Source organism: Novosphingobium sp. NDB2Meth1, from assembly GCF_900117425.1.
Lineage (GTDB): Bacteria > Pseudomonadota > Alphaproteobacteria > Sphingomonadales > Sphingomonadaceae > Novosphingobium.
In genome coordinates this window covers 443,244-497,615 of sequence record NZ_FPEH01000011.1, presented here as the reverse complement: position 1 = coordinate 497,615, position 54,372 = coordinate 443,244, and the positions used below count along the sequence as shown (strand labels likewise).

The 54,372-nt window shown below is 66.9% G+C and carries 54 protein-coding genes and 1 pseudogene (1 of these 55 cut by a window edge); 39 read left to right on the top strand and 16 right to left on the bottom strand.

Annotated elements, in window-relative coordinates:
• Nucleotides 1-47 precede the first annotated feature (47 nt).
• The 10 genes from rplN to NDB2M1_RS02580 all read left to right on the top strand — a co-directional run bounded on the left by rplN (nt 48) and on the right by NDB2M1_RS02580 (nt 6,681).
• Nucleotides 48-416 (top strand): 50S ribosomal protein L14, encoded by a 369-nt coding sequence (gene rplN / locus NDB2M1_RS02625; protein WP_054121079.1) that lies wholly within the window; start codon nt 48-50, stop codon nt 414-416.
• Nucleotides 416-733 carry a 50S ribosomal protein L24 gene (gene rplX, locus NDB2M1_RS02620; RefSeq protein WP_054121080.1) on the top strand — a complete coding sequence of 106 codons (318 nt, stop codon included), beginning with the start codon at nt 416-418 and terminating at the stop codon, nt 731-733. Before rplN ends, rplX begins: the two co-directional genes overlap by 1 nt.
• On the top strand, nt 726-1,307 hold the full coding sequence (gene rplE / locus NDB2M1_RS02615) for a 50S ribosomal protein L5 (protein ID WP_054121081.1): 582 nt from the start codon (nt 726-728) through the stop codon (nt 1,305-1,307). Before rplX ends, rplE begins: the two co-directional genes overlap by 8 nt.
• Before the next feature lie 62 nt (nt 1,308-1,369).
• On the top strand, nt 1,370-1,675 hold the full coding sequence (gene rpsN, locus NDB2M1_RS02610; protein ID WP_054121082.1) for a 30S ribosomal protein S14: 306 nt from the start codon (nt 1,370-1,372) through the stop codon (nt 1,673-1,675).
• A 10-nt stretch (nt 1,676-1,685) separates the two neighbouring features.
• Nucleotides 1,686-2,081 (top strand): 30S ribosomal protein S8, encoded by a 396-nt coding sequence (gene rpsH, locus NDB2M1_RS02605; RefSeq protein WP_067913314.1) that lies wholly within the window; start codon nt 1,686-1,688, stop codon nt 2,079-2,081.
• Nucleotides 2,081-2,614 (top strand): 50S ribosomal protein L6, encoded by a 534-nt coding sequence (gene rplF / locus NDB2M1_RS02600; protein ID WP_072379288.1) that lies wholly within the window; start codon nt 2,081-2,083, stop codon nt 2,612-2,614. Before rpsH ends, rplF begins: the two co-directional genes overlap by 1 nt.
• A complete protein-coding gene (gene rplR, locus NDB2M1_RS02595) occupies nt 2,614-2,964 on the top strand; it encodes a 50S ribosomal protein L18 (RefSeq protein ID WP_072379286.1) in 351 nt (116 codons plus the stop codon). The genes rplF and rplR overlap by 1 nt, the downstream gene beginning before the upstream one ends.
• Nucleotide 2,965: 1 nt before the next feature.
• Nucleotides 2,966-3,682 carry a 30S ribosomal protein S5 gene (rpsE, locus tag NDB2M1_RS02590; protein WP_072379284.1) on the top strand — a complete coding sequence of 239 codons (717 nt, stop codon included), beginning with the start codon at nt 2,966-2,968 and terminating at the stop codon, nt 3,680-3,682.
• A 5-nt stretch (nt 3,683-3,687) separates the two neighbouring features.
• Nucleotides 3,688-3,864 carry a 50S ribosomal protein L30 gene (gene rpmD, locus NDB2M1_RS02585; RefSeq protein WP_072379282.1) on the top strand — a complete coding sequence of 59 codons (177 nt, stop codon included), beginning with the start codon at nt 3,688-3,690 and terminating at the stop codon, nt 3,862-3,864.
• 300 nt (nt 3,865-4,164) lie between these two features.
• Nucleotides 4,165-6,681, top strand: coding sequence for a TonB-dependent receptor (locus NDB2M1_RS02580; protein WP_072379280.1), 2,517 nt, complete (start codon nt 4,165-4,167; stop codon nt 6,679-6,681).
• A gap of 196 nt (nt 6,682-6,877) precedes the next feature.
• Here the strand turns inward: NDB2M1_RS02580 and NDB2M1_RS02575 are convergent, their stop codons facing one another.
• A complete protein-coding gene (locus tag NDB2M1_RS02575) occupies nt 6,878-8,569 on the bottom strand; it encodes a di-heme-cytochrome C peroxidase (RefSeq protein WP_216233929.1) in 1,692 nt (563 codons plus the stop codon).
• Nucleotides 8,570-9,036: 467 nt separating this feature from the next.
• Here NDB2M1_RS02575 and rplO point away from each other — a divergent pair, with 467 nt between their 5' ends.
• The 5 genes from rplO to gdhA all read left to right on the top strand — a co-directional run bounded on the left by rplO (nt 9,037) and on the right by gdhA (nt 14,376).
• Nucleotides 9,037-9,555, top strand: a complete 519-nt coding sequence (gene rplO / locus NDB2M1_RS02570; protein ID WP_054121089.1) for a 50S ribosomal protein L15 — start codon at nt 9,037-9,039, stop codon at nt 9,553-9,555.
• A 175-nt stretch (nt 9,556-9,730) separates the two neighbouring features.
• Nucleotides 9,731-11,098, top strand: a complete 1,368-nt coding sequence (gene secY, locus NDB2M1_RS02565) for a preprotein translocase subunit SecY (protein ID WP_072379276.1) — start codon at nt 9,731-9,733, stop codon at nt 11,096-11,098.
• Nucleotides 11,099-11,166: 68 nt separating this feature from the next.
• Nucleotides 11,167-11,811 carry an adenylate kinase gene (locus NDB2M1_RS02560; RefSeq protein WP_072379274.1) on the top strand — a complete coding sequence of 215 codons (645 nt, stop codon included), beginning with the start codon at nt 11,167-11,169 and terminating at the stop codon, nt 11,809-11,811.
• A gap of 48 nt (nt 11,812-11,859) precedes the next feature.
• Nucleotides 11,860-12,852, top strand: coding sequence for an SRPBCC family protein (locus tag NDB2M1_RS22845; RefSeq protein ID WP_072379272.1), 993 nt, complete (start codon nt 11,860-11,862; stop codon nt 12,850-12,852).
• Nucleotides 12,853-13,020: 168 nt separating this feature from the next.
• Entirely contained in the window at nt 13,021-14,376 is a 1,356-nt protein-coding gene (gene gdhA, locus NDB2M1_RS02550; RefSeq protein ID WP_072379270.1) for an NADP-specific glutamate dehydrogenase, read from the top strand.
• 13 nt (nt 14,377-14,389) lie between these two features.
• On the opposite strand, the gene NDB2M1_RS02545 is transcribed toward gdhA, so the two are convergent.
• On the bottom strand, nt 14,390-15,679 hold the full coding sequence (locus NDB2M1_RS02545) for an MFS transporter (RefSeq protein ID WP_072379268.1): 1,290 nt from the start codon (nt 15,677-15,679) through the stop codon (nt 14,390-14,392).
• Between the two features lie 392 nt (nt 15,680-16,071).
• Here NDB2M1_RS02545 and rpsM point away from each other — a divergent pair, with 392 nt between their 5' ends.
• The 11 genes from rpsM to NDB2M1_RS02490 all read left to right on the top strand — a co-directional run bounded on the left by rpsM (nt 16,072) and on the right by NDB2M1_RS02490 (nt 24,959).
• The gene (gene rpsM, locus NDB2M1_RS02540) at nt 16,072-16,440 is read left to right on the top strand and encodes a 30S ribosomal protein S13 (RefSeq protein WP_054121125.1); all 369 of its coding nucleotides are present in this window, start codon (nt 16,072-16,074) and stop codon (nt 16,438-16,440) included.
• Nucleotides 16,441-16,493: 53 nt separating this feature from the next.
• The gene (gene rpsK, locus NDB2M1_RS02535; protein ID WP_008065643.1) at nt 16,494-16,883 is read left to right on the top strand and encodes a 30S ribosomal protein S11; all 390 of its coding nucleotides are present in this window, start codon (nt 16,494-16,496) and stop codon (nt 16,881-16,883) included.
• Nucleotides 16,884-17,005: 122 nt separating this feature from the next.
• Entirely contained in the window at nt 17,006-18,070 is a 1,065-nt protein-coding gene (locus NDB2M1_RS02530; protein WP_054121094.1) for a DNA-directed RNA polymerase subunit alpha, read from the top strand.
• A 236-nt stretch (nt 18,071-18,306) separates the two neighbouring features.
• On the top strand, nt 18,307-18,732 hold the full coding sequence (rplQ, locus tag NDB2M1_RS02525) for a 50S ribosomal protein L17 (protein WP_054121095.1): 426 nt from the start codon (nt 18,307-18,309) through the stop codon (nt 18,730-18,732).
• A 431-nt stretch (nt 18,733-19,163) separates the two neighbouring features.
• Nucleotides 19,164-21,377 (top strand): prolyl oligopeptidase family serine peptidase, encoded by a 2,214-nt coding sequence (locus tag NDB2M1_RS02520; RefSeq protein ID WP_083554609.1) that lies wholly within the window; start codon nt 19,164-19,166, stop codon nt 21,375-21,377.
• Between the two features lie 90 nt (nt 21,378-21,467).
• Complete coding sequence (locus NDB2M1_RS02515; protein ID WP_072379266.1) at nt 21,468-21,791, top strand: DUF1476 domain-containing protein; 324 nt, start codon at nt 21,468-21,470, stop codon at nt 21,789-21,791.
• Nucleotides 21,791-22,024, top strand: coding sequence for a BolA/IbaG family iron-sulfur metabolism protein (locus tag NDB2M1_RS02510; RefSeq protein WP_054121097.1), 234 nt, complete (start codon nt 21,791-21,793; stop codon nt 22,022-22,024). Before NDB2M1_RS02515 ends, NDB2M1_RS02510 begins: the two co-directional genes overlap by 1 nt.
• A 38-nt stretch (nt 22,025-22,062) precedes the next feature.
• On the top strand, nt 22,063-22,386 hold the full coding sequence (gene grxD, locus NDB2M1_RS02505; RefSeq protein ID WP_054121098.1) for a Grx4 family monothiol glutaredoxin: 324 nt from the start codon (nt 22,063-22,065) through the stop codon (nt 22,384-22,386).
• A 410-nt stretch (nt 22,387-22,796) separates the two neighbouring features.
• On the top strand, nt 22,797-23,603 hold the full coding sequence (locus NDB2M1_RS02500; RefSeq protein WP_231624908.1) for an NUDIX hydrolase: 807 nt from the start codon (nt 22,797-22,799) through the stop codon (nt 23,601-23,603).
• 134 nt (nt 23,604-23,737) lie between these two features.
• Nucleotides 23,738-24,043, top strand: coding sequence for a hypothetical protein (locus NDB2M1_RS02495; protein WP_083554608.1), 306 nt, complete (start codon nt 23,738-23,740; stop codon nt 24,041-24,043).
• A gap of 142 nt (nt 24,044-24,185) precedes the next feature.
• Nucleotides 24,186-24,959: a sugar transferase gene (locus NDB2M1_RS02490; protein WP_371328180.1), complete on the top strand. Its 774-nt coding sequence runs from the start codon at nt 24,186-24,188 to the stop codon at nt 24,957-24,959.
• A 177-nt stretch (nt 24,960-25,136) separates the two neighbouring features.
• Here the strand turns inward: NDB2M1_RS02490 and NDB2M1_RS23045 are convergent.
• A pseudogene (locus tag NDB2M1_RS23045) lies at nt 25,137-25,670 on the bottom strand (glycosyltransferase); the annotation flags it as partial.
• Nucleotides 25,671-26,325: 655 nt separating this feature from the next.
• Here NDB2M1_RS23045 and NDB2M1_RS02480 point away from each other — a divergent pair.
• From NDB2M1_RS02480 to NDB2M1_RS02465, 4 genes are all read left to right on the top strand, one after another.
• A complete protein-coding gene (locus NDB2M1_RS02480; protein ID WP_072379262.1) occupies nt 26,326-27,195 on the top strand; it encodes a glycosyltransferase family 2 protein in 870 nt (289 codons plus the stop codon).
• A gap of 8 nt (nt 27,196-27,203) precedes the next feature.
• On the top strand, nt 27,204-28,277 hold the full coding sequence (locus NDB2M1_RS02475) for a glycosyltransferase family 4 protein (RefSeq protein ID WP_083554607.1): 1,074 nt from the start codon (nt 27,204-27,206) through the stop codon (nt 28,275-28,277).
• Between the two features lie 10 nt (nt 28,278-28,287).
• A complete protein-coding gene (locus NDB2M1_RS02470; RefSeq protein ID WP_072379260.1) occupies nt 28,288-29,751 on the top strand; it encodes an oligosaccharide flippase family protein in 1,464 nt (487 codons plus the stop codon).
• Nucleotides 29,752-29,822: 71 nt separating this feature from the next.
• Nucleotides 29,823-30,392: a twin-arginine translocation pathway signal protein gene (locus NDB2M1_RS02465; protein WP_072379258.1), complete on the top strand. Its 570-nt coding sequence runs from the start codon at nt 29,823-29,825 to the stop codon at nt 30,390-30,392.
• Nucleotides 30,393-30,394: 2 nt separating this feature from the next.
• Here NDB2M1_RS02465 and NDB2M1_RS02460 read toward each other — a convergent pair whose 3' ends face one another.
• The gene (locus NDB2M1_RS02460) at nt 30,395-31,084 is read right to left on the bottom strand and encodes a DJ-1/PfpI family protein (RefSeq protein WP_072380044.1); all 690 of its coding nucleotides are present in this window, start codon (nt 31,082-31,084) and stop codon (nt 30,395-30,397) included.
• Between the two features lie 78 nt (nt 31,085-31,162).
• Between NDB2M1_RS02460 and NDB2M1_RS02455 the strand changes: the two genes are divergently transcribed.
• Nucleotides 31,163-32,110: a GlxA family transcriptional regulator gene (locus tag NDB2M1_RS02455; protein ID WP_072379256.1), complete on the top strand. Its 948-nt coding sequence runs from the start codon at nt 31,163-31,165 to the stop codon at nt 32,108-32,110.
• Here NDB2M1_RS02455 and NDB2M1_RS02450 read toward each other — a convergent pair.
• Nucleotides 32,102-32,506: an OsmC family protein gene (locus NDB2M1_RS02450; RefSeq protein WP_072379254.1), complete on the bottom strand. Its 405-nt coding sequence runs from the start codon at nt 32,504-32,506 to the stop codon at nt 32,102-32,104. The two genes, NDB2M1_RS02455 and NDB2M1_RS02450, sit on opposite strands and share 9 nt — an antisense overlap.
• 505 nt (nt 32,507-33,011) lie before the next feature.
• On the opposite strand from NDB2M1_RS02450, the gene NDB2M1_RS02445 reads away from it, so the two are divergent.
• From NDB2M1_RS02445 to NDB2M1_RS02435, 3 genes are all read left to right on the top strand, one after another.
• A complete protein-coding gene (locus NDB2M1_RS02445; protein WP_072379251.1) occupies nt 33,012-35,414 on the top strand; it encodes a hypothetical protein in 2,403 nt (800 codons plus the stop codon).
• 217 nt (nt 35,415-35,631) lie between these two features.
• Nucleotides 35,632-35,994: a YciI family protein gene (locus NDB2M1_RS02440; RefSeq protein ID WP_072379249.1), complete on the top strand. Its 363-nt coding sequence runs from the start codon at nt 35,632-35,634 to the stop codon at nt 35,992-35,994.
• 5 nt (nt 35,995-35,999) lie between these two features.
• Nucleotides 36,000-37,250 (top strand): RNA polymerase sigma factor, encoded by a 1,251-nt coding sequence (locus NDB2M1_RS02435; RefSeq protein WP_072379247.1) that lies wholly within the window; start codon nt 36,000-36,002, stop codon nt 37,248-37,250.
• Between the two features lie 9 nt (nt 37,251-37,259).
• On the opposite strand, the gene NDB2M1_RS02430 is transcribed toward NDB2M1_RS02435, so the two are convergent.
• From NDB2M1_RS02430 to NDB2M1_RS02415, 4 genes are all read right to left on the bottom strand, one after another.
• On the bottom strand, nt 37,260-38,810 hold the full coding sequence (locus NDB2M1_RS02430) for a hypothetical protein (protein WP_072379245.1): 1,551 nt from the start codon (nt 38,808-38,810) through the stop codon (nt 37,260-37,262).
• A 16-nt stretch (nt 38,811-38,826) separates the two neighbouring features.
• Nucleotides 38,827-39,381, bottom strand: a complete 555-nt coding sequence (locus NDB2M1_RS23345; protein ID WP_054121113.1) for an acyltransferase — start codon at nt 39,379-39,381, stop codon at nt 38,827-38,829.
• The gene (locus tag NDB2M1_RS02420; RefSeq protein ID WP_083554659.1) at nt 39,378-40,415 is read right to left on the bottom strand and encodes a glycosyltransferase; all 1,038 of its coding nucleotides are present in this window, start codon (nt 40,413-40,415) and stop codon (nt 39,378-39,380) included. The genes NDB2M1_RS23345 and NDB2M1_RS02420 overlap by 4 nt, the downstream gene beginning before the upstream one ends.
• A gap of 196 nt (nt 40,416-40,611) precedes the next feature.
• Entirely contained in the window at nt 40,612-42,780 is a 2,169-nt protein-coding gene (locus NDB2M1_RS02415; RefSeq protein ID WP_253185744.1) for a GumC family protein, read from the bottom strand.
• 502 nt (nt 42,781-43,282) lie between these two features.
• Here NDB2M1_RS02415 and NDB2M1_RS02410 point away from each other — a divergent pair.
• The gene (locus NDB2M1_RS02410) at nt 43,283-43,909 is read left to right on the top strand and encodes a polysaccharide biosynthesis/export family protein (protein WP_253185743.1); all 627 of its coding nucleotides are present in this window, start codon (nt 43,283-43,285) and stop codon (nt 43,907-43,909) included.
• On the opposite strand, the gene NDB2M1_RS02405 is transcribed toward NDB2M1_RS02410, so the two are convergent.
• Together NDB2M1_RS02405 and NDB2M1_RS02400 are read right to left on the bottom strand one after the other, a co-directional pair.
• A complete protein-coding gene (locus tag NDB2M1_RS02405) occupies nt 43,906-44,439 on the bottom strand; it encodes an HPP family protein (RefSeq protein WP_083554606.1) in 534 nt (177 codons plus the stop codon). The genes NDB2M1_RS02410 and NDB2M1_RS02405 overlap by 4 nt on opposite strands.
• Nucleotides 44,440-44,468: 29 nt before the next feature.
• Entirely contained in the window at nt 44,469-45,080 is a 612-nt protein-coding gene (locus tag NDB2M1_RS02400; protein WP_072379242.1) for a TetR/AcrR family transcriptional regulator, read from the bottom strand.
• A 95-nt stretch (nt 45,081-45,175) separates the two neighbouring features.
• Between NDB2M1_RS02400 and NDB2M1_RS02395 the strand changes: the two genes are divergently transcribed.
• The 3 genes from NDB2M1_RS02395 (at nt 45,176) to NDB2M1_RS02385 (ending at nt 47,481) form a co-directional block, all read left to right on the top strand.
• The gene (locus NDB2M1_RS02395) at nt 45,176-45,361 is read left to right on the top strand and encodes a hypothetical protein (protein WP_072379240.1); all 186 of its coding nucleotides are present in this window, start codon (nt 45,176-45,178) and stop codon (nt 45,359-45,361) included.
• Nucleotides 45,362-45,364: 3 nt separating this feature from the next.
• Nucleotides 45,365-46,474, top strand: a complete 1,110-nt coding sequence (locus NDB2M1_RS02390; protein WP_072379238.1) for an NmrA family NAD(P)-binding protein — start codon at nt 45,365-45,367, stop codon at nt 46,472-46,474.
• Nucleotides 46,475-46,575: 101 nt separating this feature from the next.
• Entirely contained in the window at nt 46,576-47,481 is a 906-nt protein-coding gene (locus tag NDB2M1_RS02385) for an MBL fold metallo-hydrolase (RefSeq protein ID WP_072379236.1), read from the top strand.
• 875 nt (nt 47,482-48,356) lie between these two features.
• On the opposite strand, the gene NDB2M1_RS21920 is transcribed toward NDB2M1_RS02385, so the two are convergent.
• Both NDB2M1_RS21920 and NDB2M1_RS22530 read right to left on the bottom strand, forming a co-directional pair.
• The gene (locus tag NDB2M1_RS21920; protein WP_072379234.1) at nt 48,357-49,571 is read right to left on the bottom strand and encodes a cell wall hydrolase; all 1,215 of its coding nucleotides are present in this window, start codon (nt 49,569-49,571) and stop codon (nt 48,357-48,359) included.
• Nucleotides 49,572-49,575: 4 nt separating this feature from the next.
• Nucleotides 49,576-50,865, bottom strand: coding sequence for an outer membrane beta-barrel protein (locus NDB2M1_RS22530; protein WP_171955303.1), 1,290 nt, complete (start codon nt 50,863-50,865; stop codon nt 49,576-49,578).
• A 255-nt stretch (nt 50,866-51,120) separates the two neighbouring features.
• Between NDB2M1_RS22530 and NDB2M1_RS22525 the strand changes: the two genes are divergently transcribed.
• On the top strand, nt 51,121-51,600 hold the full coding sequence (locus NDB2M1_RS22525) for a hypothetical protein (protein ID WP_072379230.1): 480 nt from the start codon (nt 51,121-51,123) through the stop codon (nt 51,598-51,600).
• Here NDB2M1_RS22525 and NDB2M1_RS02365 read toward each other — a convergent pair.
• The 3 genes from NDB2M1_RS02365 to NDB2M1_RS02355 all read right to left on the bottom strand — a co-directional run.
• The gene (locus NDB2M1_RS02365; protein WP_072379228.1) at nt 51,540-52,817 is read right to left on the bottom strand and encodes a glycosyltransferase; all 1,278 of its coding nucleotides are present in this window, start codon (nt 52,815-52,817) and stop codon (nt 51,540-51,542) included. The two genes, NDB2M1_RS22525 and NDB2M1_RS02365, sit on opposite strands and share 61 nt — an antisense overlap.
• Entirely contained in the window at nt 52,814-54,097 is a 1,284-nt protein-coding gene (locus NDB2M1_RS02360; RefSeq protein WP_072379226.1) for a polysaccharide pyruvyl transferase family protein, read from the bottom strand. The genes NDB2M1_RS02365 and NDB2M1_RS02360 overlap by 4 nt, the downstream gene beginning before the upstream one ends.
• A gap of 64 nt (nt 54,098-54,161) precedes the next feature.
• On the bottom strand, nt 54,162-54,372 hold the end of the coding sequence (locus NDB2M1_RS02355) for a LysR family transcriptional regulator (RefSeq protein ID WP_072379224.1). Its footprint extends 647 nt past the window's final position; 211 of the gene's 858 nt are visible here — the last part of the coding sequence; its start codon lies off the right edge, out of view — the gene reads right to left on this strand; the stop codon is at nt 54,162-54,164.

Genomic DNA, 54,372 nt, shown 5'->3' with positions numbered 1-54,372 from the left:
GAACTGCCGGACTGGTTCCGGCAAGCCAGTGAGAAGGAACCGGATCAATGATCCAGATGCAGTCCAATCTCGAAGTCGCTGACAACAGCGGCGCGAAGCGCGTCCAGTGCATCAAGGTGCTGGGCGGGTCGAAGCGTCGTTTCGCCAGCGTCGGCGATGTGATCGTCGTGTCGATCAAGGAAGCGCAGCCGCGTGCCCGCGTCAAGAAGGGCGACGTGCACCGTGCGGTGATCGTGCGTACCCGCAAGGATGTGCGCCGCGCCGATGGCAGCGTGATCCGCTTCGACACCAATGCCGCCGTGCTCGTCGGCAAGAACGAAGAGCCGATCGGCACCCGTATCTTCGGCCCCGTGGTGCGTGAACTGCGCGCCCGCGGCTTCATGAAGATCATCAGCCTTGCGCCGGAGGTGCTGTAATGTCGGCTGCCAAGATCAAGAAGGGTGACAGCGTCGTCGTCCGTTCGGGCAAGGACAAGGGCCGCACGGGCACCGTGCTGCAGGTCATGCCCAAGGAAGACAAGGTTGTCGTGGCCGGCGTGAACATCGCCGCGCGCCACCGCAAGCCGACCCAGGAGAACCCGCAGGGCGGCATCGACCGCCGCGAGGCTCCGCTGCACATCTCGAAGGTTGGTCTGGCCGGCAAGGACGGCAAGCCCACCCGCGTGCGCTTCGAAACGAAGGACGGCAAGAAGGTCCGCGTGGCCGTCAAGACCGGGGAGACGATCGATGGCTGACAAGTACGTGCCGCGCATGAAGGCCAAGTACGAAGCCGAGATCGCTGCCGCGATGCAGGCCAAGTTCGGCTACGCGAACCACATGGAAATTCCGAAGATCGAGAAGATCACGCTCAACATGGGCGTGGGCGAGGCGAGCCAGGACAAGAAGAAGGTGACGACCGCTGCTGCCGAGATGGAACTCATCTCGGGCCAGAAGCCGGTGATCACCAAGGCGAAGAAGTCGATCGCGCAGTTCAAGCTGCGTGAAGGCATGCCGATCGGTTGCAAGGTGACCCTGCGCCGCGAACGCATGTACGAATTCCTCGACCGTCTCATCACCATCGCGATGCCCCGCATCCGCGACTTCCGTGGTCTGAACCCGAAGTCGTTCGACGGGCGCGGCAACTACGCGATGGGTCTGAAGGAGCAGATCATCTTCCCGGAGATCAGCTACGACCAGATCGAGAAGGTGCGCGGCATGGATATCATCGTCACCACCACCGCCAAGACCGACGACGAAGCGCGCGAGCTGCTCCGCCTGTTCGGTTTCCCGTTCCCGCGCGACGCTGCTGAAGAGCAGAAGGCCGCCTGAGGATATCCCGGCTCGAGCCCCGAAAGGCTCGCCAATGGTTTTGAAGAAGAGAGCTTAAGTCCATGGCGAAACTGAGTTCCATCAACAAGAATGAGCGTCGCAAGAAGCTCGTTCAGAAGTACGCGGCGAAGTACGCTGCGCTGAAGGCCGTCGCAGACGACGAGAAGCTCGATGAAACCGAGCGCCTCATCGCCCGCCTCAAGATGGCCGAGCTGCCGCGCAACGCGAACCCGACCCGCGTGCGCAACCGCTGCAACACCACCGGTCGTCCGCGCGGCTACTACCGCAAGTTCGGCCTCTGCCGCGTCGAGCTGCGCGATCTCGCCAACAAGGGGATGATCCCCGGCGTGACCAAGTCGAGCTGGTAAGGATCACGAGATGGCATTGACCGATCCCCTGGGTGATATGCTCACCCGCATCCGCAACGGCCAGCAGGCGAAGAAGGACTCGGTCCTTTCGCCCGCTTCGAAGCTGCGTCTCCACGTTCTCGAAGTTCTCCAGCGCGAGGGCTACATCCGCGGCTTCACGGAGGACGCCACCGGCGCCCACCCGCAGCTGCGCATCGAGCTGAAGTATTTCGAAGGCCAGCCGGCGATCAAGCACGTGGCCCGCGTCTCGAAGCCCGGCCGCCGCGTCTACTCGGGTTCCAAGGAACTCCCGGTGGTCCGCAACGGCCTTGGCATCACCATCGTCTCGACGCCGAAGGGCGTGCTCTCGGATGCCGAGGCGCGCGCTGCCAACGTCGGCGGCGAAGTGCTGGCGGAGGTGTTCTGATGAGCCGCATCGGCAAGAAGCCGGTGACGATCCCGAGCGGCGTCACCGCGGATATCGCGAACGGCGTGATCACCGTGAAGGGCCCCAAGGGCACGCTCACGCTGAACATGCGCGATGAGATCAGCTACACCGTCGATGGCAATGCCATCATCGTGAAGCCGGCGAACGACACCAAGTCCGCCCGCGCGTTCTGGGGCATGCAGCGTACGCTGGTCGACAATCTCGTTGTCGGCGTGACGGAAGGGTACACCAAGACCCTGAACATCACCGGCGTTGGCTACCGCGCCAACTCGCAGGGCAAGACCCTTAAGCTGCAGCTCGGCTACAGCCACGATGTCGATTTCGAGATCCCTGACGGGATTGAGATCAAGACCCCGGACAACACCACCGTGCTGATCTCGGGCATCGACAAGCAGAAGGTCGGCCAGGTGGCCGCCGAGATCCGTCGCTGGCGCAAGCCCGAACCCTACAAGGGCAAGGGTATCAAGTACGCCGGCGAGTTCATCTTCCGAAAGGAAGGGAAGAAGAAGTAATGGCCAAGCTCTCGCTCTTCGATCGCCGCCGCCAGCGCGTCCGTACCGCGCTCAAGGCTCGTTCCAGCGGCCGTCCCCGGCTGTCGGTGCACCGCTCCGGCCGTCACATCTACGCGCAGATCATCGACGACGCCGCGGGCAAGACGCTCGCCGCCGCTTCCAGCCTTGTGAAGGGCCAGAAGGCGATCGGCGCCACGGTTGATGCCGCCGCGCAGGTGGGCAAGGACATTGCCGAACGCGCCAAGGCTGCCGGCATCACCACCGTCGTGTTCGATCGCGGCGGCTTCCTGTTCCACGGCCGCGTCAAGGCGCTGGCCGACGCTGCCCGCGAAAACGGGCTGGAGTTCTAAGATGGCTGACGAAACCGTTCTGGAAGGCGCCCCCGGCGCCGATGTGGCCACCGACGCGCCCCGCGAGGGTCGTGGTCGTGGTGACCGTGGTCGTGGCCGCGGCGGTAATGACCGCGGCGGCGAACGTGGTGGCCGTGGCCGCCGCGATGATCGCGGTCGCGGCAACCGTGACGAGGAAGGCGGCGAGGAGCTGATCGAGAAGCTCGTCCACATCAACCGCGTCTCCAAGACCGTGAAGGGCGGCAAGCGCTTCGGTTTCGCCGCGCTCGTCGTGGTCGGCGATGGCAAGGGCCGTGTCGGCTTCGGTCATGGCAAGGCCCGCGAAGTGCCGGAAGCGATCACCAAGGCGACCGCTTCGGCCAAGAAGACCATGGTCCGCGTTCCGCTCAAGGAAGGCCGTACCCTGCACCATGACGGCAAGGGTCGTTTCGGCGCTGGCAAGGTGAACGTCCGTTCGGCGCCCGCCGGTACCGGCATCATCGCCGGTGGTCCGATGCGCGCCGTCTTCGAGAGCCTCGGCGTGGCTGACGTGGTGACCAAGTCGGTCGGCACCTCGAACCCCTACAACATGATCCGCGCGACGTTCGACGCGCTCACCGATCAGACCAGCCCGAAGTCGGTTGCGCAGCGCCGCGGCAAGAAGATTGCCGACCTGCTCGGTCGTGGCGGTGCGGTTGCTGCTGAAGCCGAGGCGGAAGCCGCGGCGATCGTGGAGTAAGAACCATGGCCAAGATCAAGCTCAAGCAGATCGGTTCGCCGATCCGTCGCCCCGAAAGCCAGAAGAAGATCCTCATCGGTCTCGGTCTGGGCAAGATGCACCGCATCGTCGAGCTGGAAGACACCGCCGAAGTGCGCGGTGCCATCGCGAAGCTCCCGCACATGGTGGCGGTGGTCGACTGATCCTGCACTCATCCGGTCCGGATGGGTCATGCAATTGAAAAGAGGCCTTGGCAGCGATGCCAAGGCCTCTTTTTTTGCCGAGAGACGGGTGGCGTACGGATCCATAACAAAAGATATATGAAATAACTGCATTATTGCCCATTTTAGCTATATCGTTCGTAGTATTAGTGTCACCTTCGCGTGCTCTGGAGCGGTCACGCGCGGAGTCTGATGTTTTGCCCACGCCGCCTCCCGGGTGGTACACGGTGGGGGCCTTTCTCCGCGCGGGATCATTCGATCCCCAATCGGAGACCAGAACACATGCGCTTCCCCCCCAAGTTCCTTGCGGCCGCCAGCCCGATCGCCATCGGCGTGACCGCGCTCTCGTCACCCGCTTTCGCCCAGTCGACCGGTTCGGTCGAATTCGAGAAGGAAATCGTGGTCACCGGCACGCGCGGCACCCAGCAGGTTGCCGGTGTCGCGTCGCCGGATACGCCCAAGGCGAGAGCCGTGCTGACGCAGGAGACGATCCAGCGCCAGAACCCGGGCCAGACCATTCTCGATACGATCAACCTGATCCCGGGCGTCAGCTTCCAGAACAATGACGCTTACGGTTCGGCCGGCGGTACGCTGAGCATCCGCGGTTTCGATGCAAGCCGCATCAGCCTGACCTTCGACGGCGTTCCGCTCAATGATTCGGGCAACTACGCGATCTATTCGAACCAGCAGCTCGATCCGGAGATCATCTCCGAGGTCAACGTCAACCTCGGCACCACCGACGTCGACAGCCCCACCGCCTCTGCCGTTGGCGGCACGGTGAATTACCGCAGCAAGACGCCGGATCACGATCTCGGCCTGCTCGTTTCGGGCTCGCTCGGTGAATACAACTTCCGCCGCGGCTTCGTGAAGGTGGAGACGGGGGACCTGACAGCCAGCGGTACCCGCGCATGGTTTTCCGCCAGCACCGCCAGGAACGACAATCCGTTCAACAATTACGGCAAGGTCAACAAGCAGCAGTACAACGGCAAGATCTACCAGCCGCTAGCTGGCGATGACTTCATCTCGATCGCGGCGCACTACAACCAGAACCGCAACAACTTCTTCGGCTCGCTGCCGCTGCGCAACGATGCCAATCGCACGGTCGGTTCGGGGGCGGGCAACCGCTTCCCGGCCAACACCGACGAGCGCGGCTATCTCGTCAACTCGCCCTGCACGATTGCGCCCGGCGTGACCGGCACGGCGGATGCCGCGAGCACCTGCGGCACCGAGTTCGACCGTCGCTACAACCCGTCGAACACCGGCAACGTGCGCATTTCCTCGCGCTTCACGCTGGCCGATCACCTCGTCCTCACGGTCGATCCGAGCTACCAGTGGGTCAAGGCCAATGGCGGCGGCACGGTGACCGGGCTAGAAGGCACCCGCACCATTGCAGGCACGGCCTACACCGGCTTCCTCGGCGGCCGCTACTATTTCGGCAAGGATCTCAATGGTGATGGCGATGCGCTCGACTCGGTCACGCTGCTCGCTCCCAGCCAGACCAAGACCCGCCGCTATGGCCTGATCGCCAGCCTCAAGTGGGACATCAACCCCGATAACAGTGTGCGCCTTGCCTATACCTACGATGGCGCGCGTCACCGCCAGACGGGCGAAGTCGGCACCTTGCAGGTCAATGGTGAACCGACCGATGTCTTCCCCGTCAACAATCCGCTGCGCGCTGCCAACGGCGTGGTCGTGCAGAAGCGCGACCGCCTGTCCTACGCCATCCTCCACCAGGTCGCGGGCGAATATCGCGGCGAGTTTTTCGGCGGCAACCTCGTGGTCAATGCCGGCGTGCGTGCGCCGTTTTTCAAGCGTAATCTGACCAACTATTGCTTCGCCACGTCGGCCAGCGGCAACGTCGATTGCTTCGGCCAGGATGCGACGCTCAACGCGGCCTATGCTGCGGCCAACCCGTATTCGTTCAACAGCACGACCAATCGCTTCACCGGCTTCGCGGCGCCGCAGCAGCGCGTGTTCAATTTCAACAAGGTCCTGCCCAACGTCGGCTTCGTCTACAAGCTGGGCGGCGGCGTGAGCCTGTTCGCCAACTACTCGAAGGGTCTCTCGGTTCCGGGCACGGACAGCCTCTACAACGCCTTCGTGTTCCCCGCCGGCACCGAACAGGCGCTGCCCAAGCCCGAGACGACCGACAACTTCGACGGCGGCGTGCGCTATCGCTCCGGCAAGATTCAGGGCGAGATTTCGGGCTATTACAACAAGTTCAAGAACCGTCTGGCGAGCGCCTACGATCCCGAGCTCGACGTCAACGTCTTCCGCAACCTCGGCGACGTGAAGAAGTACGGCTTTGACGCCTATGTCTCATACCAGCCGATCCCGGCGCTCAGCCTCTATGCCTTCGCCGGCGCGATCAAGTCCGAGATCCAGAACGACGTGCAGATCAATGCCACCACGTTTGCCGCTACTGCCGGCAAGCGCGAATCCGGCATCCCGACCTACTCGTTCGGCGGTTCGGTCCGCGGCTCCGTGGGGCCGTTCGATCTGGGCGTGACGGCCAAGCGCACCGGTCCGCGCTACTACAACGACGAGAATCTGCCCGTCACCGTGGCTGGCAACGAAGTCTATCCGGCGCAGATCCCGGCCTACACGTTCGTCAATCTCGATGCCCGCTTCAACCTCAAGGGCATCGGCAAGGGCAGCTACCTGCAGCTCAACGTCTACAACCTGTTCGACGAGTTCTCGGTCGGCGGCGTAGGCGGCACGCTGCTGCACACCGCGACCTACTTCGCCCAGATCGGCGCCCCGCGCACGGTCAGCGGGACGCTCGTGGTCGGCTTCTGATCACATAGCCGAAATGGGAACCGGCCCGGACCCGAGCACCATGCTCGGTCCGGGCCGGCCGTGGTGGACGATCCACCTATCTCGGGGCGGCTGCCGTCTCGCGTATTCAGCCGCATCCTTCCTTATCTGCGCATGCCCGCAGTCGCACCGGACCTGCGGCCCCCGCATGTCTGCCAGGACCGAGGCCGTTGTCGGGTCAAAGCGTTTTCAGATACTCGAGCAGTGCCTTCTTGTCGTAGGCGGCAAGTCCTGTCCCGTACTCATGCCCGCAGCGGCTGTTGCCCGAATCGCGGGCCTCGCAGCCGGTTGTCGTGCGGGCATAGCGCGATGTCGGCTGCGTGATCGCCAGCCCGGCGCGTTCGGGATCGTATTCTGGGCCCACAGCGAACGTGACAGGACGCTCTGCGGCCGGCTTCAGCAAGTCCTCCAGCGTCGGCACCGAGCCATTGTGAAGATAGGGTGCTGCAGCCCAGATGCCGGTCAACACACGCGCTTCGTAGCAATAGGGCTTGTCGGTCTTGTTGCAAAGCGGATCCTCAACGGTCTTGCCGGTGCGGAACGCGCCGTCGAGCAGGGGGACAAGCGCCCGGAAGTCGAGGTTGGCGCCGCTGCCCTTGAACACTTCCTTGCTGGCGTTGAGCACGCCGCCTTGCAGCAGGGCGTTGACCACCGAAGTCTTGAGCATCTTGAGCACCTTGTCGGTGGCCTGGATCCGGTCGCCGCTCAGCGGGATCTGCATGCCGTTGAGCACGCCCGAGCGTCCTTCGCGATCGAGGATCTGATACTCGCGCGAATCCGTGCCGACATCCTGGACCGGGGTGGCCCACGTGTTGCCATTCAGAAAACGCGGCTTGCCGTTGGTCAGTTGGTGGCATTCCGCGCAACCGCCCATCGCCGATGCGCTTTCGAAGATGAGGCGTCCGCGCTTGGCGAGGTCTGCATCAATGCGCCAAGGCCACTTGGGCAAGGGGATCTTGCCTACGAGGTTCTCGAGCTTGCCCAGGCCGACAAAGTTCGCCGAATTGGTCTTGATGAAGTCCCCGCGCGAGAACGGACGGCTGAGTGGCGCGGATGACGGATGGAAGGTGGCGAACACCCCGTAGACTTCACCCAGATTGCGCGCGAGACCGAACAGGTTGTCCCCGTTGTCCGCAAATCCCGGCCACTGGGTCTTGTCCTGAAGCGTGGCGTTCCAGATGAACGGGTACCGGGTCGGGGCGTCGGCCAGCTGGATGTTGTCTTCAAGCAGATAGGACGGCGGAGGCCCGACATCGAGGCCCGCGACGCGGTTGAGGATCATGGCAACGGCATCGAGGCGGCCAAGACCCCAGAGATCAGGACGTCCATAGGCCTTTTGTGCCAGTGCATTTTCCCGGTCGAACCAGACCTTGACCGATTGGCGCAAGGCCTTGCGCTGCGCCGCGTTTGCTTTCGGTCCAAGCACGGCATCGGCAAAGGCCGGAAACGCGTCGTCGCTGTTGACCCGGCCCACCGCAGCAACAAGATCGGTCAGGAACTGCTGGAAATCGGATAGCGCCGGGCCGCCGTCGATCCGGTAGTGGTTTGTGCCGAGGCTGATCTCGCGCGTGTGGCACGCTGCGCACGTCATGCCGACATAGCTTGCGCCTTTGAACTGCGTCGTTGTGAACCCGATCGGAAGTCCATCCGTCCGCGCGGGATTGGCGAGGTAGCCGTAGCGGGTCAGGCTGCCTGCAAGAAACGGCTGTCCATCAGGGCCGGTGAGCGCCTTCAGCCATGCAGCCGGGATCAAAGTCGAACCCTGATCCTGCGAATAGAATGCAGTGCGCTCGGCATCACCCCAAGCGGGGCTGTTCTGCAGATAGATCGGTCCTGGCGAACTCTCGTTACCTTGCAGCTGTGCCAGCACCGGAGCGCGGATAAGGAGCGATACTCCTGTGAGGCAGGCCAGAAGCAAGAAAGATTTGCGAAAGAATCGAATGGTTTTCGAAGAGTTATCCATATTCCCCTCCCGATACTGCAACGAAAAAGGTGTTCTAGAGAACTAGCGCCAATATGGAGACAAAAAGGGCGAATCAAAAACCTCAAACGGGGATATAAAACCACGGGATGACTATGGGAGCAAAACAAAACATCGCCTGCTCGCAGATCTATGGTTCATGCAATACCTTTTTCGGTGTCCGGCGATTCATGTGGTGCCTACCGATCGGAGGTGGTCGCGCCGACGATGTGTTTCACCGCCCGGACCCCGACTTGAAGCGACCGCAACGGTTGCGGCAGAAAACGGTGGCGCAGTAGGGCGTGACATTCGCGCCCGCTTCGCCTAAGGCCCCGCCTTCCATCAGCGCGACTCAAAGCGAAAGCGAGTGCTACACCATGACCAAGCTTAACGAACTCTCCGACAACTATGGCGCCCGCAAGGGCCGCATGCGCATTGGCCGCGGCATCGGCTCGGGCAAGGGCAAGACCGGCGGGCGCGGCGTCAAGGGCGCCAAGGCACGTTCGGGCGTGTCGATCAACGGGTTCGAAGGCGGCCAGATGCCGCTTCACATGCGCATCCCGAAGCGCGGCTTCAACAACATCTTCGCCAAGGACTACGCCGAGGTGAACCTCGGCATGATCCAGAAGGCGATCGACAGCGGCAAGCTGGCGACTGACGGCGTGATCGATCACGCCGCGCTCAAGGCTGCCGGCCTCGCTCGCGGCGGCAAGGACGGCGTGCGCCTCCTCGCCAAGGGTGAACTCACCACCAAGGTCAGCTTCCACGTCGCCGGCGTCAGCGCCGGTGCCCGCGCTGCGGTCGAGGCGCTCGGCGGCTCGGTCACGCTGCCCGAAGCGCAGCCCAGCGAGCACGAGAAGAAGACGGCCCGCCGCGAGGCGAACAAGGCCAAGTAAGGACCACGCGGGGGGCTGGTGGATAACCGCCCCTCGTTTGCGTTTTGCGGCCCTTTCGTGCTGATAAATCGAAGGGTCGGGGGTTCGACATTGCCGAACCCTACCTATATGGGCTAGCCACATAGGCACTGCGTTTTGCCGCAGTCAGCCCAGCAGCAAGGCTTGAAACCCGAACATGGCATCCCGCGCCGACAACATCGCCAGCACGCTCAATCTGGCCAATTTCTCGAAGGCGACCGAACTCAAGTCGCGCATCTGGTTCACGGTGGGCGCGCTTATCGTGTTCCGCTTCCTGAGCTTCGTGCCGCTGCCCGGCGTCAATCCGATGATCCTGGAAGAGCTTTACAAGCGCACCCAGGGCGGCGTGCTCGATATCTTCAACGCGTTTTCGGGCGGCTCGCTCCAGCGCATGAGCCTGATCGCATTGGGCGTGATGCCCTACATCACCGCCTCGATCGTCGTGCAGCTCGCGTCCTCGCTCCATCCGGCGCTCGCCGCGCTGAAGAAGGAAGGCGAAAGCGGGCGCAAGAAGCTCAACCAGTACACCCGCTACGGCGCGGTGTTCCTCACCGCGATCCAGGGCTACTTCCTCGCCGTCGGCCTCGAAGCGTTCAGCGCGTCGAGCGGCCTCCAGGCAGTGGTCGATCCCGGCTACATCTTCCGCATCGGCGCGGTGATCAGCCTCATCGGCGGCACCATGTTCCTGCTCTGGCTGGGCGAGCAGATCACCAGCCGCGGCATCGGCAACGGCACGTCGCTGATCATCATGGCCGGCATCGTCGCCCAGATGCCGACGTTCTTCGGCAACCTGTTCGAACAGGGCCGCACCGGCGCGACCAGCCCATTCCTGATCGTCGGGATTGTCGTCCTGCTTGTCGGTGTCGTCATCGGCATCTGCTTCTTCGAGCGCGCCACGCGCCGCCTGCTGATCCAGTACCCCAAGCGCGTCACCCAGCGCGGGATGATGGCGGCGGACCGCAGCCACCTGCCGCTCAAGCTCAACACCGCCGGCGTGATCCCGCCGATCTTCGCCTCGTCGCTGCTGCTGCTGCCGCTCACGATCACGCAGTTCGCCGGTCGTTCGGTCTCGCCCGACAGCACCATGGGTCAGTTCATCGTCGTGCTGAACCAGTACCTTGGCCACGGCAAGCCGGTCTACATGGTGCTCTACGCGCTCGGGATCGTGTTCTTCAGCTTCTTCTACACCGCGATCGTGTTCAATCCGGAAGAGACGGCGGATAATCTGAAGCGCAACGGCGGGTTCATCCCCGGCATTCGTCCGGGCAAGAACACCGAGAAGTATCTCGACTATGTGCTGACGCGCATCACCGTGCTGGGCGCTGCCTATATCACCGTGGTCTGCGTGGTGCCGGAGGCGATCATGGCGGAAACCGGCATGGGTTCGCTGTTCTTCGGCGGCACCAGTCTGCTGATCGTGGTCAACGTGACGGTGGATACCATTACGCAGATCCAGTCGCACCTGTTGGCGCACCAGTACGGGGATCTGATCAAGAAGGCCAAGCTGAAAGGCCGCATGCGCTGAGCCAGCCGCCCGGGGGTCGGGCGGGGAAGCTTGAAAGACAGCGAGCGGGTTATGAGGGGATTGCAGGCGTGAACATCATCCTGTTGGGACCGCCGGGAGCCGGCAAGGGCACCCAGGCACAGCGGCTTGTCGAGCGGCATGGCATGAAGCAGCTCTCGACGGGCGACATGCTGCGCGCGGCGGTCAAGGCCGGCACCCCGGTTGGCCTCAAGGCCAAGGCTGTCATGGAAGCGGGCGAGCTCGTATCGGACGAGATCGTCTCGGCGCTGATCGGCGATGAACTCGATGCCATGCCCGCCGGTATGGGCGCGATCTTCGACGGCTATCCCCGCACCGCGCCGCAAGCGGAATCGCTTGATGCCATTCTCGCCTCACGTGGCCGTGCGCTCGATCACGTGATCGAACTCGAGGTCAACGAAGACGCGCTCGTCGAGCGCATCACCGGCCGCTACACCTGCGCCACCTGCGGCAAGGGCTATCACGACAGGTTCGAGAAGCCGGCCGCCCCCGGCACCTGCGACAAGTGCGGCGGCCACGAGTTCAAGCGCCGCCCGGACGACAACGAGGAAACCGTGCGCACGCGCATGGCCGAATACCGCGCCAAGACCGCGCCGATCCTCCCGATCTACGAAGCGCGCGGAATCGTCAGCCGGGTCGACGGAATGGCGGATATGGACGCCGTGACAGGTGCCATCGAGGCCATTCTCGTATAAGCACCTAAGTCGGGGCACCTAAGCGGGTGCGCAGGCAGGGGGCTGAACATGCGGGATATCGGGCGTGAGCTATGGGGCCTGGGCCTCGTCATGGCAGCGCTTGCTCTCATGTCTGCTCCCGCACGCGCCGAGGTGGTGAGCCGGACCGAGACTGGCTTCGTCATCCGTCTGGCCAGCGAAGTAACCGCAGCACCGGCGGATGCCTGGAAGACCATCCTCACCCCTGCGCAGTGGTGGCAGAGCCAGCACACCTTTTCGGGCGACGCCGCCAACCTGACGCTCGATCCGCAAGTCGGCGGCTGTTTCTGCGAAGTACTCCCGCGCCCCGAGGGTGCACCCGTCACGCAGAAGCCCGGCGGCGTGCAGCACATGCGCGTCATCTACATCGAACCGCCGCGCGCCCTGCGCCTGTCCGGTGCGCTCGGCCCGCTGCAGAGCGAGGCGCTGGCGGCGACGATGACGATCACCGTCAAGCCCACCGAGAAAGGCTCGCGCGTGCTGTTCGAATACGTTGTCGGCGGCTTCATGCGTTACAAGGTCGATGAAATCGCGCCGGCAGTGGACCGCATGCTGACAGCGCAGCTCGCCAGCCTGGCCGGAAAGCTGGGTCCCGTTGCCGAACCGGTGGCCAAACCTGCGCCGGAGAGTGATGCCCCCGCCAGGGACGAACCTGCCGTGCCGGTCGTGCCGCTCAAGGGTGCCGAACGTTTCAGCCTGCCTCCCAAGGGCGGCAAACCCGCACCCAAAGCATCGGCAAAGCCGGAACCCAAATCTGAGCCGAGCGCTGAACCTGCTCCGGCAACCACCAAAACCACCGCAGCACCGGCGCAAACCGCGAAAGCGCCCGTCAAGGCCGCCTATATGGCTCCGGCCAAGCCCATCGCTGTCATGCCTGCCAAGGCGCCAGCCAAGGCGGCCGCGAAGCCCGCACCAAAGCCCGTCAAGAAGCCTGCGCCAAAGGCTCCCGATCCCGAGGATGACGCGCACCGCGATGCCAATGCCGCCTTCGATGCGGCGCTCGGTTCCACTCCCAAACCATGAGCCCGCGCGCTGTGCGCGGGCGCACTGTCCTTCGTAACAAAACCGGATAGAACGTCGAACAGGACAAGCGCGACTCGCCGGGCACGACCGGGCGGGCGAGCTGTCCGCAAGGTGGGTCGCACGCAAACCCGAAGCCGATGTCCGGCTTCGCGCAAGGGGGAGAATGCTGTGGCCGTATCCGATCACGTCGACCTGCCGACCTTCATGGAAGGTGTGAAGAAGCGCAATCCGTACCAGCCGGAATTTGTCCAGGCGGTGCAGGAAGTCGCCGAAGACATCTTCGATTTCATGGCGGACAAGGAGCAGTATCACGCGCAGCAGATCCTGCGCCGCATTGCCGAGCCTGACCGCGTCGTCTCGTTCCGCGTTTGCTGGGAAGACGATGCGGGCAACATCCGCGTCCAGCGCGGCTGGCGCGTGCAGAACAACAACGCGATCGGTCCCTACAAGGGCGGCATCCGCTTCCATCCCAGTGTCACCGAAAGCGTGCTCAAGTTCCTCGCCTTCGAGCAGACGTTCAAGAATGCGCTGACGGGCCTGCCCATGGGAGGCGGCAAGGGCGGCTCGAACTTCAATCCCAAGGGCAAGAGCGTGCGCGAGATCATGCGCTTCTGCCAGTCGTTCATGACCGAACTCTATCGCCACATCGGCGCCGACGTCGACGTGCCGGCGGGCGACATCGGCGTGGGCGGGCGCGAGATCGGCTACATGTTCGGCCAGTACAAGCGCATCACCAACCAGTTCACCGGCGTGCTGACGGGCAAGGGCCTCGAATGGGGCGGCTCGCTGATCCGCACCGAGGCGACCGGCTACGGCGCGGTCTACTTCCTCGCCAACATGCTGGCGACGAAGGGCGAGGACCTTGTCGGCAAGACCGCGGTCATTTCAGGCTCGGGCAACGTGGCCACCCATGCGGCGGAAAAGATCGTCCAGCTGGGCGGCAAGGTGCTCACGCTGTCCGATTCCGGCGGCTACATCCACGATCCGGACGGCATCGATCAGGCCAAGATCGACTGGGTGAAGGACCTCAAGAACGTCCGCCGCGGGCGCATCGAGGAATATGTCGCGGCCTTCCCCAAGGCGAGCTTCGTCAAGGGCAAGACCCCGTGGGGCGTCCCCTGCGATGTCGCGCTGCCCTGCGCCACGCAGAACGAACTGCTGGGCGAGGACGCCAAGATGCTCGTCGCCAACGGCTGCAAGGCCGTCGCGGAAGGCGCCAACATGCCGACCGACCTTGACGGCGTGCACACCTTCAAGGCCGCGAAAATCCTCTACGCGCCGGGCAAGGCGAGCAACGCCGGCGGCGTCGCGGTCTCGGGCCTCGAGATGAGCCAGAACTCCGAACGCCGCTCGTGGAAGGAGGAGGAACTGCAGCAGATGCTCAAGGACATCATGCTCGGCATCCACCAGTCCTGCCTCGAATACGGCGATCAGGGCGGCGGCTATACCGACTACGTCAAGGGCGCGAACATCGCCGGCTTCAAGAAAGTCGCCGACGCGATGCTGGCCTTCGGCGTGGTGTGACAGCGGCGCCGGGTCAGCCTTGAGACAAGCCCAGGCTGGCCCGGCGCGCCACCAGCCCCATCAGCGCCGAACCGGCTGCCACGGGGATCAGCAGCGCCACGCCCAGCGCGTAGCTGCCGGTCCAGTCTGCCAGCACGCCCCATAGCAGCGGCCCGAAAAAGGCGCCGGCCTGCGCGATGGTGTTGGTCATGGCGAGACCCGCAGCCCGGTCTGCCGCCGGAACCAGCCGGCTGACGATGGCCAGCGGCAGCATCCCGGCGGTCTGCCCGGCGGCGAGGAACACGATATAGCCGCAGATCGTGCTCGCAGCCGTTCCGCCCAGCCACAGCACGGCAAGTCCCGCCGCCGCCGTCAACATCAGCCCGGCATAGGCGAGCAGAGAGCGAGGCACTGTCCGCCCTGCCAGCAGGCTCACCGACAGAAGTGCTGCCGCCATGGCGACGCCGCCCGCCGAGACGACCCTGCCGACACCCGCCACATCGTATCCGGTCCCGTGCGCCAGCAGCTTGGGCGCGGAAAACGCCACGGCATTCACCGCAAGATAAAGCAGCGCATTGGCAAGGCCGAGCATCAGCACGAACCGGTTCGCCAGCGCCCGCAGGATATTGTGCGAAGCGGGGCCCGCTGCCTCGGCCTCGCGCTTCAGCACGCCTTCCAGCCAGCGCTGTTCCGCGTCGTCCAGCCAGCGCACCGAACCTGGCCGGTCGGGCAGGGCGAACAGCAGTACGATGGCGAGCAGCACCGAGGGCAGGCCTTCGATCACCAGCAGCCATTGCCAGCCGTGCAGCCCCAGCCAGCCGTGCATCGCCAGCAGCGGCGCGGCGATGCTGCCCATCACGATGTAGGACAGCGGCAATGCGATGTAGAACCGGCTTACGGCCCACGCGCGGTGCTCGCCGGGAAACCAGATCGAAAGATAGAAGATCACCCCGGGATAGAACCCGGCCTCCGCCACGCCGAGAGCAAAACGCATCGCGTAGAATTGCACGGGCGTCTGGACAAACGCGGTGAGGATCGAGATCAGGCCCCACGTCAACATGATCCGCGCCAGCCAGACGCGGGCGCCGAACCGCGCGAGGAGCAGGTTGGAGGGCACTTCCAGCAGGGAATAGCCGAGGAAGAACGCCGAGGCGCCCATGCCGTAGATTGTCTCGCTGAAGCCGAGGTCGGCGTTCATCGTCGTGGCGGCAAAGCTGATGTTGGCACGATCGACCAGCGCGACGAAATAGCTCAGCAGGATCAGCGGCAGCGTTCGCCACGCGATCCTGCGGATCACCGCGCGCTCGTCGATCTTTGCCGTCATTCGCGCAAGGCCCCCAATTCCTCGCGCCGAGGCTAGCAGGGCGCGGCGAAACGACAAGCGGGGCGGCCTCTCGGAAATGGTCCGTTACGACGCGGCCTTTGACCTCGGCCGTCCAATACGGTATAATCTCTACATCATCGACCGCGGCCGTGCCCCCGAGGCACGAGGGCCACGCTTTGGTGCGTCTTAATGGTTGACGCATAATCCGAATCGTCCTAAGCGCGCCATTCACTCGATACGACAGGGGTAAAACCGTCGGTTGGGAATCCCGGATTTTTCAGGGTTCCTTCTGGCGATGCCGCTTTCGTGCACCGGGTGTTTCGCGATGAGATGGGGTCTGGCCCGGCGCTTCCCGCGTTGCCGTCATCACCCTGTGGAGCATGGAGAAACAAGTGGCTCGTATTGCCGGGGTCAATATCCCCACCAACAAGCGCGTGATCATTGCGCTGACCTACATTCACGGTATCGGTGCGCACAAGGCCAAGCTGATCGCCGACAAGCTCGGCATCGATCACACCCGCCGCGTGCAGGATCTGTCGGACGCCGAAGTGCTCCAGATCCGCGAAACGATCGACGCGGAACACACTGTGGAAGGCGATCTTCGTCGCGAAACCGCGATGAACATCAAGCGCCTGATGGACCTCGCCTGCTACCGCGGCCTGCGTCACCGCAAGGGTCTGCCCGTTCGCGGCCAGCGCACCCACACCAACGCCCGCACCCGCAAGGGCAAGGCCAAGGCGATCGCCGGCAAGAAGAAGTAAGGCGGCTCGAGCCCCGACTTCTCAGCACCATTTCTCGACAGGAATTCAGTACAATGGCCCGGGAACCTCAGCGTATCAAGCGGCGCGAGCGCAAGAACATCACCAGTGGTGTCGCGCACGTCAACGCCAGCTTCAACAACACCATGATCACCATCACCGATGCACAGGGCAACGCCATTTCGTGGTCGTCCGCCGGCATGATGGGCTTCAAGGGCAGCCGCAAGTCGACGCCCTATGCCGCGCAGGTCGCGGCTGACGATGCGGGCAAGAAGGCTGCCGAACACGGCGTGCGCACGCTCGAAGTCGAAGTGAAGGGCCCCGGTTCGGGCCGCGAAAGCGCGCTGCGCGCGCTGCAGGCGGTCGGCTTCACGATCACCGCGATCCGCGACGTGACGCCGATTCCGCACAACGGCGTCCGCCCGTCGAAGCGTCGCCGCGTCTGATCCTGCCTTTGGCGGGCGGCAACGCGGGGCGCGTCCCGCGTTATGCGCCCGCCCCATTTTCTGACCGGCATTGGCCTTCACGCCAGTGGCCGGTCTCCTCCGATAAACCCTAGGGGAATTCCATGACTGTCAACATCAAGAACTGGCAGGAACTGAAGAAGCCCAACTCCCTCGAGATCAAGCCCGGCAACGATGCCAAGCGCCGCGCGACGTTCGTCGCCGAACCGCTTGAGCGTGGCTTCGGTCTCACCCTCGGCAACGCGCTGCGCCGCGTGCTGCTGTCCTCGCTGCAGGGCGCAGCGGTTACCTCGATCAAGATCGAGAACGTGCTGCATGAATTCTCCTCGCTCGCCGGCGTGCGCGAGGACGTGACCGACATCGTGCTCAACGTGAAGCAGATCGCCATCCGCATGCAGGGCGAAGGCCCGAAGCGGCTCCAGCTCTCGGCCACCGGCCCGGGCGAAGTGAAGGCCGGCGATATTGCCGTCAGCGGCGACATCGAGGTCATGAACAAGGACCTCGTGATCTGCAACCTCGACGAGGGCGCGACGTTCAACATGGAACTGACTGCCGACACCGGCAAGGGCTACGTTCCCGCCGTGTCGAACCGTCCGGTCGATGCGCCGATCGGGCTGATCCCGGTCGACTCGCTCTACTCGCCGGTTCGTCAGGTCTCCTACAAGATCGACAACGCCCGTATCGGCCAGGAGCTTGACTACGACAAGCTCAGCCTGACGGTCGAAACCGACGGCACCGTCACGCCGGAAGACGCGGTGGCTTATGCCGCCCGCATCCTGCAGGACCAGCTCTCGCTCTTCGTGCACTTCGACGACCAGCTGCCCACCGGCCACGTGCCGGCGATGGGTGGCGGCATGGCCGTCCACACGCCCGAGGAAAGCGACGCGAACCAGCTCAACCGCTACCTGCTCAAGAAGGTGGACGAACTGGAACTGTCGGTCCGCTCGGCCAACTGCCTCAAGAACGACAACATCATCTACATCGGCGATCTCGTGCAGAAGACCGAAGCGGAGATGCTGCGCACGCCGAACTTCGGCCGCAAGTCGCTCAACGAAATCAAGGAAGTGCTTTCCTCGATGGGTCTGCGCCTCGGCATGGACATCCCGGGCTGGCCGCCCGAGAACATCGAAGAGATGGCCAAGAAGCTCGAGCAGGAGCTGCTTGGCTGAGCCGCCCGTCCGCAAGCGACATTTTGCAAAGCAGAATGGTAGCTTGAGGACGGAACAGCGGCCAGCTCGGCCAGCGGCCCAACGGGCCGTCTGACGTCACGGGATTTACTCCCGTGACGGCCTGGCCGCAAAACAGGTTTCGCCTCCCATGGAGGCAAGGGTGGATCGGCGGACACCCCAAAAAACCGCCTGGTACGGGCTACCTGATACGGGCCCCTAACGAACGGAGAAGACCGATGCGTCACAAGCTGGGCCAGCGCAAGCTGGGTCGTACATCCTCGCACCGCCGCGCGCTGATGCGCAACATGGCGGCCGCGCTCATCAAGCATGAGCAGATCACCACCACGCTGCCCAAGGCGCGCGAACTGCGCCCCTACATCGAAAAGCTGATCACGCTGGGCAAGCACGGCGGCCTTTCGAACCGCCGCCTCGCGCACGCCCGCCTGCTTGACGACGCGCAGCTCGCCAAGCTCTTCACCACGCTGGCCGAACGCTATGCCGGCCGCGCCGGTGGCTACACTCGGATCATCAAGGCCGGTTACCGCGCTTCGGACGCCGCTCCGATCGCCGTGATCGAGCTGGTCGACCGCGACACCAGCGCCAAGGGTCTGGACTCGGGCCCGGTGATGACCGCGGATGAGGACGAATTCGAGGCGGCTTGAGTCCGCCAGATCCCGCAAGGGAACCTGGGGGCGGGGCCGCAAGGCTCCGCCCTTTTCATTTGCGCTGCAGTCTAAGCCCTCGTCATTGCGAGCGCAGCGAAGCAATCCAGAGCGGCACGCGCATACGCTCTGGATTGCTTCGCTGCGCTCGCAATGACGGATATACAGCAGGAGCTGAGAGAGATGGTTCGACCTCTTTGCTGAGGCGGTTATTACTGTTCTGGCCCGACTTGGGACCGCAACGCACAACGTGTGCGCCAAGGCCAGATCCTCTGAAATCCTGCCAATCCCCTACGTCCCGCCACGTGCAATTTCGCTCTCGCCCACCACCCCTCGGTGGTGCTAAACACCTCCCATAAAACATGAATATCGCGGGAAGGATCGGAAGGGCGGTCCTGGTTCTGGCCATCCTGATGCCAGCGCCGGGGGCCATGGCCCGTGAGGAGGCCGAGGCGCTGGCCGCGCCGGTTCGCGGCCCGTCGGGCTATTCCGCCGCCACATCGGTCCAGCCCTCCGCGACCGAGCGCAAGCCTGGCAGCGCGGGCATCACCGCCTTCTCCGCGCCGCACTATCCGCCGACACGCCGCGACTCCCTGATCGAGCGCCAGTTCGGCGAGGACCTGGCAGATCCCTATCGCTGGCTTGAGGCGGACGTGCGCTCCAGCCCCGAAGTCGCCGGCTGGGTCGCGCAGCAGAACGCGGCGAGCTCGGCCTATCTTGCAGAGCTGCCCGGCCGCGACGCGCTCAAGGACAAGATCCGCAGCCTTTTCGCCTACGAACGCTTCAGCCTGCCGCGCAAGGCGGGGGGGCGCTATTTCTACACGCGCAACAGCGGGCTGCAGAACCAGGCTGTCCTGCAAGTGCGCGAGGGGCTCTCCGGTGAAGGCCGCACGCTGGTCGATCCGAACACATGGACAGCTGCAGCCGGGGAGGGCCTGCGCACGCTGGACGCCTGGGTTCCTTCGCCGGGCGGCCATCTCCTCGCGCTCACCCAGCAGCGCGACGGCAGCGATTGGCGCACCGTCCGCGTGGTTGATGTGTCCAGCGGCCGGATGCTCGATGACCGGCTCGAATGGGCCAATGATACAACGATCGGCTGGGTCGGCGATGCCGGGTTCCTCTATGCGCGCTATCCCGAGCCGCCGGCAGGCGAGGCATACCGCGCGCAGGTCTTCGACAAGGCGATCTGGTTCCACCGTGTCGGCACTCCGCAAAGCGCTGACATCAAGGTCTTCGCGACGCCCGACCACCGCGACTGGAACCACCGCGTCAGTGTTTCATCGGATGGCCGCTGGGCGATCATCATATCCTCTGCCAGCACGCTTCCGCGCCGCACCGTCCGCGTGATCCCGCTCGAGCGCGGCAAGCCGCAGGACTGGACTGCCATCGCAATCGCACCGGACATGACCGACGACTGGAAATTCGTCGAAGGCCTCGGCGATCGCTTGTGGTTCATCACCAATGCCGCCGCGCCGCACTACCGGCTCGTGCGCATCGATCTTGATCGGACGGGCAAAAAGGCCCCCTCGCTCAATGTCGTAATCGGCGAGAACAGCGATACGCTTGATGCCGGGCGCATCGTCGGCAACCGGCTGATCCTGTCCTACTTGCAGCACGGCTCCAGCTACGCCGTCGTCACCGATCTCAAGGGCCAGCCCAAGCGCGCGATCACTGTCGGCGCGATCGGTTCGGCGAGCGGGTTCGGGGGCCGCCCGGGCGATCCGGAGACATTCTACCAGTTCTCCAGCTTCAACCAGCCGCCCTCGATCTTCCGCCTCGATACGCGCACGGGCACCGCCACGCCGTTTGCCGTGCCGCGCCTGCCGTTCAATCCTGACGACTACGTGGTCGATCAGCGCAGCTTCCCCTCGAAGGACGGCACCCGCGTGCCGATGTATGTCGTGCGAAAGCGCAGCCTTGCCGCGTCGAACACCGCCGCCCCCACGCTGCTCTACGGCTATGGCGGCTTCGATGTCGCACTCACGCCGGGCTATTCGGCGGTTCGCATGGCGTGGCTGGAAGCCGGCGGCGTCTTCGCGCTGGCCAATATCCGCGGCGGCGGCGAGTTTGGCCGTGCCTGGTACGATGCCGGGCGCCTCGCCAACAAGCAGAACAGCTTCGACGATTTCATCGCAGCGGGCGAATACCTGCTCAAGGAAGGCATCGCCGCCAAGGGCGGGCTTGCCATCCAGGGCGGCTCCAACGGCGGCATGCTCGTCGCGGCCGTGATCAACCAGCGCCCGGACCTGTTCGCTGCCGCCAACCCGGACGTCGGCGTTATGGACATGCTGCGCTTCGACCGCTTCACCTCGGGCCGCTTCTGGGTCGACGACTACGGCAGCCCCGCGCGCGAGGCGGATTGGCGCGTGCTCAGGTCCTATTCGCCTTATCACAACATCCGCCCGCGCGGCGATTACCCGGCGATCCTCGTCACCACCGCCGATACCGATGACCGCGTCGTGCCCGCGCACAGCTTCAAATATGTCGCCGCGCTGCAGGCCGCCGATCTCGGCGCGCGCCCGCATCTGCTGCGGGTCGAGGCGCAGGCTGGCCATGGTTCCGGCAAGCCGGTCGACAAAGTGATCGCCAGCGGCGCGGACGTGCTTGCCTTCCTCGCGAAATGGACGGGGCTTGCCCTCCAATAGCACCCTTGCGGCCATGCCCGCGCGCCACTATCCCACATCCGTGAAGCAGCCGGCCGCCAAGGTGGGCGCAAGCCACAGGAAAGACCCGACATGACCTCGTTCCAGGACCGTGAACGCGCCGAGGAAGCCAAGTTCGCCCACGACGAAGATACCCTGTTCCGCATCCAGGCCCGCCGCAACAAGCTGCTCGGTCACTGGGCAGCGCAGCGCATGGGCCTCGATGCCGCCGAGACGGAAGCCTATGCCCGCGCCGTAGTGCAGGCCGAGTTCGAGGAAGCCGGTGACGAGGACGTCGTGCGCAAGCTGCTCGGCGATCTGACGATGGCCAAGGTCGACATCGACGAAGCCGAAATCCGCGCGGCGCTGGCCGAACAGGCGATCGAAGCGCGCCGCCAGATCGTGGGCGACGCCTGATGCCGATGCCCGCCGCCGAAATCGAGGCGCTGATCCGCACCGCGATTCCCGATGCGGAGGTCACGATCACCGATCTGGCTGGCGATGGCGATCACTATGCCGCGCATGTCGTCGCCGCTTCGTTTGCCGGTCTCAGCCGCGTTGCGCGGCACAAGGCGGTCTACGGCGCGCTGGGTGAGCGGATGGGCGGAGTGCTCCACGCCTTGCAAGTGACCACCGGCGTCCCCACCTGATTCTCAAGCAAACGTCACGAAAGATCCGGAAGAGCCCCATGTCCACCAACCAACGCATCGCTGAAATCGTCGGTACCAACGACGTCGTCCTGTTCATGAAGGGGACGCCGCTGTTCCCGCAGTGCGGCTTCTCGAGCAAGGCGGTTGCCATCCTCGATCACCTCGGTGTCGAATATGCCTCGGTCGATGTGCTGCAGGACATGGAGATCCGCCAGGGAATCAAGAGCTTCTCCGATTGGCCGACGATCCCGCAGCTCTATGTGAAGGGCGAATTCGTCGGCGGGTCGGACATCATGATGGAAATGTATCAGGCCGGTGAGCTCCAGCAGCTCATGGTCGATGCGCAGGTCGCGCAGGCCTGATTCTTCCAGCCCGCTGAATGGCAAAACGCGGCCTCGCACCACGCGGGGCCGCGTTTTCCGTTTCAGGAGCCGGTGTCGTGGGGAAGGAAGTGTCCGGCCCCGCGCGTGGGTGGGGGGAGAAATCCGCGCGCGGGGCTTGTCAGGCGGTGGGGAGCCTGGAGAGGCGGAACCGGGAGACCGGGGGGAACGGTTCCGCCTCTGGGAAGACACTCTCAGGACAAAAGAGACTATGCATGGGGCGTGCCAAGTTGGCGAATGGCCCAAAAAACCGCTTGAAGCGTCCCGAACCGGGTATGCGGTGGGCGACCCCGTGTAAAGTTTGCCGACAGGCCTCTCACTTTGTAGGAGAACGCGGCAAAGCGTTGCCGAGGCGCTTGGCAAGTCCCCGCAGGCTGTAGCATGGTCGGGTCATGGACGAACTCGACGACATGGGCGAACACGCGGACGCTGCCCCCGCCACTCCGGCTGCCACGCTTGTGGTGTTCCGCCATGATCCTGCCGGCGGACCTGCCCATATCCTGATGGTCGAGCGCTCGGGCAGCCTTGCCTTTGCGGGCGGGGCGACCGTGTTTCCTGGCGGCAAGGTCGATCCGGCGGACCGGGAGCTTGCCGAAGCTTTCATGGCGCGCACCGGCCTCGCGCTCGATCCGGCGGACGCTGCGGGGCGCATCACCGCCGTACGCGAGACGCTGGAGGAAACCGGCCTCGCCGTCGGCCTCGTCGGCGCCATCGATGCGGAGCGCGCGGCCGCCGCCCGCCGCCTCCTGCTCGATACGGGCCGCCTCGCCGATGTGCTCGAAGCGTTCGATTGGGAGCTCGATTTCGATGCGCTCGTGCCCTTCGCGCGGTGGTGGCCACGGCATCGCAACATGCGCGTGTTCGATACGCGGTTCTATCTCGCCGATCTCGGCACCGGCGCGGTGGAAGTGACCGCGGACACTACCGAGAATCGCCACCTGTTCTGGGCCAGCGCGGCCGAGGCGTTGCGTCTTGCTGACGAGAAGGCCATCAAGATCATCTTTCCCACCCGCCGCAATCTCGAACGGCTGGCCCAATTCAGCCATTTCCACGCCGCGCGCGAGCATGCGCTGACGACGCCGATCGTGACCGTCACGCCGCGGATCGAGCTGCGCGATGGCGAACGCTGGCTGGTGATTCCCCCTGATGCCGGTTACCCGGTCGATGGTGAACCGCTCTCGCAAGCGGACCGCGCTTAGACTGCTCCGAGATGGAGGTGATTGTGCAGTGCAATGAATTTTTCGTTGCGCTGCATATACTTAAGTAAAAATACATAGATTCGCGAAAGCCTCGCTTCATCCCTGCGCACTAGACTGGCGCGCGGAGGTACCCGATGTCCGCTGCCCAGCCGCGCCGCACAAGCGCCGATCCTGCCGCTTCGGCCATCCCCCAGGCTGCCGCGCCTGATGTGCTGGGCGCGCCTCCATCCGCTGCTCCAGCTGCCCGTCTTGCCGATGAACTGGCGGTTCCGGCGCGTTCGCCAGTGCACCAATTGCAGGCAGAACTGCTCCAGCTGACAGTGCCGGAACACATCGTGCCAGAGGACCTTTACCCCGGCTGGTTCCGCCTCGCCTTCCCGATCGCCAGCTCCGCGCTGCTCTGGGCAGCGATCATCTGGGGTGCCAGCCGCTTCGCCTGAACGGACCCGCGTCAAGCGTTTCGCTGCACGCTTATCCAACCGTCCCGGGGGCATCCTCGCCTGACCCGTGCTGCACTGCACGCCATCATGACGTCACTGCCGCCCCCTTCCGGCGTGCGGGCCTCGTATGGAGACCGGAGCAGTGAACAGCCTCATGCCAGCCCAGGTCGAGCCCTGGGCACCCGAAGCCGCCCCCACCGCGTTTGTTCCTGCCGCGCGGCCCGTTCCACCTCCGCGCGTGCTTTCGGCCGTGCCCTTGCCGCCAGAGCCGCTGCTTCCGCCGCGCCGTGCGGCGCCTGCCTCGCGCCATATGCGGGCCATCCGCGTGCTCGATATCGCGGTTGCGGCCACTGCGCTGCTGCTGCTCCTGCCGGTGCTGCTGGCAATCGCGCTCGCGATCAAGCTGCTCGATCCCGGCCCGCTATTCTTCGCGCACCAGCGGCTGGGGCAGGGCGGGCGCCCGTTCCGCTGTCTCAAGTTCCGCTCGATGACGGTGGATGCAGGCGAACGCCTTTCCCGCCTGCTCGAAGCAGACCCGGCCGCCCGTGCGGAATGGGCCGAAACGCACAAGCTGCGCTGCGACCCGCGCATCACGCCGCTCGGCCGGTTCCTGCGCCGCAGCTGCCTCGATGAGTTGCCGCAGCTTTTCAACGTCCTGCGCGGGGAAATGAGCCTAGTCGGTCCGCGTCCGATCACCACGGCGGAGGTTGTGCGCTATGGCCGCTATTTCGCGGTCTATTGCAGCATGAAGCCCGGCATTACCGGGCTCTGGCAGGTCAAACGCGAGGACGCGACGAGCTATCGCCGCCGTGTTGCCTTCGATCTCGCCTACGCCCGCTCGCGCTCGCTGGTCCTCAACTGCACCATCCTGTTGCTCACCGTTCCATCGGTGCTGCGCGGGCAGGGCGCCTGCTGAACCGGTCTTGCCGGTAAAGAAGATGCCCTTCTCAGAAGCCTCGCCCGCCGGCTCGTTCTGGCGGGCGTTTTCGTATGCGCCGCCCAGCACGGCACGCAGCACGCCTGCGGCCTGATCGCGCCAGGTCCAGTGCGCGGCGTGGAGCCGGCCCTTTGCCGCCAGCCGGGCGGGATCGGCCAGCACCCGCCGCACGGCCGCCACCATGTCGTCCACATCGTGCGGATCGCAATAGACCGCCGCCGTTCCGCAGCGCTCGGTCATCGCCGGAATGGCGGAGACCACCACCGGACAGCCGAAATGCATCGCTTCGACCGGCGGCAGCGGGCTCGCTTCGTAGAACGAGGGGAACAGCAGGCACCCGGCATTGCGGTACAGCTGCCCCAGCGCATCCAGCTCGGTCACCGGCCCGGTAAAGCGCACGAGATGCGCCACATCCGCCGGGATGTCCCCCGCGATGGGGGAGAGGATATCGCTTCCGCCACCGACAATCAGCGTGTCGAGGCCGTCCTCGCGCGCCAGCCGCACCGCTGTTTCAAGCACGCCGTGGATGTTCTTGCGCCGCGAGAGTGAACCGACGAACAGCACGTAGCCCGGCTCGGGCTCCACACCGGTCGGCTCTGCGGCCTGTGCGCCCGCCGGGCTGCTGCTCCAGCCGCCGTTCTGCGCCACGCGGATTCGCCCGCGCGCTTCCGGGCGGAGCGCCGCGAGCATGGCCTTCTCCCGCTCCGAAACGGTGATGATCGTCCGGGCCCGGCGCAGCAGCGAAGGCAGCATGAAGCGATGCCCCAGCCGGTAGTGCAGCCGATAGGCGCCGGGAAACTGCCGATACGAAAGGTCATGGATCATCACCGAAACGCTCTGTCCGGCATGGAGCGAGGCAAACGGCGCGGTATTTCCCAGGCATAGCAGATGCCCGCCGCGCACCCGGCCCGGCAGCACCAGCTGCTCCCAGGCATGGCCGCCCCACCGGCTTTCCGCGCGCTCCACCGACGTGACCTGCAGGCCCAGATCGTCGACAACGGCACCCGCCTCGCATACCAGCCGCAGCGCGACCGGCAGGCCGTCCTCCGCCACCAGCCGGTCGAGCGCGCGCGTGAGTTCGCGCGCCACGCGCTGCACCCCCGTCACCGGCTGCATCAGGAAACGGCCATTGATGACGATCTCGGGGTTGCTGGTGCTCTGCTGGGTCATCCGCGCACGGTCCTGCTGGTTGGGAATGCCGCGTTCTACCACCACCCCTGCTTCTACCGCGCCCGCTAACGGGTCGGGTTCGGAGACAACGTTCGTGGGCGCGGGGCCGGGCCTTGGCTAGACCGGTGGGGCCACACGCGATGGAGTGGTGCTAGGCTTCGGGGGCAGGCCGCATATGCTGCGTATCCATATCGCTATCGCCACGGTTGGCCGCCCTGCGCTGCTGCGTGAAACGGTCGATCTCATCGCGCGGCAGACGCGCACGCCCGATGGCGTGGTGATTGTCGCGCCTTCGCAGGCCGATTTCGGCAGCGCGGGCGAAAGCGCGCTGCAGCCGGAGCTCGTGCTTTCGCCCAAGGGCCTTTGCCGCCAGCGCAACCGCGCGCTCGAAGTGCTGGAGGGGCGGGCCGACGTGGTCCTGTTCCTCGACGATGATTTTGTCATGGCGCCCGGTTACTGCGCCGCGATCGAAGACCTGTTTGCCTCCGATCCGGGGATAGCCGGCATCACCGGCAACCTCGTGGCAGACGGGGTGCGCCACGGCGGCTTCACCGCGGAGCAGGCGCTCGATCTGATCGCCCGCGATGCGCCGGGGCTTGATCCGGCGGTCATCCCGCGTGAGGCGCTTTATGGCTGCAACATGGCGCTGCGCATGTCGCTGATGCGCGGCCTGCGCTTTGATGAAGCGCTGCCGCTCTATGGCTGGCAGGAGGATATCGATCTGACGATGCAGCTGGCCCGGCGCGGGCGGCTGGTCTCGTCGGGCCGTGTCACCGGCGTCCATCTCGGGGTGCGCGGCGGGCGTACTTCGGGTCGGCGGCTCGGCTATTCGCAAGTCGCCAACATCGTCTACCTGCTGCGCAAGGGCACGATCCCGCGCTGGCTGGCGGGCCGGCTGTTCTGGCAGAACCTCGCCGCAAACCTGCTGCGCGCGCCGTTCCCCGAACCGCATATCGATCGCGCCGGCCGTCTCGCGGGAAACGTGCGCGCACTCGCCGATCTCGCGCTCGGCCGGATCGATCCGCGCAAGATCGAGCGGATGTGAGGCCGCGCATGCGCCGCGTTGTCTTCAATGGAAAGTTCCGCGCGGGGGGGCTGAACGGCGTCCACCGCGTCGCCGCGCGCCTGATCGCCGAAGTGGACGATCTCCTCGCCACCGCTCCCGCGCCCGATGATCCGCCTTGCGCGCTGATCGTGCCCAAGGGCTGTGCCGATGGCCCGCCGCTCACCGCGATTCAGGTGATCGAGGATGACCAGCCCGCCTCGCAGGCTTGGGAACAGCTGCGCCTGCCCCGGCTGGCGGCGGGCGGGCTGCTCGTCAATCTCGCCAATCTCGCGCCTGTCGCGCACCGGCCCAAGCTCACCCTGCTGCACGATGCGCAGTTCCTCCGGTCGGACAGCTCCTACCCCTGGCGCCAGCGCGTGGGATACCGGCTGCTGACCCCGCTGATGGCGCGCTCCAGCGCGCGGGTGCTCACCGTCTCGGCCTTCTCGGCGGACGAACTCGCGCGCGGCGGCGTCACCGGGAGGGCGGGGGCGGACGTGCTCCATAACGGCGCGGATCATATCCTCGAAGCAGTGCCGGATCCCGCAGCGCTAACCCGCCTGGGCCTCGCCCCGCGCACCTATGTGCTGATGTTCGGCAGCCCCAAGGCCTACAAGAACAACGCCGTCGTCTTCGCCGCTTTTGCCGATGGCGCGCTGGCGCCTTTGCGCCTTGTCGTGATCGGCCCGCCGCGTGCCGCGCTGGAAGCCGCCGGGCTCGCCCCGCCGGCGGACACGGTGTTCGCCGGTCCCTGCGACGATGCCGCCCTGCGCGGGCTTTATGAAGGCGCCGCCGCGCTGCTGTTCCCCTCGCGCACCGAAGGGTTCGGCCTGCCCCCGGTGGAGGCGATGCTGTGCCGCTGCCCGGTGATCGCGGCGCCCTGCGGGGCCGTGCCGGAGATCTGCGGCGATGCCGCGCTCTATGCCGATCCGGACGATCCCAGGTCGTGGCGCCGCGCAATCACCCGCCTGCCGCGTGAGGTTCTGGTGGAGGCCGGCCGCGCCCGCGCCGCGCGCTATACCTGGGCGCGCGCCGGGCAGATGCTGCTCTCCTCCTTGCGCGAACTGGCCCGCAAGACATGAGGCGCAGCGCATGAAGGCTCGCGTGCTCCGCTTCGCCCGCGCCGGTGGCGGCACGGCCGTCATCGCCATGGCCGCGCGGGTCAGCGGGCAGTTCGCGATGGTCGCGGTCACGCTTGTCGCCACGCGCCACCTCGGGCCTGCCGTTTTCGGCGTGTTCGCGATTGCCGGGGCGCTGGTCATGCTCGCGCGGACGATGCTCTACACCGGCCCGTTCGAGTACTTGCTCAAGCTCCCGCACGATGCCGATCAGCCGCGCGGTGCCGGCGCCTGCCTTGCCGCGACGATGCTGGTCGCGCTGGGCTGGACCTTGCTGCTCCTCGCGCTGGGCCTCGCCGCGCCGTTCGTGTTCAAGGGCGGCGGGGTCGCGGCCGTCATTCTCGCGCTTGCCCCGTCGGTGCTGCTCGGCGCACTCGCGGCTTTTGCGGAATCGCTGATGCTCCGATCGGGCGCAGTGCGGCTCTACTATGCCATCACCGTGCTGGCCGAGGTTGGCGCAGGCCTTGCCGCCATAGCACTGCTCCTGGCGGGTTGGGGCCTCTGGGCGCTGGTCCTCCAGATCTACGCGCGCACGGTGCTGATGGCGCTGGCGCTCGGCGCGCTGGGGCCGCCGCTTGTGCTTGCCCTGCCGCAGCGCGCCGCGGTGACTGAAGTCCTCCGCTGGTCCGTCAGCCGCTTCGGCTCGGTACTCGTCACCTTCCTCGCCAACTACAGCGGCGATCTCGTGCTCGGCGTGGTCCTCTCGCCCGCCGCGTCCGGGCTCTACCGCGCCGCCAACCGCATGGTTACCGCGCTGGCGGACATGTTCGTCCAGCCCGCCGGCATGCTCGCGCTCACCACCCTTGCGGCAGAGCGGGTGCGCGGCGACAGCGAGGGCAACCCCGGCGCCTGGCCACGCCTCGCCGGCCTCTTCGCCGTGCTCGGCTGGCCGACGATGGCGCTGCTGGCTCTCTTCGCACACCGCGTGGTTCCGCTCGCGCTTGGACCCGCGTGGGCTGCCGCTGCGCCCGTCGTCGCGGTATTCTGCGTGGCGCGCATGGCCGCCCTGCTTACCGCCGTCGCCACTGCCGAACTCATCGTGACGGACCGGCAGGGCAGGGTTCTCGCCATCCAGTCCGCCGCCGCCGCCGCCACCGCCGGGCTCACTGTGTTCGCCGCCCCCTATGGCGCACTTGGCGCCGCCTGTGCGGCCACGCTGGTCGCCCTGCTCGCTGCGGCTGCCATGGTGCTCGCGGCCTTGCAGCAGCAGGACCGCCCCGCGCTCGCCGAAGCCGCCCGCCTCGTAGCCCTGCCGCTGGTTGGAGCATTCGGCGCGGCGCTTGCGGCCGACCGACTGTTCGGCGGTTCCGCCCCGCTGCTTGCGCTGGCGCTCCCGCTCGCCTGCGCCGCCGCCGGCTGGCTTCTCGCCGCATGGCCGGTCATCCCCTCGCTGCGCCGCGCCGCCGCGCTCCTTTCGGCACCGCCCAAACCGGCCTGACCCAAAATGCCGCTTGCTCCCTCAAGCCACTCGTGAAACCTTCGCAAGTGCAACAAGGGGGACCTGAACCAATGAAGCGCCTCGCCATCGCCGTCGCTGCCGCCGTGCTCCTCGCCGCGCTGCCGGTGCAAGCCAAGCTCGTCCCGCCGACACCGCTCGTTGCCCCCACCTTCGTCGTCCCGACCAGCGCGAAGGGCCCCGGCTTCCGCCTCCAGCCGCTCGGCCCCGATCTCGTTAAGATCGATTTCGATGCCTACATGTCCTCGGTCGAGCACTTGCAGCAGACTTTCACCCGCAGCACCGAATGGCCCCACGCAGGGATCAGCGATGCCGATGCCCTGCTCGACATGCAGACCGAGGCCAGCCGCTTCCAGCGCCGCGAGAGCTTTGCCTATTCGGTCCTCACGCCCGACGGCAAGCGCGAGCGCGGCTGCGTCTATGTCCAGCCCAGCCCGGTCCCCGGCTATGACGCCGTCGTTCTCATCTGGGTGACCAAGGCCGAATACGACGCGGGCTTTGACCGGCAATTGGCGGCATGGGCGCACCGCTGGATCGCGCGGAAGTGGCCGTTCAAGAAGGTCGCCTGGCCCGGCCGCGACATTCCCTGGGCGGAATGGGATGCGCTGACCAAGCCGAAGTGATCCTATAGCCCCAGCCGTGCCGCAGCCTCGCGCGCCTGCGCTTCGCGCAGCGGCATGATCGGATCCATCCGCTGGCGATACCCGGCCAGGATCGCTGCAGGTGCCGTCTCAGGTCGGCCCGCGTCAAACGGCGGGGCAGGGGCATACTCGAGGCCCAGTTGCAGCATTTGCGCTAGCGGATCGCCGCCGATCTCTGCGAGCACGTTGAGCGCGAAGTCGATTCCGGCCGTCACCCCGCCGCCGGTGATCACGTTGCCATCGCGCACCACGCGCCCCTCGTCGGGCACCGCGCCGAACAGCGGCAGCAAATGTCGCCACGCCCAGTGGCACGCGGCGCGTTTGCCCGTCAGCAGGCCCGCCGCGCCGAGGATCAGCGATCCGGTGCACACCGAGGTCACATAGCGCGCGCCCAGCGCCAGCCGACGCACTTCGCCAACGAACGCGGCGTCGAGCGCAGCCTCGCTCGCATTCACTCCGCCTGGCACGCAGATCAGATCGCATGCTTCGATATCGGCCAGCATGGCCGTCCCCGCAAACACCAGCCCTTCCGCGGGCACCTCGCCGCCATCGCGGCTGGCGACCAGCGTCTCGCTTCCCGGCACGCGCGAGAGGAACTGGTGCGGTCCGGTGAAGTCGAGCTGGGTCATCCCCGGAAAAACGGCGAACACGATGCGGAATGGCGTTTTGGTCATGGCAGTCTCCTCGATCTGGTTCCCCCCATCGCGCAGAGCCGCGTTTGACAAAATGACAATGATCCCTCATTTCAGGCCATGCCTCGCATGGTCGGCCTGTTCCTTTTTCCGGACTTCCAGATTCTCGACGTGGTCGGCCCGCTGACCAGCTTCGAAGTGGCGGAGCGCTTTGTCCCGGGCGCTTACACCACCGTTCTGCTCTCGGCGGAGGGCGGCGCTGTCCGCAGTTCCGCCGGCGTCCCGCTCGATACCCTGGCCATAGATCAGGCTCCGCTGCTCGACACGCTGATCGTCTCCGGCGGCGACGGCACCCGCACCGCCATGCACCATGCCGCGACCGCCGAGTGGTTCCGCGCCGCTACGCCGCGCCGCCTTTGCAGCGTCTGCTCCGGCGCATTCCTGCTCGCCGCCGCCGGGCTGCTCGATGGTCGCCGCGCCACCACGCACTGGCGCCGCGCCGAGCAGCTTGCGCGGCTGTTTCCCAAAGTCGTCGTGGAGCCCGATCGCATCCACATTCGCGACGGCCACGTCTGGACTTCCGCCGGTATCACCGCCGGAATCGACCTTGCCCTCGCACTCGTCGCGGAAGACCTCGGCGAGGACACCGCCCGCCGCGTCGCGCAGGAAATGGTCGTCTACTACCGCCGCCCGGGCGGCCAGTCGCAGTTCTCCGCGCTGGCCGATCTGGGCGGCCAGCAAACGCCCTTCGCTCCGCTGCTCGAATGGATCCGATGCCATCTCGATCAGCGGCTCACCGTCGAAGTTCTCGCCGAACGCTGCGCGATGAGCCCGCGCAATTTCTCCCGCGCGTTCGTTCGCGAGATCGGTGTCAGCCCGGCCCGCGCAGTAGAGCGCCTCCGCCTCGAAGTCGCTCGCGAGCGCGTCGAAAGCGCCGTCCAGCCGATCGAGCAAATCGCAGCCGCGCTCGGCTTTCACGATCCCGAACGCATGCGCCGTGCATTCCTGCGCGCTTTCGGCCAGCCTCCGCAGGCCATGCGCCGGCTGGCGCGGACGCAGTCAGCCTAGGTCGACCAGCACCGTCTCCACCTCGGTCGTCACTTCGGTCATCAGCTTGTGCACCGGGCATTTCTTCGCCGCCGCCAGCAGCGCCTCCCGGTCCTCCGCCGAGAGATCGCCGTTCAGCATCAGCGCGGTGCGCAGGCGGTAGACGCCCTCGCGTTCACGGCTGGCATCGCGCGTGACGACAACCTCGATATCCTCCAGCGCCATGCCCTTGCGCTGCGCCAGCCACAGCACCGTGAGCGCCTTGCAAGCCCCCAGCGCCGCATCATAGATCTCGTGCGGATCGGGCCCCTCGTTGTCCGCGCCCGCTGCGGGCGTCATGTCCGTCACAAACTCGTGCCCGCGCACGGCAATGCGGTGCGCCGTGCCCGCCGTATCGACGCGAGTCACCGTGATCATGCTGCCTCCTGCCGCTGGCCTTGCCGAGCAGTCCAGCACCGGCGCCGGGCAGGGTCAAGCGCCGACCGGAGGGGGAGAGGGTTGACACGGTTGACACAGTCCAAAGCAAAAACCGCCGCCCCCGCCCCGAGCGACCTTCCCCTTGAAACCAAACGACAATCGCGAGAGGCGCAAAACCCCGCCCGCGGAATAACAGACACACCTGTCAGGAATGGCGCGAAGGGCATAGCGGCTGGCTTGGCACAGCAATGGTCCATAACGGCATACCCCTTTCAGGACGCGGAACGTGCAGGGCGAGCATGCCCCAAGGCTAGGGCTGTAGGAAAATGGTTTGTGCGGGGAGGGGCAAAGGTGCCTCCGGCGGGCAAGGGTTGTCACCCTTGCATCCCGACACAATTCTCAACGCGCCAGGAAGGGACCGAGTGTACCTGCCGGCTCGCCAATCAACCAAATCCGTTTATACCGGATCTCCTGCGCCAACGCGCAAATGGAGTGCACCTGTTACATGAACTTGGTTCAGTCGCTTGCCGCCGCCCGAACTGAAGAAGACGTCAAGGACGCCTACATCAAGGCACTTGGTCTCAAGAGTGTGTTCAAGGGGCTTGTCGATATCCAGACGCCTGAAATCTGGTTCGAAGCCAAGGAAGCACCCACCCCGCCGCTCCTGATGTTCGCGCAATTGCTGGTTTACGTCCGCGCCGCGCGCAAACGCGGCGAGGCGATCCCCGGCTTTCTATGCGTGATCGACCGCGAGAAGGCGGCCCTCATGGCGACCGAGCACGCCCTGCCGCTGCTGGACGACAAGACGATTATCTGGCCCAAGTCCGGCTCGGCGGCAGACAAGGTGCTCGCTGCCCAGATCGCGCCGACCATCGAAACCCACTTCGTGCTCTACCAGATCGATGGCTACGAAGCGGAGTTCATCAAGGCCGCCAGGGATGCCGTGCGCGAAGGCCGCATCATCCGCACCCCCATCACGCCCGACAACCTGCGGCAGGTGTTCGACAAGTGGGTGGCCATGATCGGCGTCGAACTCGGCGTGAAGCGGCAGGCCGATTACGCGGTGCTGTTCTTTGCCGATATCATGCACGATGGCCGCAACGAGGCGATGCGCAACCTGCCCGCACGCCTCCTGTTCAGTGGCGACAAGCCGGTGTTCATCATCGGGGCCGAGCAATACGAACTCGCCAGCGAGCGCGGCTATCGCAATTTCTGGAACATCTATCACCGCCCGCCCGAACTCAAGCACCGGCACTACCTGCTCGAACGGCGCGACAGCCTGCTGCCGATGGACGACCAGAAGTTCAAGGGCGCCTTCTACACGCCCTTGCACATCGTCGACAAAGCCTATGACCAGCTTGCCGCAACCCTCGGCGCGGATTGGCAGCAACGCTACATCGTCTGGGACATGTGCGCCGGGGTCGGCAATCTGGAAGCCAAGCACAGCAACTTGCGCAATGTGTTCATGTCGACGCTCGATCAGGAAGACGTGACGATCATGCGCAGCAACCCGGCCTTCGCCGGGGCGGAAATCTTCCAGTACGATTACCTTAACGACGATGTGACCGACTTCGGCGAGATCGACTACAGCCTGTCGGGCAAGGTGCCACAGGCGCTGCGGCAGGCGATTGCCGACGCGCGCGAGGGAAAGAAGGGTGCGAAGCCGATCCTGGTGCTCATCAATCCGCCTTATGCGGAGGCGATGAATGTTGATAACATGAAAGACAGCGGTGCTAACGCCGTAATGAAATCAGGAGTTTCAAAAACTCGGGTGAGTTTTGGAATGAGCCACCTTGGCTATGCCGCACGTGAAATTTTCGTTCAGTTTCTGCATCGCATTTTGCTTGAATTGCCGAATGCCAGTTTAGCGATGTTCAGCACTCTAAAGTATATAAACGCTCCAAACTTCAGCCTCTTTCGTGAAAAATGGACAGCCCGATATCTCGATGGCTTTGTGGTCCACAGCAAAGCCTTCGATGCTTTGAAGGGGAATTTCCCAATTGGCTTCCTAATTTGGGACTTAGCAGTCAATGATCCGCCCCAGTCGGTTGGGGTGATTGCGCTTGATCGCTCAGGCTCAATGGTTGGAAGTCACACTTTTTACAAAGAGCTACCACGCCCTCCACTAGCGGAATGGATTGCGCGCCCTAGGTCGAACGGAGTGCCCGCGTTGCCGCTGAAGAATGCAATCACTCCTACGACAAGTACGGTTGATGTGCGGGGTCGATGGTGGGCCGATGGCGCATTGGGCAGCATGATCGCCAAGGGTAATGATTTTCAGAATGCCGGACAACAAACGGCTCTACTGTCTTCAGGATACTGTAGTGCTGGTGCATTTTTTGTGACCGAGGCAAATCTATCGAAAGCTGCAGTGCTTTTTTCTGTCCGAATGTTGATTGACCATCATTGGTTGATTCACAACGATCAGTTCCTGCAACCCTCGCAGCCGCTTACAGATGAGTTCAAATCCGACTGTCTCGTATGGATGCTCTTCGCTGGCAAGAATCTCACCGCCGGGGCCGATGGGCTGCGCTGGAATGATCGCGACTGGTCGCTGACCAACCACTTCATCCCCTTCACCGAAGCCGAGGTCGGTGCGAAGGCTCGGTTCGAGAGTGATTTCATGGTGCGCTACATCGCAGGCATGGACTTCTCTCCCGAAGCGCAGGCTGTACTCGATGAAGGTCGCAAGCTGTGGACAAGGTTCCACGCCACGCAGTTCCCCAACAAGATCAGGCAGGAATACAAGCTGGGCCGTGCCGATGCGGGCTGGTATCAGATTCGCCGTGCGCTCGAAGCCTATGGCGATACGGAACTGACCGACTTCGATCCGTTCAAGGCCACCTATGCTGCGCTGACGGAGAAGCTGCGACCCAAGGTTTTCGAGTATGGGTTCTTGCCGGACTAACCCCCTGCCATCGCTCCCTCCCCGATAACGGGATGCAAGGGCGATGGCCCTTGCCCGCCGGAGGCCCTTTTCGTTCTTCTTCCTCTTTCGCGCGGGGCGGAGGCGGCGTATTTTTTCACCCGCCCTGTCGAAATCGCGCTGCCTCGCCGCACATCGTTGCAGGCAGCCTCTGCTGCTTGCCGGCTGGTCCGGCCAACGCCGATTAAGGAAGCGAACGATGCAGTATGTTCTCCTCTACCATGAAACCGCCGAAGAGCGCGCGAAGGGGCATGATCCGGAAGCGGCCGGCGCCTATTGGGGCGGCTGGATGGCCTATATGGGCGCGATGTCGCAGGCCGGAGTGATGCAGGGCGGCAACGGGCTGGATGGCCCCGAAACGGCGACGACCCTGCGGATCGAGAACGGGACGCGGCATGTCGTCGATGGGCCGTTTGCCGATACCAAGGAAGCGTTCGGCGGTTATGCGGTGATCGAGGTGCCCGATCTGGATACGGCGCTCGAATGGGCGGCGCGGGCGCCGTGTGCTGTGGCTGGCTCGGTCGAGATCCGCCCGGTGATGCCGCCGCCGCCCGTGGGCTGATCCGGATGGAGAGGGCGCGCCGCCCCCCGCCTGCTCCGCCATCGGCTGCTGCGGAGCAGGCGGCGCGCGCATCCTATGGCCGGCTTCTTGCGCTCGTTTCGGCGCGGACGCGCGATATCGCGGCGGCGGAGGATGCCCTGGCCGAAGCCTTTGCCGCTGCATTGGCGCAATGGGGCGAGCAGGGCGTGCCGGCCAATCCGGAAGGCTGGTTGCTCACGGTCGCACGGAGAGCGGCGGGGCACCAGTCGGCGCGGGCGGCGACGGCCTCGCGCGTCGGGGATGTGCTGGCCTTGCTGGCGGAGGAACGGGAGGACGTGTCGGCCAGCCCCTTTGGCGACGAGCGGCTGGCGTTGCTGTTCGTCTGCGCGCATCCCGCGATCGATCCCGATGCGCAGGCGCCGCTGATGTTGCAGACGGTGCTGGGGCTCGATGCGGCGCGGATCGCGGCGGCGTTCCTCGTCAGCGGGGCGACGATGGGGCAGCGGCTGGTGCGCGCCAAGCGCAAGATCCGCGATGCCGGGATCGCGTTTGTGGTGCCCGATGTGGAGGAAGCGCCGCAGCGGCTCGCCGCCGTGCTTTCGGCGATCTATGCGGCCTATGGCACCGCATGGGACGATACGCTGGGGGCGGATGCGCGGCTGGCGGGTCTGCGCGGGGAAGCGCTGTTTCTGGCGCGGCTGACTGCGGAACTGATGCCGGAGCAGGCGGAGGCGATGGGGCTGCTCTCGCTGATCTGCCACTGCGAGGCGCGGCAGCCGGCGCGGCGGGGGGCGGATGGCGCGTTTGTGCCGCTGCATGCGCAGGACCCGCAGATGTGGTCGCGCGAGCTGGTGCTCGAAGCGGAAGGTGCGCTGCGACGGGCAGCGGAGTTAGGCGCGCCGGGGCGGTTCCAGACCGAGGCGGCGATCCAGTCGCTCCACGCGCACCAGCGGATGACCGGGGAGCGCTTCACCGCGCCGCTGGCCCGGCTCTACGATGTGCTGGCGGGATTCGCCCCGACGACGGGGGTGATGGTGGCGCGCGCGGTGGCGCATGCGGAGAATGGCGCATGGGCTGCGGCGCTCGGGCAATTGCGGGCGATGGAGGGCACCGCAAGCTATCAGCCATGGTGGGCGGCGCTGGCCCGCGTCTCGTGGTTGGCGGGGGATGCACAAGGGGCGGCGGACGCGGCGGCTAGGGCCGCAGGACTCAGCGCGGATCCGGCGATCCGGGCGTTTCTGCTCGGCGGGGGCTATCGGCTTCAGGCGGGCGGCTGAGCCGCGCGGTCAGGCAAGTTCGAGCGCGCTGTCGAGGACAAGGGGTTCGGTGAGGATGAAGCCACGCGTGGGTGCGGCGGGCGCGAAGAAGAGAGGTTCGCCCTGCACCGCGAGTGCCGGTGCTTGCGGCTCGGGGATGGGGGCAGCGGCCTCTGCCGGGCGGGCTGCGGCTGGCATGCGGCGCAGCGCGAGGGCGGCACCGCTGAGGATGGCGAAGTCCGTGCCCGGATCGCAGGTGGGGGAGGCGATCGAGGCAATCGCAAGGCCCATGATCATCGCCCAGCTGGCGGCGGCGGCGGTGGAAAGGGCCTTGTCCTCGACCGGGGCCCATGTCGATTGGCGCAAGGGGCTGAAGGCCGAGAGGACGTGGCCGAGCAGCGTCACCGCGCCGATCACGCCGGTGCAGCCGAGCACGGCAGTCGCGAGGCTGGAGGAGCGGAAGCTGCCGGGGCCGATGCCGATGCCGCGGCTCTCGATAAAGGCGTTGATGCCTTGCCAGGCCCAGAAGCGGCGTTGCTGGGCGGAAAGGGTCTCGCTTTTCTCGATGGTCATGTGGCGGATCATGTCGCCAAAGGCGTCGGCGAAATGGGGCTGCCAGATCATCACCGCGCAGCCGGCGGAGATGAGCGCGAGAAGGGTCGCGGCGATCCACAGCGCGCGGTCGGTGGGCAGCGCGCCGGGGAAGAGCAGCGCGCGCACGGCGAGGATGGCGGCATAGGCAGGCAGGCCGGCGTAGGCGCTGCTCGAGGTGCTGAGCGCGAGCGCGCTGGCGAGGAGCGCGGCGGCGGGGCCAGTCCAGCGCGGATCGATCCGGCGCAGCCAGCATTCGAACGAGAAGACGAACAGCACAAGGCCGTAGTTGGCGAAAGTCGAGGCTTCGGGGAGGAGGCCGGTCATCCGCACGAAGCCGTTGTAGGACTGGTCGAGCTGGGCGTAGGCGGCGTTGCGGAACACGGCGAGGATCACCTCGGCAGGGGTGCCGCGGATGACGACCGACGCAAAGCCGGTGAGCGCATGGGCGATGCCGACGGCGGCGAGCGTGCGCACGAGGACCGCGCGGCCTTGCTCCCGCCCGCAGGCGACGTAGCTGGCGATGGCGGCGATGAGCGTGCCGAGGAGGTAGACGGCGGTGGTGAGGTTCTGCGGGCTCGGCACCAGAGGGCGCACCGCGTAGACATAGGCGAAGGTGGAGGTGTAGCGCGCCTCGACCCGGCCGCGCAGGGGGGTGACGTCGAGCTGTCCCGCGAAGAGGCGGGGGGCGATGAAGGCGATGGCGAGGCCGTAGACGACGAAGCAGACCAGCCAGCCGTTGGCCCGGAGCGCGCGGCCGACGGCGGCCATCTGGCCTGCACCCGGCACCACCAGGCGCATCGCGACGAAGAGCAGCGCGAACTGGATCGGCGGGATCGAGGAATTGCCGAGCACCGGCAGCTGGAGCGCTGCCGAGCCGCCGAACATGGCCGAGACGAGCGCGAAGGCGAACATCGCCTCGACCGAACCGGCGACGAACAGCGTGAGCCCGATGAGGACTTGCGCGGCGCCGATGTAGGTCAGTTCCATGGGGGCGTCTTTCGCATCATGGCCGGACAAAGGCGTCGGAGGTGCGGACCGGCTTGACGAAGGCGGCGGGATTGCCGCGCCAGACTTGGCGCGGGGGGACATCGCCAAAGACGACCGAACCGGCGGCGATGACGGCATGATCGCCGATGGTGACGCCCGGCAGCACGGTGACGCCGCGCCCGAGCCAGACGTTGCGGCCGAGCGTGACCGGGGCGACGCGGACGCCCTCGCCTTCATGCACCGGGTGGTGGTTGGTATCGGCGAGGACGCAGCGCGGGCCGATCCGGCAATGCTCGCCGATGCGGACGGAGAGGTGGCAGACGATCTCTACCCCGGCATTGAGGAAGGCGCGGGCGCCGATCTCGAGCCGCGCGCCGGGGCCGACTTCGACCGCGACGGGGGCGCCGTGGCAGGACCAGTTGACGCGATCCGCGATGGTGATGCGGCCGGGCCCCTCGATCCGGGGGAAGCCGCTGTGGACGAAGAAGCGCTTGCCGGGCGCCTCGCCGCGCAGCTTGAGGCGCAGGACGGTGATGAGCGTGCGCAGGCGGTTGAGCGGCTGGAGTTTCATGCGAGCGCTTCCAGCACACCGGCGTCGAAGCGTTCGGGGGCAAAGTCGCGGGCGCGGGCCGCGGCCTCGGCGGGATCGAACTGGGGGAGCCAGCGTTCGAGCTGCTGGATGGCGGCGATCAGCGCATCGGTGGTTTGCTCGCCGAAGAACAGGCCGGTGCGGCCCTCGACCACGCTGTCGAGCGCGCCGCCGCGACCATAGGCGACGACCGGTCGGCCCGAGGCCATGACTTCGACGGGGACGATGCCGAAGTCTTCCTCCGCCGTGAACACCAGCGCGCGGCAGCGGGCATAGGCACGGCGCAGTTCGTCGAAATTGAGGCGCGGGATCATGCGGATGGTGGGGCCGGCGCGTTTCCTGAGCATGGCCGCTTGCGGGCCGTCTCCCACGACGGTGAGCGGCAGGCCGAGCGCGTTGAACGCATCGATCGCAAGGTCCGCGCGCTTGTAGGGGACGAGCTGGCCGACCCAGAGATAGCCCGGCTCGATCTCGCTCGACGGGGTGAACAGCGCGGGATCGACGGGGGGATGGACCACCTCCGCCTCGCGGCGCCAGGCCTTGGCCACGCGCTCGCGGATGAAGCTGGAATTGGCGAGGACGCGGTCAATCCGTGCGGCGGAGCTGGTGTCCCACTGGCGCAGGCCGTGGCAGAGCATGGGCATGACCGCGCGTTTGAGCCAGCCGGCCTCTTCGCGGTAGTTGTGGTAGTGATCCCACAGATACCGCATCGGCGAGTGTACGTAGCACAGGTGCAGCGCGTCCGGCGCGGGGATAACGCCCTTGGCCGGGCCGCTCTCGCTGGAGATGACAAGATCGTAGCCGCGCAGGTCAAGCTGCTCGAGCGCCATGGGCATGAGCGGCAGGTAGGACTGGTAGTGCTTCTTCGCGCCGGGCAGCTTCTGGATGAAGCTGGTGCGGACGGTGCGCGCGCGGATCGTGGCCGACATCGCGGCGGGATCGTAGACGTGGGTGAAGATGTCCGCCTGCGGGAACAGCTCCAGCAGCCGCTCCAGCACGCGTTCGCCGCCGCGCATGGTGACGAGCCAGTAGTGGATGATCGCGACGCGCTTGAAGCGCCGGCGCGGATCGGCAGGCAGGACAGCGCCGGGGCGGATCAGCGCGGGCAGGCCGGAGCCGACAAGGCTGGTGCTGCTGTCCCGCAGGAGAAAGCCGCGGTCTGCCGCCGGTGCCAGGCGCTCGGCCGGGAGCGTGGAGGAGGTGGGGGCCGCCTCAGGCATAGTAGCGCTTGTACGAATGGTAGAAGGCATCGTCGCCATAGCCGAAGCGTGCCTGCTTGCGCATGTCGACGCGGGTGAGCGCGACGCCGGCGAGTTGCACGCGGTCGTCCGGCAGCAGGCGCAGCGCGGAGCGCAGCGCGGCCTCGGGCGTCTTGCGCCAGCGGACGACGAAGACCGAGGCATCGGCCTTGCGCAGCATCAGCCGTGCATCCGCGATGGGGAGCACCGGCGCGGTATCGATGATGATCGCATCGAACATCTCGCGCGCGGCATCGAGCATGCGGTCCATCTCGGTGCCGGTCAGCAGCTCGGGGGCCTTGTCGCTGCCTTCGGCGAGCGGGAGGATGTTGAGACCGGTGGCGGGATCGACCACCAGCGCGGCTTCGAGCGAGGCCTTGCCGCCGAGCACATCGAGCAGGCCCGGCCGCCCGGCATCGCCGCGCAGGAAGCGGCTGACGCCCTGGCGGCGCAAGTCTCCATCGATCAGCAGCACCTTGTCGCCGGACAGCGCCATCGAGCGCGCAAGGCAGATCGACGTCGTTGTCTTGCCCTCGTCGGGCAGGGCCGAGGTCAGCGCGATGATCCGCGCCTGCGTGGTGTTCATCGCGATCGAGGCGCGCAGCGAGCGGAAGCTTTCGGCAAAGGCCGAGCGGGGGTCTTCCAGCAGCGCGGCCATCGGCACACTCTCGTCGCCCCGCCAGACCGAACCGAGCGTGGGGATCGAGCCGAGGTAACGCACGCCGAGACGCTGCTCGATGTCATCGCCGGTGGTGAGGCCGCTGAAGGTCATTTCCGCCGCGAAGGCTGCCGCCACGCCGAGCCCGAGCCCGAGCGCGAACGACAGCACGAGATTGAGCACGACGTTGGGGCTGGTCGGCCGCAGCGGCACGGCGGCGGGGTGGAGCAGATCGGCGTCGGCCTGCTCGGTCCCTTCGCGCGCGGTCAGCTCCTTGAAGCGGTTGAGATAGCTTTCATAAAGCGCATTCGAGGTCTCGGCGCGCTTCTCGAGGTCTTGCAGGCCGACCATCGCGGCGTTGTTCTGCGCAAGCGTGCCGCGCGACTGCTGGAGCGAGCCGGTGAGCGAGGCGAGCCGCTGCTGCGAGACCCGGGCGCGGGCCTCGAGGCTGGAGATCACGCGCTGCGTCTCATCCGCAATGCGGCCGTCGATGGCGCCGAGCGCAGCCTTGGCGCGCAGAACATCGGGATGGCGCGGGCCATAACGCGCGGTGAGCGAGGCGAGCTCGGTCGCGGCGGTGGCCTGCTGGGCGCGCAGCGAGCCGATGGCGGGCGAGGCCGCGACTTCGCCGACGCCGCCTGCGCTGGTGCCGAGCGCGAGCTGGCGCCGCGCCGCATCGAGCCGCGCGCCATCCTCGCTCGCGGCGGCGCGGGCGGTGGTGACGGCCTGGTTGTAGCTCGAGATTTCCTGCTCGGTCAGCGAGCCCATCGTGGTCGAGAGCAGGTTGTTGGTGATGCGGTAGCGCTGCACAGCCGCCGTATCGCCCAGCGCCTGCTGGCGCAGCTGTTCGAGCCGCTCGGCGATCGCGGTCGTCGTCGCGCGCGCGGTCTTGCGCTTCGCTTCGAGCGCGCCGGCGGTGTATTGCTGCGCGAACATGTTGGCGACGTGCGCGGCGAGCGCGGGATCGGTATCCTCGAACGTGATCGCGATGCCGTAGGTCGTGCCGATGCGGGTGGCGACCACGCCCTTGCGCAGCCAGGCCAGCGCGGCGGCCTGCGCACCGGCGGGAGACTTTGCAAAGCGCGCATCCTTCGCGAGGCCGAGGCTGTCTGCCACGGCGGCGAGATTGGCTTCCGAGGTGACCACCGCGACTTGCGTATCGACATAGCCTTCGCTGGGGATCGCGGCCTGCTGCGGCCCGTCGCTCGTGCTCGTCGGCGCGACGGCCTGCGGGCGGCTGTTGAGCGTGACTTCGGCGCGCGCGGTGTAGGTGCGCGGCTGGAGCGCTGTGAGCAGCAGACCCGCGGCGAGCACCGCGAACAGGACCGCGAGGAAAACGCCAAGGCGGCGGCGGAACACGGCCAGGAGCAGGCGCAGGTCCACCCGGTCTGCCGCCGGGGGCGGGACCCGGGTTTCGAAAGCGACGGCGGGTGCCAAGCCTGGCACACCCCCGGCATTGCGATAGAGGCCGACTGCCGTGTTCACCCCTGTTCTCCTCGGTCGATGGGCCCGCCCGCCCGCGCCAGCAGGTGAGGAACCTATATGGTAAAGTGCGATCCGGTCGGGGAAGTTGGTGCCCCTCGCGACATGCTCCAAGACTAGGCAAGGGGCCGCGGCGGGGAAGGCGAAGCGTATCCGCTGCGGAGGCAAACCGGAGGCAATCATGCCTTCGATTGACACCGCAGGATCGCTGCGCGCCTTCGCGGGCGCAGTCCGAAGCTTCGTATGACGCTGCATCCCGCATCGCCGGATCGAGGGCAAATCCGGGTGAATGCTTAAGGATTTATGCACCATATGCCGCGGGGCGGCGCTGTGATGAAGGTGACGCGAGCGGTGCCGGCAGGCGGCAGCACGGCGTGGCGCGCCGCTCCGCCAGAACATCTCCAAGGTGGAGGATTCGGCAAGGGGCCGGGTGATTGCGCTTTGCCGCCCGCGGCATAGACTTGGGGCAACGATCAAGATCACCCGGAAGCATTGGAGATTTCGCATGGACAGGAAGCACGATGGCGCTGGGCGGCAGCGGCGCGGTCTCGTCACCGCAATGGCTAGGACGATAGCTGGGGCGATGGCTGGCGCGGCCGCGCTGATGCTCGGCGGATGTGCCGGTGCGGGCGCGCCGCCGATCTCCACGGCAGAGGTCGCGGCGGGGTTGGAGAGCTATCATCTGGGCGCGGGAGACCGTGTCCGCGTGACCGTTTTCAACGAACCGACGCTGACCGGCGAGTACAACATCACCCCCGGCGGGGCGCTGGCATTCCCGCTGATCGGGGTGGTGGCGGCGGGCGGCCGGACGATCGATGCGGTGCAGCAGGAGCTGACGACGAAGCTCGCCGAGGGCTATGTCAACGACCCGCGCGTGAGTGTCGAGGTGCTGAACTACCGGCCGTTCTACATTCTGGGGGAAGTTAACCGTCCCGGTGAATATTCCTATGCCTCCGGGATGACCGTGGAGCAGGCGATCGCGCGGGCGGGCGGCTTCACCTACCGCGCGAACGAGAAGACGGTGTTCCTGCGGCGGCAGACGGGCAAGGCGGAGAGCGCGGTTTCGCTGCGCAGCGCGCAAGTGGCCGTGCTGCCGGGCGATACGATCCGGATCGGTGAACGCTACTTCTAGGCGGTGGCTGCCCCGTCGGCGCGGTCGAAGGCCCATGCGGCGCCATAAAGGAGCACGGCACCAAGCGTGACCGCGCCCGCATAGACCGGCATCGTTGCTGCCGAGAAGAGCGGAATGGCGGCATTGGCCGCGGCGGGCGGGTGGTAGCAGCGCAGGGCCCACATCAGCGTGACGCCGACGGCGACAGCGGGCGCGGCCAGCCACAGCGCCCAGGGATGGGCGGCGGGGCCGGCGAGCAGAAACGCCGCAATGCCGACCGCGCCGCAGATCAGGTGACCGAAGCTGGCAGCATGGGGGCGCGCGGCGGGCACCTCGCGGCAACCGACGATGAGCGCGGTGCTCGAGGCCCAGGATGGGAGCATGAGGGCGAGCCCGGCGATCCATGATGCCAGCACCATCGCCTGCAGGACAAGCAGGGTGAGGGCGAATATCCCGGCCGTGCGGCTCCTCACGCCGCCGGTTCCATCATTCATCACGCCCTGTCCGAACATGTCTGCCCGCGCCCCCTGGTCGCTGAGCCTGGCGCACATGGGGTCATACGCCCATTGCGCTGGATAGGTTACAGAAGCTCTCGCGGCCCAGCCGGCGCGGAAGCGGGCGTGCTGGCGTGGCGGGGCACCTCGTCCCGGACCGCCGCCAGCACAAGGTCCGCTGTCGCCTGGTCGCTGGCCCGCGCGATCATCACCGCGCCTGCGGCCATGGCGAAGGTGCGGGCGGCGCGTGCTTCGCGTTTGGCCTGCGGTCCTTCGAGGTGCGCGGCGAGGGATGCGATGAGCGCCCGGACGCCGCGCCCGAATTCGGCCTGGACCGCTTCGTTGCTGCGCTGGACGTCGTTGGAAAGCGCCGCCACCGGGCAGCCGCCGCCGACATCGGCAACCCGCCCGACCGACGTGTAGCCGCGCACGAAGCCGCCGAGCGCGCGTTCTGCGGGGACATGGGCGAGGGCGTGCTCGAGCCCGGCGATCATCTCCTCGAAGGCGCGGCCCAATGCGGCGACGAGCAGGTCCTCCTTCGAATCGAAGTGGCGATAGAAGCCGCCGTGCGTGCGATTCGCGGCCTGCATGACGTCGCCGACACTGGTGCCCTCAATCCCCCGCTCGCGGAACCGGCGCGCGGCGGCAGCGACAATCGCTTGATGAGTCTCGGCTTTTGCTTCGCGGGATTGGCGCATGCGATTTTCTCCTGACAGGCCCTTGCCAAATTAGCTGATGCATGTCATCTAAAAATTAAGATGATGATGGTCATCTTATTCAGGAGGTCAGTCCCATGGCAAGTTCCGCTTCCGCTTTCGCCGCCAACCCTGCACCTGCACGGCAGGGATTCCTTGCCCGTATCGGTGCGTTCCTCGAAGCGCTCGACAGCGATCACTTCGCCGCGCCGGAGCTGCGCATCGCGCGGCTCGAGGCGCGCGTGGCCCGGCTTGAAGCCGCCGCCGCCAAGCAGGAGGGCTGAGCCATGGCCGCGCCCCTCATTCTTGTCAGCGGTGCGACCGGCGGTGTCGGCCAGCCGCTCGTTGCAGACCTTCTGGCGCGCGGACTGCCGGTGCGCGCGCTGGTGCGCCGCCACGATGCCCGCTCGGCCGCGCTGGTCGCGAAGGGCGCCGAGATCGTCACCGCCGATCTGTTCGACGCCGATCAGCTGGCCGACGCGATGAAGGGCGTGCGGCGCGCGTTCTACCTGCCGCCGATGCGGCCGCACATGATGCAGAGCGCGGTGGCCTTTGCGCTGGCGGCGAAGGCGGCGCGCGTCGAGCATGTCGTGAGCATGAGCCAGTGGACTTCGCACCGCGCGCATCCGGCCAACATGACACGGCAGACGTGGCTCAATGACGGCCTGTTCGATCTGGTGCCGGGTGCGGGGCACACCGTGTTCAATCCAGGCATGTTCGCGCACAATTTCCTGCGCACGATCGACTTTGCCGCCCTGCTGGGCTTTTACCCGGTGCTTTCCGGCAAGGGCCGTGCGGCGCCGGTCTCGAACGAGGACATGGCGCGCACCGCGGCGGTGATTCTTGCCGAGGGGCCGGAGCGGCATGCCGGCAAGCGCTATCGCCCGACCGGTCCCGAACTGCTTGACGGACGCGAGATGGCGGCGGTGATCGCGCGCGTGGTCGGCCATGGCGTTCTTCCGTTCGACATGCCGTTCTGGCTGTTCGCGAAAGCGGCGCGGCTGCAGGGCGTCGATCCCTACGAGATCGCCAGCCTGAGCCATTATCTGGAGGACATGCGCGCGGGGACTTTCGCCTTTGAAGGCGGGGTGACCGACGTGGTGGAAGCGCTGACGGGAACGCCCGCCGAGAGCTTCGAGGCGACGGCCCGGCGCTATGCCGCGCTGCCGTTTGCACGGCAGACCTTGGCCAACCGGCTGAAGGCGTTCGTGAATTTCAACCGTGTGCCGTTTCAGCCGGGCGTGAACGTGCGCCGTCTGGAGCGTCGGCTTGGGGTGCCGGAACTGGCAGAACCCAGCCTTGCGGTGGCCGATCCGGTCTGGCGGCAGACCCATGCCGCCCAGATGGCCGGAACGAGCGCGCTGATCCCCGCCCCGCGCCTCGTGCGCCGCGCCTGACAGCATAGCGCCGAGATGGCCCTCGTCCGGCGCTGGTTGTGAACTCGGCCGCGCTGTTGCACTCTCCCTGCGCCGGGGAACCGCCCGGCGGGGAGAGAGCAATGGACCGTTTCAACATCGGCCACGTCACCGTCCACCGCATCGAGGAATGGCAGGGCACGTTTGCGCCGCCGTCGTACCTGTTTCAGGGCTACACGCCGGAAGGGTGGGACCCGCATGCGGAGGAGTTCGCGCCCGAATACTTCGATCCGGCGACGGGGCACCTCTATGCCTTCCTGCAGAGCTGGGTGCTCGATACGGGCAAGGAGCGGATCCTGTTCGATACCGGCGCGGGGAACGACAAGGACCGGCCGAACATTCCGATCTTCAGCAACCTGCAGACCGATTTCCTCGGCAATCTGGCGCGTGCCGGGTTTCAGCCGGAGGATATCGACGTGGTGGTCTGCTCGCATATCCATATCGATCACGTCGGTTGGAACACGCGGCTGGTGCAGGGGCGGTGGGAGCCGACCTTCCGCAACGCGCGCTATGTGCTGCCGCTGGCGGACCGCGCCTACTGGGACCCGGAGGACGGCGCCGCGGGGCCGGAGGGTGTCGGTGCGGCGGTGAATGCAGGGATGTACGAGGACAGCGTGGCGCCGATTGTCGCGGCCGGGCGCGCCGAGTGGGCCGAGCCGGGGTTCGAGGTGGCCGAGGGGCTGACCTTGCAGGCCTGCCCGGGGCATACCCCCGGGAGCATGATGCTGGAGGTGATGGGCAAGGACGACAACGCGCTGTTCGTGGGCGATGTGGTCCACCATCCGGCGCAGATCTATCGGCCGGACTGGAACAGCGTGTTCTGCGAGGCGCCCGATCAGGCGCGCGAGACGCGGCGCGCGGTGCTGGAACTGGCCGCAAGCCGGGAGGCGCTGCTGGTGCCGGCGCACTTCGGCGGCAACCACGCGGCGCGGGTGCTGCGCGAGGGGACGGGTTTCCGGCCGGTGCTGGGGGCGCTGGGGCTGGGGTGATCGGTGTCGCCAGCGGTAACATTGCCGTTGGCGCCGCGCACGCCCACCCGGCCTCCCCCGAGCGGGGGAGGGGAAGAAGGGATGAGGCTGTTGGATTTGGTCGCACAGCTCTGCGGCTGATGGGCAGTTGGGTTGATCGCGCGACCGGTGCGGCGCCTGCACTGGCGCTGCGGGGAGGGCGTCGTGTTCCGCGCAGGTGCGAGTGGCCGGATGGGCAGAAGAGGTCCGGCGCAGCCATTTGTGTCGATCATGGCCCGGGACCGGGGTAGCGGCTCGCATGCGTGCCGGTCTTTGCTCGCACCGGGACGAAGCCGATGGGAGCCATGATCTGCGTGCTGGCGCGGTAGATTGCCTGGCCAAGGACTTGGGGGAGACCGCCCCACCTTGAACCCGCAGCCCGCACCGGTCGCGTTGGCGTTTGCCCGGTGGACAAGACGCCAAAGGAGCGAGGGCGAGGCCGGCCTAGCCTGCTCCCGATCTGGGCGGGGCGTATAACCTATATGGTTCGTTTTGTCAAGGGTGGAGGCACATAGCTTCGTCATTCCCGCGCAGGCGGGAATCCACGGGGGCTGGCGCCGTGGTTGCCGCTCTGGATTCCCGCTTGCGCGGGAATGACGACGATTATGATGATAAGGGATTTTTTCGCCTCGCCGGGCTCTTCGGCTGCGCTCCAGGAGTGCCTTGATCCGGCGTCCCGCTTTTTGTCTGCGAGCGCGGTGCTTGCCGCGAGAAGCGGGACCCCCGAGCTCAGTCCGGGGTGACGCGGTGTGACATTGGGTCGGTCAGTGCTGCTGGCCCACCCCTAACCCCTCCCGCAAGCGGGAGGGGGATTGGGTAAGGTTTTGATCGCGTGGCATCTTTCGTTACCCCTAGCCTTACCCCCACTCCGCCAGCAGCCGGGCAAGGGCGGTGCCTTTGGGGAGGCAGCGCCGGGGGTTGGCGCGGGGGAGAGCGGCGCAGTCCCACCAGGCGCCTTCGGCGCCGGTGCCTCGGTCTCGCACGTAGAGGAAGGCGGGGGTTTGGGCGGGGCTTGCGGGGAACTCGCCGATGACGGCGCAGCGGTCGCGGTCGGCGCAGGCGGCGAGGGCGCGGGTGGCGTACGTGCCGGGGAAAGCGGCGGGATCGAGGGTGAGGACGATGCGGGTGCTGTCGGCCTGCGGGGCGGCGACCTTGGGCGCGAGTGTCGGGGTGGGTCTGGAGGGGGCTTCCGGTTCTTCGAGCGGGAGGTAGGCGAGCGGGGCGGCTGCGGCAGGCAGACCTTCCGCGCCGCCGTGGGCGGGGGAGAGCGCGGCCATCGCGGCGATGCGGGGTTCCTCGCCGCCGCTGGCGGCGCGCAGGACGGCGGGGGAGCCCCAGTTGCCCGGCCAGCGGTAGAACAAGTGGAGGCCGACTTGCGCCAGCTTGACGAGACCGCTGCGCCAGATGGGGACGACATAATCCGCGTGGTAATGCGTGGCGAGGCCGACGCGTGGATCGACGGCACCGGCGAGGGCGGCGGCGGCGACCGCGCGCGCTCTCGCCCAGGCGGCGGGGCCGGGATGGCGGGATAGCATCGCGCCATCGCAGGTGAAGCTGAACTGGCAGCCGGTCGTTCGCTCCGAACCCTGGAACACCACGCCGCAGACGCTGGCGGGGAAGGCCGGATGGCGGGCGCGGTTGAGCACGACCTGGGCGACGGCGCGCATTCCGGACGGATCGTCGCCGGCTTCGTACCACGCGGCGGCGGCGAGGCAATCGAGCGCGCGGGCCTGCGGGAGCGCGTCGGCGGTGCCGAGGCGGAAGGCGGGCGCGGCGGCGCGGGGCGGGTCGATGGGGATGGCGGCGTTGGCGGCGCGCGCGGTCTCGGGCGCATAGGGGAGCAGCGCGGCGGGATCGGGCAGCGGGGGCGGGAAGGCGAAGCGCACCTGCGGGCCGGCGCGGGGCGGGGCGAGCAGCGTCAGCGCGGCTGCCAGCGCTGCCAGAAAGAGGAGCGCGATGACGAGGCGCAGCACAACCGGGGCCGCCGCCTGCAGGCGCGGACTGGCGGCCCATTCGGGGAGGGGCGGCGGCTGGTCCGCGTCAAAGCGGCTGTCGCGCGGCAGGCTGGCCATCGCCCTAGAGCCGCCAGCGGATGGAAATGGTGGCGCGGTTGCGATCATAGGCCCGGCCGGGATCGACCGCGCCCGAATTGCGGCCGAGGCTGTGCGCATAGTCGGCAGCGACTTCGAGGTGCTGGGTGAGCCGCCATGTCGCGCCGAATGCGCCGGTAAAATAGCGTTCCTGCCGCTTCGCCGTGCCGGTGGGCACCTGGAAATCGGCAACGAGATAGCGCAGCGAGGGGCGCAGGATGAGGGTGCGCAGCAGCTCGTGCTCGGCAGAGAGCGTGACTTCGTGCTGCTGGATGCCGGCGACCCCGATGATCGGCGAGCGCTGGAAGGTGCGGCCGCCGGAAAGGCGCATGGTGGTCAGCCGCGTCGGGCTCCAGCGCAATTGCGCGTTGTACGCAAGGCCGCTGATGCGGGGGAAGACCGGGGCGTTGAAATCCTGCCGCACCCAGCCGACGCCGAGTTCGCCCTGCAGCAGGCGGTTGAGCCCGAAGGCGACGCCGGTGAGCAGGGTGAAACCGTGGGAATCGCGGCTGGGCAGGCCTGCGGGCGTGGTGAGGTAGCGGTTGCGGTTGTAGGCGAGGCTGGCGAAGGCGGCGACGCCGGGGCCAACGCCGATGGCGGCGCGGAAGGAGCCGGTGAGCGCTTCGTAATCGCGCTGGGACAGGTCGATCAGGGTCCCGCCGAGCTCGCGGTCTTCGTAGCGAAAGCGTTCGTAGCGGCCGGCGAGGGTGAGCCGGGCACGGGCGAAGGTCTGCTCGAGCTCTCCGCCGCCCGAAAGCTGGGTGAAAGCGATCGGGGCGGCGCCGAACAGCGTATCGCCGGTGGTGCCGCGCGGCTCGATCCGGCGGGCGGAGCCGATATCGCCGGACAAGCGCGTGTCGCCCGAAATGTCGAGCCGGCCATCGAGCTTGACGGCGTACGTCTCGATATTCTCGGTCGTGCGCCTGGCGTAGCGCTTGACCGTGCCCTCTGCCGAGAGGCCGAGCGCGTGGCGGGACCATTGCGAGCGCACGGCCAGCGCGGGGAGGATGGCGAGCGCGACATCGCCGCGCCTTGTGTCGCTGCGCGCGTAGATATTGTCCGTGGCATCAGCCTCGATCCCGAAGCTGGGGGAAATCAGCAGCGCGCCGACGCGGGCGCCCACGGTTTCCACTTCGGGCCGCGAGCGGGCGCCGACGGTATCGCGCTCCATCCGCGGATCAACCGTGGTCTGCGCGCTGGCATCGGCAAACGGCGCGATGAGGCCGAGCAGGCAGAGCGGAAGCGCCCGCGATTGCCGCGCCTGTCTGACAGCCATCGCCCGATCCGTGATGCTGCCCCGGATGCTGTGCCGTGTGGGTCCCATGGCCCGGGGGTACCATTCTTTCGCGCCATGCTTTCGCGCAATTAGCCCCGTATACGAGCAATCTCCCTTAGTGTTCGGCCCCTGATGCGGGTTTAGTGCCGGGAGTTCGGGCATTTTCAGCCGTGCCCAATGCGGAGCCTTTCGTTGGCGCGGCGTTAACCACCGGGCGAAAGCGTTCCTTGAGCAGGTTGGGGCATGCTCCCGGCCATGGACAGTCTGACCGCCCGCATCACGCCCGGCCATGTGACCCGGTTCGCTCGCATCGGTGCGCTGCTGATCGCGTTCGCGCTGACGGCGGGCTATGTGACCGACCGGCTGACGCTGGAGCTGGCCGGGGTCGGCGCGCTGTTCCTCGCCGTGCTGACCTTGCTGGCGCTGCCCGGCCAGCGCAGTTCCGAACTGCTCGGCGCGCTGGCGATCTGGCTGACTTATGCCGAGTTCATGGCCGCGATCCAGAGCGGCCATTTCGCCTTGTGGCGCTGGGCGGTGGTGCTGGCGACGCTGAGCCTGGTGATCGTGCCGTTCAAGGTGCAGCACTTGCGGCAGCTGGCGCGGAGCAATCCCTACAGGCCGCTGGGCGAGCTGGACCGGCGGGTGTGGACCGTCGTGCCGGAGCCGACGGTGGCTTATGCGCCGGCGGCGATCAGCTCCGATCTGGATCCGGATCGGGCGGCGGCAGGGGCCTGAACCGGCCCGAGCCGGCCAGTGTAGTGCTCCATCAGGCGATCGATCCATTCCTCCGGTGACAGGGCAAGGTGGCGCGTGGCGGTGAATCCGGCACGGCTCATCGCCGCTACCCTCGCATCATCGTGTGCCAGCGCGGAGAGGAGCGCGGCGTGGGCGGCGACGTCTTGCGGATCGGCGGTGGCTGCCGCGCCTGCGGCAACCAGGCCGGCCGCAAGCAGCGCGGTGGGCGGGAGGATGACCGGCAGGCCCGACAGCGCGGCTTCCATCGCGACGAGGCCGTAGGGTTCGGGATAGCGGCTGGGCATCACGAGCATGCGCGCGGTGGCAGCGAGCGCGCCGATGGCGGACGGAGCGAGGCGCCCGGCGAAATGGGCCTCCGGGTATTCGGCGGCAAGGCGGGCGCGATCGGCCCCTTCACCGATGAGGATGATCGGCAGGCTGGCGCGGCGCGCGGCGGCAAGCGCGAGGTCGGCGCCCTTGGTCGCCTCGATCCGGCCGACGAAGAGCACGGTGTCGTTGCGCTCGGCGGGGATGCGCGTCTTGCTGAAGGGGACGACCGGGTTCGGCAGCGGGTGGATCACTTCGGGCGGGATGCCGGCGCGGGCGAGCATCGGGCGCATGCCGGCGTGGATCGCCAGCACCGGAGGCGCGCTTTGCGGCTGGAAGGCGAGGCGCTGGAGGGCATGGCGGGCGACGCGCCAGAGCTTGTGCGCCTGGCCGCGGCGGTCGCAAGGTTCGGCAAGGCAGGCGCGGGAAAGCGCGGTGTGGGGGCAGAGCGCGCCGGTGCGAAATTGCGTGAAGGCGCCGTTGGGGCAGGCGAGGAAGAAATCGTGCGCCGAAATCACCAGCCGCGAGCGCACCGGAGCGAGCGCGGCAAAGACCGAGGGCGAGAGAATCTGCGACCAGCCGTGGAGGTGATAGACCGTGCGCGCGGTGTCGTTCTCGGCAATCCACTGGCGCACCATGCGCGCCGCCGCGCGGTTCCACAGGCCATCGAGCAGGGCGCCGCTGCGGCCGAGCAGGCGCGTCTGGCCGAGCCCGGTGACGGCAATGCCGGCAAGCGCGAGCGCAGGATCGGGCGCGTCTCCCGCCAGGAGCGCGACCGGGTACCCGCGTTCGGCGAAGCGGCGGGCGGAGCTTACCGCGAGCGCGCTGGCGCCGCCCATCGGGCGCGAGAGATCGTTGATGACGACGATGCGATCGGGTGCGGGGTTCATGCGGCTTCCTTCACTGGCAGCCCGGATGGGGGCTGCATCGCGCGGGCAAGCGCGGCGGCCATGCGGGCGATATCACGGCGGGTATTGGCGATGAGCTCCTCCAGCGCGGCGCGATCGACGCCTTCGGACGCCGCCTTGCGGGCGAGCGCGGTGAGTGCGGAGGCATCGAGCGAGGCGGTATCGGCGATGAAGGTGCCGCGTCCGGCGAGCGCGAAGAAGCTGTCGAGCTTGACATCCCAGCGCAGGCCGATGGTGGGGATGGCAAAGGAATGCGCGGCGATGCAGGCGTGCATGCGGTGCGCGACGATGAGCTGGCAGCCGGCGATGAAGCGGATCATTTCGGCTGGATCGGCGAAGGGATTGGTCATGGTGACCGGGCCCTTGGCGGCGAGGATCCACGCCGGGCCCATCGCGGCGAGGTAGTCGCGGTCTTCCGGGCTGCCGTTGGTGAACAGGGCGACGCGGAAGCCGGCCTCGACCAGCGCGCGGGCGGCGGTGCCATACCACGCATCGAGCGCGGGGCGGGCATCTGCGGCGGTGCCCGCCTCCGGGCCGGTGGCGTGATAGCGCAGCGCCATCGGGGCGGTGATGCACAGGCCCGCGAGCGGCGCATCAAAGGGGAGCGGCGGGCGAGGGAAGTGGCAGCTGGCGAGGAGGCCGGGATCGCCGCTGAGCGCGGCGGGGCGCACGCCTTGCGGCACAAGCAGATCGCGCCAGGCCGCCTGGCTGCGGGAATCGCGCACCGCGGCATAGGCAAGCTTGGCCGATTGCAGCGCACGGCCGAACAGGCGTTTGCCGGTGGCCGACCACTGGCGATTGGCACCGACCCCGTAGACCGCGACGGGGAGGCGGAGCTTGGCGGCCTGCTGGAGAGCGCCCGCGATCTTCATCGGGAAATTGAGATCGGCATCGGTGAGCAGATTGCCGCCGCCGAGGACGACCGCATCGCAGCCCGCAAGCCGCGCGCGGACGTGGCGCCGCAGCCGCAGGCGCACCAGCGCAGTGAGTGCGGCGCGGGTGGCAAGGCTGCGCAGCGTGGCGGGCAGGGCTTCGAGCAGGCCGATCACGGCGGCGCGGCGGCTTGGCGCGATGGCGGGATAGGCGCGGCGGCCGGCGAGATCGATCGAGAAGACCTCGGTCCCCGGCGCGATCCACTGGAACGTGCGTGCCAGTTCCGCCTCGAGGCATTCGGACAGGAGCCCATCGCCCAGATTGGGGCTGTACTTGACATTGAGCAGCGCGATCCGGCGCGCCGGGGAAGGGGAGGTCGCCTCGGTCATGCCGGGGGAGGTGTCATGGCATCCGGCCTCGCAGCAAGCACGGATAGACCCGGAATCGAGGCGATCAGCCTGACGGGGAAAGCACCTCGCGCAGGATTGCGGTAAGGCCGCTGGCGGTGATCCGGTCTTCCTGGCCGGTTGCGGTGATCAGGCCGATCCGGCGGCGATAGTCGTAGCCTTGCAGGGGGACGGCGACCGTGCCTTCTCCGGCGAGCGAGACGGGGGCGGTGGTCACCCCGGCCCCGGCGGCGACGAGCGCGAGGCAGCGGTCATCG

Coding starts and splice junctions, on each gene's coding strand:
- rplN (WP_054121079.1), top strand. CDS start 48: ATGATCCAGATGCAGTCCAATCTCGAAGTCGCTGACAACAGCGGCGCG.
- rplX (WP_054121080.1), top strand. CDS start 416: ATGTCGGCTGCCAAGATCAAGAAGGGTGACAGCGTCGTCGTCCGTTCG.
- rplE (WP_054121081.1), top strand. CDS start 726: ATGGCTGACAAGTACGTGCCGCGCATGAAGGCCAAGTACGAAGCCGAG.
- rpsN (WP_054121082.1), top strand. CDS start 1,370: ATGGCGAAACTGAGTTCCATCAACAAGAATGAGCGTCGCAAGAAGCTC.
- rpsH (WP_067913314.1), top strand. CDS start 1,686: ATGGCATTGACCGATCCCCTGGGTGATATGCTCACCCGCATCCGCAAC.
- rplF (WP_072379288.1), top strand. CDS start 2,081: ATGAGCCGCATCGGCAAGAAGCCGGTGACGATCCCGAGCGGCGTCACC.
- rplR (WP_072379286.1), top strand. CDS start 2,614: ATGGCCAAGCTCTCGCTCTTCGATCGCCGCCGCCAGCGCGTCCGTACC.
- rpsE (WP_072379284.1), top strand. CDS start 2,966: ATGGCTGACGAAACCGTTCTGGAAGGCGCCCCCGGCGCCGATGTGGCC.
- rpmD (WP_072379282.1), top strand. CDS start 3,688: ATGGCCAAGATCAAGCTCAAGCAGATCGGTTCGCCGATCCGTCGCCCC.
- NDB2M1_RS02580 (WP_072379280.1), top strand. CDS start 4,165: ATGCGCTTCCCCCCCAAGTTCCTTGCGGCCGCCAGCCCGATCGCCATC.
- rplO (WP_054121089.1), top strand. CDS start 9,037: ATGACCAAGCTTAACGAACTCTCCGACAACTATGGCGCCCGCAAGGGC.
- secY (WP_072379276.1), top strand. CDS start 9,731: ATGGCATCCCGCGCCGACAACATCGCCAGCACGCTCAATCTGGCCAAT.
- NDB2M1_RS22845 (WP_072379272.1), top strand. CDS start 11,860: ATGCGGGATATCGGGCGTGAGCTATGGGGCCTGGGCCTCGTCATGGCA.
- NDB2M1_RS02545 (WP_072379268.1), bottom strand. CDS start 15,679: ATGACGGCAAAGATCGACGAGCGCGCGGTGATCCGCAGGATCGCGTGG.
- rpsK (WP_008065643.1), top strand. CDS start 16,494: ATGGCCCGGGAACCTCAGCGTATCAAGCGGCGCGAGCGCAAGAACATC.
- NDB2M1_RS02530 (WP_054121094.1), top strand. CDS start 17,006: ATGACTGTCAACATCAAGAACTGGCAGGAACTGAAGAAGCCCAACTCC.
- rplQ (WP_054121095.1), top strand. CDS start 18,307: ATGCGTCACAAGCTGGGCCAGCGCAAGCTGGGTCGTACATCCTCGCAC.
- NDB2M1_RS02520 (WP_083554609.1), top strand. CDS start 19,164: ATGGCCCGTGAGGAGGCCGAGGCGCTGGCCGCGCCGGTTCGCGGCCCG.
- NDB2M1_RS02515 (WP_072379266.1), top strand. CDS start 21,468: ATGACCTCGTTCCAGGACCGTGAACGCGCCGAGGAAGCCAAGTTCGCC.
- NDB2M1_RS02510 (WP_054121097.1), top strand. CDS start 21,791: ATGCCGATGCCCGCCGCCGAAATCGAGGCGCTGATCCGCACCGCGATT.
- grxD (WP_054121098.1), top strand. CDS start 22,063: ATGTCCACCAACCAACGCATCGCTGAAATCGTCGGTACCAACGACGTC.
- NDB2M1_RS02500 (WP_231624908.1), top strand. CDS start 22,797: ATGGACGAACTCGACGACATGGGCGAACACGCGGACGCTGCCCCCGCC.
- NDB2M1_RS02495 (WP_083554608.1), top strand. CDS start 23,738: ATGTCCGCTGCCCAGCCGCGCCGCACAAGCGCCGATCCTGCCGCTTCG.
- NDB2M1_RS02480 (WP_072379262.1), top strand. CDS start 26,326: ATGCTGCGTATCCATATCGCTATCGCCACGGTTGGCCGCCCTGCGCTG.
- NDB2M1_RS02475 (WP_083554607.1), top strand. CDS start 27,204: ATGCGCCGCGTTGTCTTCAATGGAAAGTTCCGCGCGGGGGGGCTGAAC.
- NDB2M1_RS02470 (WP_072379260.1), top strand. CDS start 28,288: ATGAAGGCTCGCGTGCTCCGCTTCGCCCGCGCCGGTGGCGGCACGGCC.
- NDB2M1_RS02465 (WP_072379258.1), top strand. CDS start 29,823: ATGAAGCGCCTCGCCATCGCCGTCGCTGCCGCCGTGCTCCTCGCCGCG.
- NDB2M1_RS02460 (WP_072380044.1), bottom strand. CDS start 31,084: ATGACCAAAACGCCATTCCGCATCGTGTTCGCCGTTTTTCCGGGGATG.
- NDB2M1_RS02455 (WP_072379256.1), top strand. CDS start 31,163: ATGCCTCGCATGGTCGGCCTGTTCCTTTTTCCGGACTTCCAGATTCTC.
- NDB2M1_RS02450 (WP_072379254.1), bottom strand. CDS start 32,506: ATGATCACGGTGACTCGCGTCGATACGGCGGGCACGGCGCACCGCATT.
- NDB2M1_RS02445 (WP_072379251.1), top strand. CDS start 33,012: ATGAACTTGGTTCAGTCGCTTGCCGCCGCCCGAACTGAAGAAGACGTC.
- NDB2M1_RS02440 (WP_072379249.1), top strand. CDS start 35,632: ATGCAGTATGTTCTCCTCTACCATGAAACCGCCGAAGAGCGCGCGAAG.
- NDB2M1_RS02435 (WP_072379247.1), top strand. CDS start 36,000: ATGGAGAGGGCGCGCCGCCCCCCGCCTGCTCCGCCATCGGCTGCTGCG.
- NDB2M1_RS02430 (WP_072379245.1), bottom strand. CDS start 38,810: ATGGAACTGACCTACATCGGCGCCGCGCAAGTCCTCATCGGGCTCACG.
- NDB2M1_RS23345 (WP_054121113.1), bottom strand. CDS start 39,381: ATGAAACTCCAGCCGCTCAACCGCCTGCGCACGCTCATCACCGTCCTG.
- NDB2M1_RS02420 (WP_083554659.1), bottom strand. CDS start 40,415: ATGCGCGGCGGCGAACGCGTGCTGGAGCGGCTGCTGGAGCTGTTCCCG.
- NDB2M1_RS02410 (WP_253185743.1), top strand. CDS start 43,283: ATGGACAGGAAGCACGATGGCGCTGGGCGGCAGCGGCGCGGTCTCGTC.
- NDB2M1_RS02405 (WP_083554606.1), bottom strand. CDS start 44,439: ATGTGCGCCAGGCTCAGCGACCAGGGGGCGCGGGCAGACATGTTCGGA.
- NDB2M1_RS02400 (WP_072379242.1), bottom strand. CDS start 45,080: ATGCGCCAATCCCGCGAAGCAAAAGCCGAGACTCATCAAGCGATTGTC.
- NDB2M1_RS02395 (WP_072379240.1), top strand. CDS start 45,176: ATGGCAAGTTCCGCTTCCGCTTTCGCCGCCAACCCTGCACCTGCACGG.
- NDB2M1_RS02390 (WP_072379238.1), top strand. CDS start 45,365: ATGGCCGCGCCCCTCATTCTTGTCAGCGGTGCGACCGGCGGTGTCGGC.
- NDB2M1_RS02385 (WP_072379236.1), top strand. CDS start 46,576: ATGGACCGTTTCAACATCGGCCACGTCACCGTCCACCGCATCGAGGAA.
- NDB2M1_RS21920 (WP_072379234.1), bottom strand. CDS start 49,571: ATGGCCAGCCTGCCGCGCGACAGCCGCTTTGACGCGGACCAGCCGCCG.
- NDB2M1_RS22530 (WP_171955303.1), bottom strand. CDS start 50,865: ATGGCTGTCAGACAGGCGCGGCAATCGCGGGCGCTTCCGCTCTGCCTG.
- NDB2M1_RS22525 (WP_072379230.1), top strand. CDS start 51,121: ATGGACAGTCTGACCGCCCGCATCACGCCCGGCCATGTGACCCGGTTC.
- NDB2M1_RS02365 (WP_072379228.1), bottom strand. CDS start 52,817: ATGAACCCCGCACCCGATCGCATCGTCGTCATCAACGATCTCTCGCGC.
- NDB2M1_RS02360 (WP_072379226.1), bottom strand. CDS start 54,097: ATGACCGAGGCGACCTCCCCTTCCCCGGCGCGCCGGATCGCGCTGCTC.